This is a genomic window from Trueperella bernardiae, assembly GCF_001469025.1.
Lineage (GTDB): Bacteria > Actinomycetota > Actinomycetes > Actinomycetales > Actinomycetaceae > Trueperella > Trueperella bernardiae.
Genome location: NZ_LNIZ01000008.1, coordinates 1 through 57671, shown reverse-complemented (window position 1 = coordinate 57671; position 57671 = coordinate 1). Strand labels below are relative to the sequence as shown.

Genomic DNA, 57671 nt, shown 5'->3' with positions numbered 1-57671 from the left:
GCACCGCGCTCTCTTTCCGCGAGGGAAGGAGAAGGAATGACCACCGTGCTCGACGCGCCGGCAATCGGCCGCTCCCTCATCCGCATCGCCCACGAAATCCTCGAATCCACGCGCGGCACCGACGGCCTGGTGCTGGTGGGCATCATCAACCGCGGCGACACCATTGCCCGCCACCTCGCCACCATGATCAAGCGCATCGAGGGCGTGGAGGTCCCGGTCGTCCACCTCGATATCACCGATTTTCGTGACGACGCCCGCCCGGCCAGCGCCCAGCCCGCGCGCCCCGCGCCCGGAGCGGCTGAAGGTGACGACGCGGGCCGCGGTGCCGGCGTTGTGATCCCGGACCTAACGGGAAAGAAGGCGGTGCTGGTCGACGACGTCCTCTACACGGGCCGCACCGCGCGCGCCGCGATGGACGCGCTGCTCTCGGCCGGCCGCCCGTCGCGCATCTGGCTGGCCGTCCTGGTGGATCGCGGGCACCGCGAACTACCCATCCGCGCAGACTTCGTGGGCAAGAACGTGCCCACGCACGCGGCCGACAAGGTCGTGGTCAAGATCGAACCCACAGACAAGCAGACCTCGGTTGAGGTTGTGGAGGTTTCCCGATGAGTATCCTGTCTACCCGCCACCTGATGACGATGGACGACCTGTCCATCGCCGACATCGAAACGATCCTCGACCGCGCCGACCTGCACGCCGCCGCCAACGCCTCCGGGCCGGGCACCAAGAAGCACGGCAGCCTGCGCGGGCAGACGATCGTCAACCTCTTCCTGGAGCCCTCCACTCGCACCCGCACCTCCTTCGAGATCGCGGGCAAGCGGCTCGGCGCGGACGTCATCAACATCTCCGGCTCGGCGTCCTCGATCGCGAAGGGGGAGTCGCTGGTGGACACCGCGCAGACCCTCGACGCGATGGACACCGACATGGTGGTCATCCGGGCGCGCGCCGCCGGCAGCCCCCAAATCGTGCGCCGCAACATCCGCGGCTCGGTTATCAACGCCGGCGACGGCAAGCACGAACACCCCACCCAGGCCCTCCTCGACCTGCACACCATGCGCGCCAACTTCGGCCGGATCGCGGGTCTGCGCGTGGCGATCGTGGGCGACATCGCGCACTCGCGCGTGGTCGGCTCGCTCGCCCGCGTGCTCGGCCGGCTCGGCGCGAGCGTGGTGGTGGCCGGCCCGCCCGCCTTCCTGCCCGCCCGCCCCGACGTGCTCGGTGTGGAAGTGGCCGCTAGCGTGGACGAGGCGATCTACGGCGCCGACGTCGTCTACCTCCTGCGCATCCAGCTCGAGCGGCTCGGCAGCCTGCAACTCCTACCCTCGTTACGCGAATACGCCCGCTTCTGGGGTATGAACTCGCAGCGCCTGGCCGCGCTCGCCCCACACACAGTCATCATGCACCCCGGCCCTATGAACCGCGGCGTGGAAATCACGCAGGAGGTGGCCGACTCGATCCCGGCCCGCGTGCTCAACCAGGTCAACTCGGGCGTGGCCGTGCGGATGGCCATCATGGAACTTCTCCTCGCGAACTGTGCCGAGGATCTGTCCCCCATCGCCGCGAAGGAGCTGGTCAATGCGTAAGATTCTGCAGGGTGCGCGGGTCGTGGACCCCCAGGTGGGGCTCGACGCCGTGGCCGACATTTACGTCCGGGACGGCCGGATCGTGGCGATTGTTGTCGACGTCGACGGGCCGGCGAACGCCGAGGGATCGGACGCGGCGGGAGCTTCGGACGCGGCGGACGCGGTCGGCGTCGTTGGCGAATGGGCGGAAGTCGAGCGGGTGGACCTGCGCGGCAAGGTGGTGCTGCCGGGACTGTTCGACATGCACGTGCACTTCCGCGAGCCCGGGCAGGAGCACAAGGAAGATATCCTCACCGGCTCGCGCGCGGCGGCCCGCGGCGGCTTCACCGGGGTGGCGACCATGGCGAACACGACGCCGGTGGTGGACAACGGCAAGCTGATCGAGAGACAGATCGAGCGTGGCGAGGAGGTCGGGCTCGTGGACATCTTCCCGATCGGTGCCGTGACGAAGGGGCTCGAAGGCAAGGAGCTCGCCGAGATGGGCGAGATGGCCGAGGCCGGCGCGGTCGCCTTCTCCGACGACGGGCACGGCATCCAGCACGGCGGGCTCATGCGGCTCGCGCTCGACTACGCCAAGGTGTGGGACCGGCCGATCATCACGCACTCGCAGGATGATGCGGTGGTCGGTAGCGGCGTCGTGAACGAGGGCGTGGTCTCTACGCGGCTGGGGCTCGCCGGCTGGCCTGCCCAAGGGGAAGTGGTGCAGATCTTGCGCGACGTCGAGCTGGTGAGGCTGACCGGCGGGCGCATGCACGTGGCCCACATCTCCACGGCGCCCGGGGTGGAGGTCGTGCGTGAGGCGAAGGCCGCCGGGCTGGATGTGACCGCCGAGGCGACACCGCACCACCTATTCCTCACCGAGGACGACATCACCACCGAATACGAAACGTACCTGAAGGTCAACCCGCCGCTGCGCGCCCACGCTGACGCGGAGGCGCTGGCCCAGGCCGTGGTGGACGGGACGATCGACGTGATCGCCACCGACCATGCCCCGCATGCTGCGCATGAGAAGGACCTCGAGTTCGAAAACGCGCCCTTCGGGATGATCGGGCTGGAGACCTCGCTTCCGGCCGTGTTCACCGGGCTCGTGCAGCCCGGGCGGATCGGGTGGGACCGCGTGGTCGAGCTCATGGTGGCGCGCCCGCGCGAGATCCTGCGGCTCGCACCCCAAAAGATCGAAGCCGGGGCCGAAGCCAACCTGTGCGTGTTCGACCCCGAAGGGACCACGCCGGTGGACCGGGAGCATTTGGCCTCAAAGTCGGCGAACTCCGGGTTCTGGGGGCGCGTGCTCCACGGCGAGGTGTGGGGCACCATGCTCCGTGGGGAGTTCACCTACCGCGAGGGGGCGGTGGCCAAGTGAGCGAGATGGCTGGCGGCGTGGCTGGGGCTGCGGGAGACGGGGATATGGCCGGGGCGGCCGGGCGCGTCATCGTGGCCCTCGACCTGCCTGAAGGCGAGGCGCTCGCGCTCGCGGACATGCTCCCGCGCGGGGCGTGGCTCAAGGTGGGCATGACCCTGTTCTACGCGGCCGGGCCGCGCATTGTGACCGAGCTGAAGGCACGCGGATTCCACGTTTTCCTGGACCTCAAGCTCCACGACATCCCACACCAGGTGCGCGCGGCCAGCGCCGTGCTCGGGGAGCTCGGCGCGGACCTGCTCACCGTGCACGGCGCGGGCGGCGCCGACATGGTCGCCGCCGCCCGTGAAGGCCTGACCCGCGTGGGTGCCCCCACGAAGATTCTGGCTGTCACCGTGCTGACTTCGATGGACGCCGCCGGTTTGGAACAGATCGGCGTGGGGCGGGCCCTGCCGGACCAGGTGCGCGAACTCGCGCGAGCCTCTTATGCGGCGGGGGCGGACGGCGTCATCTGCTCACCGCTGGAAGCGGGCGACCTGCGCGGCGTGCTCGGCCCCGAGGCGCTTATCGTCACGCCCGGGGTGCGGCCGGCTGGCGCGGACATCGGCGATCAGTCGCGCGTGGCTACGCCCGGCGCGGCGGTCAAGGATGGGGCGAGCCACGTGGTCGTCGGAAGGCCGATCACGCAGGCCGCGGACCCGGCGGCGGCATTCGAGGCAATCGCCGCAGATATCAGGGGGAACAATGCTCACTAACGATGAGATTCTGGCGCGCGTGCGCGAAACCGAAGCGATCCGGCACGGGCACTTCGCGCTGACGAGCGGACGGCACTCCGACACGTACATTCAGTGTGCGCGGGTGCTCGAATCGCCGGACGTGACGGCCGCGCTCGCGCAGGAGGCGGTGCGGCGGCTGGACGTGGAGGTCGACATAGTGGCCTCGCCGGCCGTGGGCGGCATGCTGTTCGGCTTCGCGGTGGCGCTCGCCCTGCACAAGCGCTTCGTGTTCACCGAGCGGGTGGACGGCGCGATGCAGCTTCGGCGCTCCTTCGAGATCCCGCGCGGGGCGCGCGTGCTCGTGGTGGAGGACGTGGTCACCACCGGCGGGTCCGTGGCTGAGGTCGTGGCGCTCGTGGAGGCGGCGGGCGCCGAGGTGGTGGGCGTGGTCGCGCTCATCGACCGCAAGACCGAACGCAAGTTTACCGCGCCCTTCTACCCGCTGCTCTCCCTACCCACGGAATCGTGGGCGCCGGAGGAGTGCGGGCTGTGCGCGGCGGGCGAGGAGCTGGATTCGCCGGGCAGCCGCCGGCTGTAGCCGGCCGGTACCCGGTTGTACCTGCCGAAAACGTCCCTTCGCGGGACGATTGTAATATTTTGGACGATTCCGGGCCGATCTCCTCATATAAGAAGATCGGCCCGGAATCGTCCAGTGAATTCAAATCCGGCCCGGCGGCGCCCCGGTCCGCCGGCCCAGTGCGCCCGGCCTTAGAGCGCCGCGATCTCCCTGATGAGGGCCGGTCCGCGGTAGATGAACCCGGTGTAGAGCTGGATGGCTTTGGCGCCGGCGTCGAGGGCGGCGGCTGCGTCGGCGGCGGTCATGATTCCGCCCGATCCCACGACGTCGACGCCCGAGTGCTCAGCCACGTACCGGATCACCTGCAGGGAGCGCCGGGTGAGCGGCGCGCCGGACAGTCCGCCCGTCTCGGCGGCCGCGGAGGAGCGTAGGCCGGCGGGCCGGGCGTTGGTGGTGTTGGTGGCGATGAGCGCGTCCACGCCCATCTCCTCGGCCACGCCTAGCACGCCATCGATCTCGAGCCACCCCATGTCGGGGGCGATCTTGAGCCACAGCGGCAGCCGGTCGCCGGCCCGCACCTCGTTGAGTGCCTGGAGTAGGTCGCGTAGTGCGGCCGGGTCCTGCAGGTCGCGCAGCCCGGGGGTGTTGGGGCTGGAGACATTGATCGCCACGTAGTCAGCCACGTCGGCCACTTCGCGCAGGCAGTCGACGTAGTCGGTGATGAAGTCCTCGTTCGGCGTGGTCTTGTTCTTGCCGATGCTCATGCCGATCCGCAGGCCGAGCGCGTAGTTCCCGCGCTTCACGCCCCACGCGCGCAGCCGCCCGGCGCCGGCCGCTGCGCCCGGGTTGTTGAAGCCCATCCGGTTGATGATTGCCTGGTCTTGTGGCATGCGGAACATGCGCGGTTCGGGGTTGCCGGGCTGTGGGCGCGGTGTGAAGGTGCCGAGCTCCGCGCCGGCGAACCCGAGCGCCGACCACATCCGCGCCGCCTCGCCCGTCTTGTCCAGGCCGGCGGCGAGTAGCACGGGGTGGCGGAACTCCACACCGCCTGCGCGCACGGGCTTGGTCGGCACGCGCAGCACGGGCAGGTTGGCGGAGATCTGCGCGCCGAAGCTCCCAAGCAGCCCGCCCGACGCCCCCAGCGCCCGCATCATGAGGTCATGGATCTCCTCGGGGTCCTTGCGAAACAGGAGTGGCCGCGCGATCCGCTCATAGCCAAACGCCGACGACGCCGTCACCGCGGCCCTCGCCATCTTCGCCGCGTTGTCGAGTGTGAAGTCCATGTGCGCACCTTTCGGCGTGGTTCAGCCAGTTCACCTCAGTTTACCGGCAATGCCCGCGCTCCCCGCTCCTTCTCATCCCCTGGCCGGCGAGATCTCAGTTTTCGGACGACGCCGTCCGCGCACTCGCCGCCGCGCCTTCCAGTCACGCCTCGCCCCACCCTGCCCAGCCGCTCCAGGATCGACGCAAGGTTGGCGCGAAGTCACGGTTCCGGCGTCGTCGGAACCCACCCTTGCCCCGCTCCCCAAAGTTGAGCGGAAGTGACTCAAGAAATAGTCACAGGTATTGACGAAACTTTCTCGAGCGCCTTATCCTGTATTCGGAACAAAACATAGAAGGGGTTGCGGGCTGCGGGCCCGAATCCGAAAGAAGGAGTTACACATGGCACGTGCAGTTGGTATTGATCTTGGTACCACCAATTCCGTGGTCGCTGTCCTTGAGGGTGGCGAGCCCACGGTTATCGCGAACGCGGAGGGCATGCGGACCACCCCGTCGGTGGTGGGTTTTTCGAAGACGGGCGAGGTGCTGGTTGGTGAGATCGCCAAGCGCCAGGCTGTCGCTAACCCGGACCGCACGGTTTTGTCGGTCAAGCGCCACATGGGCGATTCGTCGTGGAAGGTCGCAATTGACGACAAGTCCTACACCCCCCAGCAGATCTCGGCCTACATCCTGCAGAAGCTGAAGAAGGATGCGGAGACGTACTTGGGCGAGCCGGTCACGGACGCCGTTATCACGGTCCCGGCCTACTTCAATGACGCGCAGCGTCAGGCCACGAAGGACGCGGGCCAGATCGCCGGCCTCAACGTCCAGCGCATTGTCAATGAGCCCACGGCGGCGGCGCTCGCCTACGGCCTGGAGAAGGGCAAGGAAGATGAGATGATCCTCGTCTTCGACCTGGGCGGCGGTACGTTCGACGTGTCGCTGCTGGAGGTCGGCAAGGATGACGACGATTTCTCGATCATCCAGGTCCGCGCCACCTCGGGCGACAACAAGCTCGGTGGCGATGACTGGGATCAGCGCATTGTGGACTGGCTGGTCTCGCAGACGAAGAACGCTTACGGCGTGGACCTGTCGAAGGACAAGGTGGCAGTCCAGCGTCTCAAGGAGGCCGCTGAGCAGGCGAAGAAGGAGCTGTCGTCGGCAACCTCCACGAACATTTCGCTGCAATACCTGTCGATGTCTGAGAACGGCCCGATCCACCTGGATGAGACGCTCACCCGCGCCAAGTTTGAGGACATGACGCGCGATCTGCTCGAGCGCACGAAGGCACCGTTCAAGAAGGTCATCGAGGATGCGGGCATCAAGCTGTCGGAGATCGATCACGTGGTGATGGTCGGCGGTTCTACCCGTATGCCGGCCGTGACCGAGGTGGTCAAGGAGCTGACGGGCGGGCGCGAGCCGAACAAGAGCGTGAATCCGGACGAGGTCGTGGCCGTGGGCGCTGCCCTGCAGGCCGGCGTCATCACGGGCGACCGCACGGACGTCCTGCTCATCGACGTCACCCCGCTGTCGCTCGGCATCGAGACCAAGGGTGGCGTGATGACCAAGCTCATCGAGCGCAACACGGCGATCCCCACCAAGCGTTCGGAGGTCTTCTCCACCGCTGAGGACAACCAGCCGTCGGTGCTCATCCAGGTCTACCAGGGCGAGCGCACCTTCGCGCGTGACAACAAGCTGCTTGGCACGTTCGAGCTGTCCGGCATTGCGCCGGCCCCGCGCGGCATCCCGCAGATCGAGGTCACCTTCGATATTGACGCGAACGGCATTGTCCACGTCTCCGCGAAGGATCGCGGCACGGGCAAGGAACAGTCCGTCACGATCACGGGCGGCTCGGCCCTGTCGAAGGAGGACATCGAGCGCATGGTGAAGGAGGCCGAGGAGAACGCGGCCGAGGACGCCAAGCGCAAGGAGGAGGCCGAGGTCCGCAACTCCGCGGAGCAGCAGTCCTACTCGATCGAGAAGCTCCTCGATGAGAACAAGGACAAGCTCGACGATTCCGTGACCAGCGAGGTCCGCGCCGCTGCCGAGGCGGTCAAGGAGGCCCTCAAGGGTGACGACGTCGAGGCGATCAAGTCCGCCCAGGAGGAGCTGAACACGAAGGCTCAGAAGATCGGCGAGGCGCTCTACGCCCAGGCCCAGCAGGAAGGCGCCCCCGGCGCTGAGGGCTGGACGGATGCGGCGAACGCGGCTCGTGATGCCGAGGATGACGTGGTCGACGCCGAGATCGTTGACGACGAGGATTCCAAGAACTAACGCGGGCTGAAGGGGGCGGCGTGTTACGCCGCCCCTTGTCCGTACAGGCATTCGGAGAAAGGAATGGGCATGACGAACGAGAATTTCGGTGGCCAGCCCGATGAGCAGATGAACGACGTCGCCCAGGCCCCCGATCAGGCGGCGCCCGAGCAGGACACCACCCAGCCCGCCACGGACGCGGGCGAGGACGCAACCGGGCAGACCGACGTCGTTGGCGAGCTGTCCGAACTGGACCAGGCGCTGCTGCGCGTGGCCGAACTGGAGGAGGAGCTGGCGCGCCGCAAGGCCGACCTGTACAACCTCGGCCAGGAATACAACGGGTACGTCAAGCGCTCGAAGGCGGAGGCGCGCGTGCAGTACGAGGCGGGGATCACGAAGGTGATCGACACGCTGCTGTCCGTGCTCGACGACGCCGCCCTCGCCCGCCAGCACGGGGACCTCACGGGGCCCGCCGGCGCGGTGGTGGACAAGCTCGAGCAGACGCTACAGACGAACTTTGGGCTCGAACGCTACGGCGAACCGGGCGACGAGTTCGACCCCGAGCATCACGAGGCGCTGATGAACACCACGTCGGCGGATGTGGAGGTCCAGCAGGTCGCCCACATCATCCAACCCGGCTACAAGCAGGGCGAGAAGGTTGTGCGGCCGGCGCGGGTCGGCGTCGTGAGCCCGGAGTAGAAGACGAACAGTGACGGAAGGCAAGGAGGTGAAGAATGGCAGCTAGTCAGGATTGGATGTCGAAGGATTTTTACGCGGCGCTGGGGCTGAAGAAAGACGCGACCGAAGCCGAAATCAAGAAGGCCTACAACACGTACGCACGCAAGTACCACCCGGATCGCAACCCGGGCGACAAGGCGGCGGAGGAGAAGTTCAAGGCCGCCTCCGAGGCGTACCAGGTGCTGTCGAATGCGGAGGACCGCAAGCAGTATGACGCGATCCGTTCGATGGCCGGCGGCGGCGCGCGATTCTCACCGGGCGCCGGCGGGTTCGAGGACATCTTTTCGAACTTCGGCGGCGGCAACGTGCGGTTCACCGCGAATGGGGCGAATCCGGGCTTTGAGGACATCCTGTCGCAGATGTTCGGCCAGGGCGCGCCGCAGGCAAACGGCCAGGGAGGCTTCGGGTTCTTCGGTTCACGACGCCGCCCGGAGCGTGGCGCCGACGTGGAGACGTCGATTTCGATCCCGTTACGTCATGCGGTAGACGGCACCACCGTCACCGTGACGAGCGGCGGGGAGAAGGTGACCGCGAAGATCCCCGCGGGGATCGCGAACGGCCAAAAGATCCGCATCAAGGGCAAGGGCGGCCAGGGGCAAAACGGTGGCGAGCGCGGGGACGTGCTGGTCAAGGTCACCGTGGAGCCGCACCCGGTCTACGATCTCGACGGGCGGGACGTGTACGTCAACGTGCCTGTCTCGTTCGATGAGGCGGCGCTGGGCGCCACGATCGAGGTGCCCACGCTCGAGGGCAAGCAGGTCAAGGTCAAGGTGCCGGCCGGCTCCAGCTCGGACAAGGTGATGCGCATGCGCGGGAAGGGGCTCGCCTCCCACCACGGGGCGAAGGGCGACATGTACGTGCGCCTGAAGGTCGTGGTGCCGAAGCGGCTCTCGGACGAAGCGCGGGCCGCCGTGGAACAGTTCCGCGACGTGACCGCCGACGCCGATCCGCGGCGCGAGTTCGATCAGATGGCTAGGATTTAAGGGAGGCCTGCCGGGAGGTCGGCGGGCCGAGAGTCAAGGAGGTGAGTGATGGCGAAGGTATCGAAGTCGGCACCCATTTTGTCGGTGACGGTGGCTGCGGAGCTGGCGGGAATGCACGCCCAGACGGTGCGCCAGTATGACCGGATGGGGCTTGTCACCGCTCACCGCACGCGAGGCGGGGGCCGGCGATACTCGCTGGCCGACGTCGAGAAGCTGGTCGAGATTCAGCGCCTGTCCCAGGAGGAGGGCGTGAGCCTGGCCGGCATCGCGAAGATTTTTGAGTTGCAGGCACGGCTGGAGAAGGCGGAGCGGGCGCGGGAGCGGCTCGAGCGGGAGAACGCCCGGATGCGGGCCGCCCTCGAGCTGCTGCGCGACGAGCTGACCCGCCGCGACTCCCGCCTGAACAGGGTGTTCGCCGCGGACCCGTCCGGCGACGTGCTCATGGCCGAACGCTTCGAAGACCTGCGCTCGGCGCTGCGCGAGCAGATGGAGCGCGAGCGAATGGTCGCCGGCAACGACGTGGTGCTCTGGCGCCCGCGCTACCTCGTCCCGCAGGGGCTGTTCTAACCCGTGGGCGAGATGCCCGTGGGCCGGCTGGCCGGAATGCCGGGGGAGGCTGGGCGTGAGCCGGGGCGCAAACCTGGCGACGCAATTGTGCAAGCGCGTGGGCGCGAACTTGGCCGTGCGGCCGGGCGCGAGATACTGACGGCCGGCCGGCTGCGGTCGGCGCTCGCGGCTGAGCTGGATCCGATTGTGGACGCGGGGCACCCGCTACCCGGGAAGGGCATGCGCCGGGCGGCCGTGCTCATCCTGCTCGACGCGGCGGACGACCCGGCCGTTCTTCTCACTCAACGCGCCGCCCACATGCGCAAACACGCAGGTCAAGTGAGCTTCCCGGGCGGGAGCATGGACCCGGGGGAGAGCGAGGTGCAGGCCGCGCTGCGCGAGGCCTGGGAGGAGTGTGCGATCCCTGGCGAGGGCGTGCAGGTGTGGGGCCAGCTGCCGGCGAGCTCCCTGCCCGTGACCTCTTTCTCGGTAACGCCCGTGGTAGGCGTGTGGGACTCGGCGCTGACGCTTGAGCCGGTGGCGAGCCCTGCCGAGGTGGAGGCGATCCACCTGGTGAAGGTGGCCGACCTTGCCGACCCCGCCAACCGCGGTAGCTGGCACCGGGCGGCGGCCGGCCGCGAGTATGGCGGGGCGGCCTTCCAGGTGGGCGACCTCGTGATCTGGGGCTTCACCGCCATGCTGCTGGATGGCCTGCTGGTCGTGGCCGGGTGGTCACGCCCGTGGGACACCGAGCGCCGCATCGCCGTGCCCCGGCGCTTCGGCGGCTGGGACTAGTGCGGGCCTTGGGCGCCGGCCCTGGGTTCCGGGCCCGCCAACCTTTGGTGCTGGGCCCGCCAGCGATTAAAGATATCTGGACGATTCTGGGCCTATCTTCGCATATGACAAGATCGCCCCGAATACGTCCAAGAAATCTTAATTGGCCTGGGCCGCCTGGGGCGCCCGGGGAACTTGCCCGGCGGGGAGGGTGTGCGGGACGTCCGAGAACACGCCTGTGACTCCCCAGTTGAACAGTTCGTTGGCGCGGGCCGGGCTGTTGACCGTCCACACGTTCACCCCGTAGCCAGCGTCACGGAAGGCGCGGACCATCTCGCGGGTGAGGCCGCGGGAGTCGGGGTGGATGTGGTCGGCCTCGAGGAGCTCGAGCACCGAGCGCCAGTCCGGCCAGAGGTTCTCTCTCACGAACAGTGCGCCGATGGAGAGGTGGGGCGCCTTCGTCTTGACCTCCCGCAACAGCAGGTGGTTGAAGGACGAGATGATGAGCTTCGGGCCGTCGAGTCGATCGAGCTCCGCAAGCACGTTGTCCACCAGCAGGTGGCTCATTTGGGCGCCGGCCTCGTTCGACTTCAGCTCGATGTTGGCGTTTATGCCGGTGCCGTTCATGAAGTCGACCAGTTCGCGCAGCGTGGGGATCGGCTCCCTGGCGAACTCGGGAGAGAACCAGGAGCCGGCGTCGACCTCGGCAAGGTCGGCCTTGGCGAGCCCGTAGTACGAGCCGGAGCGGTTGGTTGTCCGATCCAGCGCTGTGTCATGAATGAGGATCGGCGTGCCGTCCCCAAGGATGTCCACATCGGTCTCGAGCCAGGTCAACCCCCGATCGGCGGCCGCCTTGAACGCCGCCATCGTGTTCTCGGGCGCGAGCCCGCTCAACCCACGGTGTGCGAAGATTCGCCTTTCCACGTTCAATCACCCATTCCTTCCACCCCTCTTATCTTAGTGGCACCAGCCGTGCCCGTGCGGGACTCCAACTCAGGCCGGGCATGCTACCCGCGCCAGAGCCGGCGCCGACAAGTCGCGCCTGACCTACCCGAGCAGCTCGGGTGCGTGCCACTCCTTGCCGAGCACGTGCTGATCCACGAACGCCATCACGGTCTGGTACCACACCAGCGAGTTGGAAGGCTTGAGCACCCAGTGGTTCTCATCCGGGAAGTAGAGGAACTTGTGCCCGCGCACCTTCGCCACCCGGTTCAGCGCCTGCCACAGGGCGTGGCTCTGCCCGATCGGCACGCGGTAGTCGCGATCCCCGTGGATGACGAGCATCGGCACCTCGATTTGCTCCGCGAAGCGGTGCGGGGAGTAGATCGCCTCCTGTGTGGGCATCATCCACTCGTACCATCCGCCGTTATCGGTGGTGCCGGCCATCTGGCCCACATTCCACAGCGAGGCGTGGCTGACGATGCAAGAGAAGCGGGTGCCTGTGTGCCCGGCCATCCAGTTGGCCATGTATCCGCCGTATGAGCCGCCGAGTAGCGCCGTGCGCTCACCCGAGATATCCGCCCGGGCCTCGGCGGCATCCACGAGTGCGAGGATGTCGGTGTAGGGTGCGTCGCCGATTGCGTCGTTGCCGCGGTCGATCATGTGCTGGCCATACCCCGTGGAAATCGCCGGGTCCGGCAGGAGCACCGCGTAGCCCTTCGCCGCGAATGGGCCCGGGTTCCAGCGCCACGTCCAGTCATTCCACGTGCCCCATGGGCCACCATGCACGAAGACGAGCAGGGGAGCCGGCGCCTCCGCACTGGCGCCCTCCGGCAACCAGAGCCAGGCGCGCACTTCCGTGCCGTCCTCGCCGTGGGCCGTCACCTCATCGAGCCGGCCCGGCGCCTGGACCGCCGGCGTCAGCGGCGCGAGCTCCTTAACCGTGCTGTCGAGTGCCACGCTAACCGGGCAGGGCGGCTGGTTGATCGCCGAACGCAGCGCGTAGATCGTGCCCTCCCGCACGCCCACGTTCGTGTACGCGAAGTCGTCATGCGTCAGGAGCGAGGCCGTGCCCTTCTCCAGATCCACCACGTACAACGACTGCCGGCCCCTGCGCGGGGCGCCGAGCACGAAGGCGGACTCGCTCAGCCACGCCACCTCGCTCGGCCAGTCGCCGAACTCAACCCGGGTGCGCTGGCCGCTGCCCCGGTCCCAGACCTCTGCCCAGGATTGCAACGGCTGACCGTCCACGTTTCCCGACTCCACGAAAACCACGGCCCGCGTCCCCTCCGGCGAGTAGCTGCCCGCCGAATAGGAGCGGTAATCGGGCACGTCCTCCCGCTCGCGCGGGGCAATCGCCACCTCCCGCGCCTCACCCGAGGCCAGCTCCACCTCCCACACCGAGAAGACCTGCTCGGTGGAATCCTTCACCGTCTGACTGATCGTTACCAGCGCCCGCGCACCATCAGGCGAGAACGCCACGCCCGCCAGCCGGCCCGCCGGCGTGGGTACGTGCCGAAGCTTCACCTCCGAGGTGGGCAGCTTCGACTCGCCACCGGCCGCGTCTCCGGCCTCACCAGCCGCGCCGTGTTCACCACTCGCACCGTGATCTCCGGACACACCCTCAGCCGCGGCGCCATCCGGCACGCCGCCCTCCGGGCCCTCCACCGAGAAGTCCTCCAGCTCCGGCGCGTCCGCCACGAACAGCTGGGGGTAGGCCGGCCCGAGGTCGTGATCCCAGAATCGCACGGGGAAGGCCTCATGGAGGATGGCGCTGACCCCGCGTTCCTTGCGCTCGGCCACGAGCTTCGCATCCTCCTCCAGCGAGTGCCCCGGGAACACGTTGACCGTCAGCAGCAGCTTGCCGCCCTCGGCCGTCACCGAGCCGATCGAGCCGGGCGTGCGCAGCACCACCCGCGCCTCGCCGCTTGGCGGTAGCATCCACAGCGCGTTCGATTCGCCTTCGCCGCGATCATCATCCCGGCCGGAGGTGAAGTACACCTCCCCGCGCTCGCCGATCGCCATCAGGCCCTCGCCCTTGACCGAGCGGGTGAGCGTGCGCGGCGCGCCGCCCGTGATCTCCACCAGCGTGGAGACATACTTATCCTTCTTTTTCGCCAGCCGCGCCACGGTGGCGACCGTGCGCCCGTGCCGCGTGGCAAGCGAGGTCACGCGAGGCTGCGCAATGAACTGTTCCATCGAATCAAAAATCGTCATGCCCTCATCCTAAAACGCCCCTCCGACACTTTTTCTGCCGCCCCCCCTTTCCCGCACTAATCCAAGGCAAACGGTTCGGCCGGGTAGTCCCCGAGCCTGCGCACAATGCGCGCTAGTTGCTCGGCCGTTCGCCATCCGCCGTTGAAAACCTGCGTGCCCGGCCCAAACAGCCGCCCGTTCGCCAACGGCCCGGCGTCTACCGGCGCAAATCCCAGCGCGTCAACGATCCGTGCGGCCGCAAGCCGGGCTTCGGCGTCGTCGGCGGCAACACACTGCCCGCGGCGGTAGTCGGTGGAGTGAGGGCGCGCGTCGAAGGCGAGGTCCGAATACGCTAGGTGGTTGAGCGTCTTGACCACGCGCGCGGCGGGGAATAACTCCTGCGTGATCAGGCTCGACGCCCGCGGCTCGCGCGCAAACCGGCTCGCGGCGTCGAGGCGCGGCCAATAGTTCCCGACGTCGATCGCCAGCCTCCCGTCCAGCGCCTCGGCCGGGATCGTCTCCAGTGCGGACAGTGGCACGGCGAGGAAAATGGGCGCCTTGGCGGGAAGATTTTTGATGTCAACGACGTCGATCGCGCGGGCCTGCGCCCCCAGCGTGGCGGCGAGCTCGGTGGCCGGACGACGCGCGGCGACCCACGGCGTCGTGCCGATTTCGAAAAAACGCTCAGCGAGCGAAATACCCATGAGACCTGCACCAATGATGATGGCGCCGCGCCGGAATTCTTCCATAAAAGTCCTCCCTTATTCCATCTTATAGTTCGTGTGTGAGGATGTATGGTTGTTAGACGCCAAGGTGAACAAGGATGTTAACCAAGCGGACACTTTTTTGTCGGACCCGGCAAGTATTGTTGCGATTAAGGCGTGCAATTACGTTTGAACATCACACGAAGGGAAAACTGTGAAACGCAGAAACACTCTAGTCGCGGCCCTCGCCGCTACTGTGCTTGCCCTGCCGCTGGCCACGCTGCCAGCGCAGGCGGACTCCACGGGCGCGACCGACCTCATCATCAGTGAATATGTTGAGGGGTCAAGCAACAACAAGTACATCGAGCTGTACAACGGCACGGATGCCGAGATTGACCTCAGCCAGTACACCATGGAGCTGTACACGAACGGTGCCACCACCACGAAGAACCCGCAAGCGCTGTCCTCCACGCTTGCGCCGGGTGCCACGTTCATCCTCGCCAACTCGCAGGCCAAGATCCATGGCTCGATGGCCGTGCTGACGAGCAGCGTCACTAACTTCAACGGCGATGACGTGCTCGTGCTCAAGAAGGGCGACCAGGTGGTCGACTCGCTCGGCCAGATTGGTGACACCGCGAAGTTCGGCGAGAACAAGACTCTGATCCGCAAGCCGAATGTGACTGCTGGAGACACGAACCCGAACGACGCCTTCGACGTGACCGTCGAATGGAACGCGAAGGGGATTGACGACATCTCCGACCTGGGCAAGCACACTATGAACGGCTCGGGCGCGCTCGATCCTGATCCGGACCCGGATCCTGAACCCGACCCGGATCCGCAGCCTGAGCCACAACCTGGCAACGTCGTAGCGATTGCGGACATCCAGGGCACGGGTGACAAGACCCCGCTGGAGGGTAAGACCGTGACCACGGAGGGCGTCGTTACGGCGCTCTACACCACGGGCGGCTTCAGTGGCTTCTACATGCAGACGCAGGGTACGGGTGGCACCCATGACGGCAACGCCTCGCACGGTATTTTCGTGTTCGACGCCGGCTTGAAGTTCTCCAAGACCCTGGCCAAGGGCGACTTCGTGCGCGTGACGGGCACGGCCGCCGAGTACTATGGTCTGACGCAGCTCAAGGACCTCACCGCCGTGGAGAAGATGGCGAAGGACGGCGTCGTGGATCCGAAGCCGGTGGTGCTGAACGAGTTCCCTGTGGGGAATGAGGCTCGTGAGAAGTACGAGGGCATGCTGGTTGATATCAAGGCCCCGATGACGATCACGAACAACTACCTGCAGAACAATACGAGCAAGAACAAGACGATCTTCACGGCGCGTTGGGGCGAGCTCGGCCTGACCCCGGGGGATAAACCTCTGCGTCAGCCCTCGGATCTTTACAACCCGGCGAAGAACCCGACTGAGATCGCTGCTCTCAATGAGGACAACGAGTCTAAGCTGATCAACCTCGACGACGGCATCTCCTTCGATCTGGTTAACTTCAAGTACGCGAACCACCGCATCCCGGTGGCGTACCTCGATGTGAAGAACCCGGCACGCGCCGGCGCGCAGGTGAACTTCCTGCAGCCGATGATCATCGATTACCGCGACAACACCTGGAAGATTCAGCCCACCGAGCCGGTCAACGTTGAGGGTGCGGAGGATAGCTTCAAGGACAACTCGGTCAACTGGGTGTCCTTCTCCAACAACGAACGGCCCTCTGCGCCGGAGAACCTGGGCGACGTGTCGCTGGCCACCTTCAACGTGCTGAACTACTTCATCACCACGGGCGACCAGCTGAATTGCAAGGGTTACCAGGATCGCGCGGGCAATCTCATTACCGCTAACGGCTGTGATGCCCGCGGCGCGGCCGATGCCGTGAACCTCAAGCGCCAGCAGGACAAGATTGTCACCGCGATCAACCAGCTCGACGCGAGCGTGGTTGGCCTCGAGGAGATTGAGAATTCCAAGAAGTTCAACAAGGATCGCGACGCCGCGCTCGATACCCTGGTTGCCGAGTTGAACAAGGGCGCAGGCACGGATAAGTGGGCGGCCGTGAAGTCGCCGGAGCAGGTTCCGGCTAGCGAGGACGCAATCCGTCTGGCGTTCATCTACCAGCCTGCGAAGGTTGAGCCGGTGGGCGCGTCCAAGATCCTGATCGGGAGCGCGGACTTCACCGGTAAGGCCCGTGAGCCGCTCGCGCAGGAGTTCCAGGCTCTCGATGCCAATGGCAAGGCATCGGGCAAGTCTTTCGTGGCTGTCGCGAACCACTTCAAGTCGAAGGGCAGCCTCTCGGATAAGTCCGATACCGATGTCTACCAGGGCAACAACAACAAGTTGCGCGTGAAGCAGGCCCAGGCCCTACTTGCGTGGGTGGAGAAGGAGTTCGCTGGCAAGCCGATCTTCCTGCTCGGAGACTTCAACGCCTATTCGGCTGAGGATCCGATCCTTGCGATGGCCGATAAGGGTTACACCGATCTTGCTCCTAAGTTCGCTCCGGAGAAGCAGACCTACCAGTTCTCGGCTTACCAGGGCTCGCTCGATCACGTGCTGGCGAACCAGATGGCTCTTGACCTTGTGGTCGGCGGCGACATCTGGGACATCAACGCGGACGAGCCGCTCGCCTTTGAGTACTCGCGCTACAACTACAACGTCAAGTACAAGGAGCTCTACGACACCACGGCGTTCCGCTCGTCGGATCACGACCCGATCAAGATCAGCCTCAAGGTTCTTGAGAATGTCGAGCCCGAGGCGCCGGTAACCCCGAAGGCGCCGACTATGGATGGCGCCGGTATGGTCACGATCCCGACCGTTGAGGGTGTGGTTTACAAGGTCGGCGATCGGGAGGTCACCGGAACTGTTGAGGTGAAGCCTGGCCAGACTGTGACGGTGACGGCCGAGCCCGCGGAGGGCTTTGAGCTGGCCGCGGGTGCGGAAAAGTCGTGGGACTTCACGGTGAAGGCGCCGGAGCCCGGACCTGATCCCGAGCCGGAGCCTGAGCCTGGGCAGTGCGTGGTGATGGATCGTCCGGCCGCCCCGTCGCGTGCGACGGGCGTGTTGGGTGATGCGACTGGCGATAAGCTGGCTGATCTGTGGTCGGTGGATGAGGTCGGCGCGGTGCATTTCTACGCTAATGATGGCAAGGGCGGCTTCTACCACAAGGGCATTGTGATGTGCGGCCAGAACCAGATCGTTGACATCGCCGCGATGGGTGATGTCAACGGCGATCGTCGGGCGGATGTGCTGGTCAAGTACGCTGACGGTTCCCTGTTCTACTACTACTCGCAGGGCGACGGCTTCCTGGTGGAGGGTATGCAGGCTGGCCATGGCTGGGATGGCATGGATAATGTCGTCTTCGCAGGCAAGCTTGGCGCTGCCAACACTGATTATGTGGTGGCGCGTCATGTGGCAACCGGTGATCTGTACCGCTACCAGGTGGGAGTGAACGGCCTGTTTGGTGGGACCAAGATTGGTCACGGCTGGTCGAATATGACCACGATTCTGGCTCCGGGCCAGTTCGTGGGTAGCTCCTACAGCGATCTGGTGGCGATTGCGGCTGATGGTTCGATGTATGCCTACGCCGGGGCTGCCGACGGTGGTGTGTATGGTGCGGGCAAGATCGGGCATGGCTGGGATTCCTTTGTCCAGGCTACGGTTCCTGGTGATGTGGATGGGGACGGCAGGCTTGACCTGGTCGGTATCCGCGAGGATGGTGCCATGTTCGCCTACAAGAACCAGGCCAATGGCTGGTGGGGCGCTGCCCGCCAGGTCGGTCATGGCTGGCAGGCGATGGTCGCCATCAGCTAGGCATGAGCACTCCTGGCTAGTTAGCTGGCTGACAAGCTGACACCAGTCAGCGGTGGGCCCCGGAAGAACTGCTCTTCCGGGGCCCACCCCATGCCCCTGCGCCCGGTCCGACAGAACTCGTGAATATACCGGCTACCGATCCCTAGAGGAACCCGGGTGGCCCCAGATTCACGAGTTGTGTCAACAATCCGCCTGGGGGAGGGGATCCCACCCGGCGCCGGGCCGAGCGTGAGCAGGGTAGACTGTCGCCGTGACCGGCCGCTATGCACCCTCGCCCACGGGCGATCTCCATCTGGGAAATCTGCGAACCGCTCTTCTGGCCTGGGCTTTTGCCCGCCGCGAGGGGCTGGGCTTTCACATGCGCATGGAGGACCTCGACGATCGGTCACGGCCGCAGTATTATGATCGCCAGCTCGCAGACCTCGACGCGATCGGCGTCGACTGGGACGGTGACGTCCTCCACCAGTCCACCCGCATCGACCGATACGAGCAGATCTTCGCCGAGCTCATCGCGCGCGGTCTGCTCTACGAGTGCTATTGCACCCGCCGCGAACTGGCCGACGTGGCCTCCGCTCCTCACCGGCCGCCCGGCTGCTACGCCGGCACGTGCCGTGACCTCACCGAGGCCGAGCGTGAGGAGGGCCGTGCCAAGCTCGCCGGAATGAACCGCGGCCCGGCCTACCGACTCCGCGCCGAGGTAGACGAGCTCGAGGTCATCGACCGGCTGGCCGGCCGCTACACCGGCGCCGTTGACGACTTCGTGATTCGCCGCGGCGACGGCGCCTACTCCTATAACTTCGTCTCTGTGGTGGATGACGGGGACTTCGGCGTCACGCAGATCGTCCGCGCCGACGATCTCCTTCCCTCCACCCCGCGCCAGGTCTACCTTCAGCGCCTACTCGGCTACGAGACCCCCGAGTACATTCACGTGCCCCTCGTGCTCAACCTCGACGGGGTGCGGCTGGCCAAGCGCGACGGCGCCGTTACCCTCACCGACCTCGCCGCCTTCGGCTGGGACCCCCGATCGGTCCGCGCGCTGCTCCTCGAATCGTTGGGTCTGCCCGCCGACGCCGACCTCGCCGACATCGCCCCCGAGGTCATCCCACGCGAGCCCTGGCTTCTGGACGTGGCCGCACTCGAGCTCGGCCCGCGGGCATAAGAGTACCCGCGCATAAAGTCCCGGGCATAAAAGTGGGGCGCTGACCCGCTGGTCAGCGCCCCACCCGGCTAAGGGGTTTTATGACTCATCCACAACCGGGGACTGAGCCGCACTCGAGCTCTCGTTGCCCACGCGGGCATCGAGCTCGTCACGGACCTTCTCAATCTTGTTGGCGTGCTCGGCGCCAGCCTTGTCCTTGGCAAACTTCTCTGCCTGGTCGAGGGCCTTGTCCGAGTACTCCTCTGCCTGGTCGCTATTGAGCATTTCCTTGGCCTTATCAAAAATACCCATGTGGTCCTCCCCTCTCTTCGGTGACGCCGGCTTCCCCGGCTACCCGCAGTTTATCGGATGGTCGGAGCGAGGAAAAGGGAGAATTGCGCCCACGGTGAAGAGCCCCGGCTAACGCTGGCAGCCCGGGCACCAGAACAGGCGCCGGCCCTGCATGTCCGCCTCGCGCACGGTGGCCCCGCAGCGCAGGCAGGCCCGCCCCTGCCGGTGGTAGACCGCGAAACGGGAGGCCTCGGGGTCGCCGGGGAGGGGCTCGGCGGGTGCGAGCTCGGGATCGACGGTGTGGATCGTCCCGCGCACCAGGCCGTCGTCCATGAGAACCACGAGGTCGTCCCAGAGGTCGGCGAGCCTGCCCGCCCCGACCCTTGCGCCCATGCGGTACGGGTGGATCCCCGTGCGGAACAGGGACTCGGCGCGGTAGATATTGCCCGGTCCGGCCGCCACTGACTGATCCATGACCAGCGCTCCCACCGGCGATCGCCGTCGGCGCACGAGCTCAATGAAGAGGTCGTGGTCCCCGGGCGCGTTACGTAGCGGGTCCGGCCCGAGCTTGCCGACGACGGCGGCCACCTCGGCTCCCGTCTTGATGGCGCACTGGTTCGGGCCCGACAAGTCGGCCGAACCTCGGTTGGTGAGGAGGCGAAGCCGGACCGCGCCGCGGGGAGCTGGCGGGCGCCAGGGTTCGGACGCCGCGGACGGGTCCGACTCGCCAGCCGCGGGACATCCGGTACCGGCCACATCCGCGGCCGCCGGAAGCTCGGTCACCGCCTCACCGATGAGGATGTGGGGAGCGCCGAGGAGCTTCGAGGAGAGGAAGTCGGGATCGCCGTTGAACACCCACCGGCCGTACAGCCCGAGGTGAACGTGGAGCCAGAGGGAGTCGGGGGCTGGTTCGGTGAGGGAAGGGACGGTGGCGTTGGCGCAGTCCTCGGGCACGAACGGCACGAAAAGGTGCTTGCCCCAAGCTTGGGCGGGGAGGATGAGGGCGCGGTCGAGGATCTCGGCGCCGGCGGCGAATCGCCCCTGCGGGGAACTCGCGCGCACGACCTTCCCGGCGAAGAGCTCGGTTAGCACGAGTGCGAGGCGGTGGATGGAATGTCCTTCTGGCATGACTCCAGTCTAGGGGTGACGTAAGCGGCAGGGAAAAGGACACCTCCCTCTAGACGCACGAACTTGAGCGCGATACACTCAACTTAGTTGATGTTGGAGATGGCTACCGGAGCCGGTTAAAGACCCCGGAATCCCGCCAACAACCGAAGGAATATTTGGAGGTCTCATGGACAAGCTCACGACCAAGTCGCAGGAAGCGATCGCGGACGCGCTCACTTCTGCCACTCAGGCGGGTAACCCGCAACTCGAACCAACCCACATCTTGGCCGCCCTGCTCGCGCAGAAGGGAGGCATCGCGAACGTGCTCTTGGAGGCGGTGGGCGCCAGCCCGGCGGACATCGCGGAGCGCACGCGCGCCCAGCTTGCCACTCTCCCGGGGGTGACGGGCTCGAACGCTCAGCCGCAGGCCTCGCGCAACACGTCGCTCGTGCTGGCGGACGCTGGCAAGGAGGCGGCCGCGCTCGGCGATTCCTACATTTCCACCGAGCACCTGCTGCTCGCGCTCTCCGCGAACCAGAGCTCGGCGGGGGAGATCCTGCGCGCTGCGGGCGCGGGGCATGACCAGCTCATGGCCGCCCTGCCCACGGTACGCGGCAACCGCAAGGTGGATTCCCCGGACCCGGAGGGCACCTTCCAGGCGCTCGAAAAGTACGGCACGGACCTGACGGCCGCGGCGCGCGACGGCAAGCTTGACCCGGTGATCGGCCGCGACGCCGAAATCCGCCGCGTCGTCCAAGTCCTCTCTCGCCGTACGAAGAATAACCCCGTCCTCATCGGAGAACCGGGCGTGGGCAAGACCGCCGTCGTCGAGGGCCTGGCCCAGCGGATCGTGGACGGCGACGTGCCCGAATCCCTGCGCGGCAAGCGCCTCATCTCGCTGGACATCGCGGGCATGCTCGCGGGCGCGAAGTACCGCGGCGAGTTCGAGGAGCGTTTCAAGGCAGTGCTGGCGGAGATCAAGGATTCCGACGGCGAGGTGGTCACGTTCATCGACGAGCTCCACACGGTGGTCGGCGCCGGCGCGGGCGGGGATTCCTCGATGGATGCCGGAAACATGCTCAAGCCGATGCTGGCCCGTGGCGAGCTGCGCCTGGTGGGTGCCACCACGCTGGACGAGTACCGCGAGCACATCGAGAAGGACCCGGCGCTCGAGCGCCGCTTCCAGCAGATCTACGTGGGTGAGCCGTCGGTGGAGGACACGGTGGCGATCCTGCGCGGCATTGCGCCCAAGTACGAGGCGCATCACAAGGTGACGATTTCCGACGGCGCCCTCGTGGCCGCGGCTACGCTTTCGGACCGCTACATCTCGGGCCGCCAGCTGCCGGACAAGGCGATCGACCTGGTCGACGAGGCGGCCTCCCGCTTGCGCATGGAGCTCGACTCCTCACCGGAGGAGATCGACGTGCTTCAGCGCCAGGTGGATCGACTTACGATGGAAAGGTCTTACCTCGAGGATACGGAGGAGGACGACGACGCCGCGGCCGCCGATCGCCTTGATCGCATCGAGGCGGAGCTGGCCGACAAGTCGGAGGAGCTCGCCGCGCTCAACGCCCGCTGGGAGTCGGAGAAGGCCGGCCGGAACAAGGTGGGCGAGCTGCGCGTGCGCCTGGACGAGCTGCGCACCGAGCTGGAGAAGTCGATCCGCGAGGGCCGCTACGAGGAGGCCGGCCGCATCCAAAACGGCGATATCCCGCAGGTCATGGAGCAGATCGAGGCCGGCGAGGCGGCAGAGCGCAGCGAGGATCGTAGCGCCCCGATGATCGCGGAGCGCGTGGACGCGGACGGGATCGCTGAGGTGGTGGCCGCCTGGACGGGCATCCCGGTGGGCCGGCTCATGCAGGGCGAAACCGAAAAGCTCCTCACCATGGAGGACCACATCGGCGAGCGCCTGATCGGCCAGCGGGCCGCCGTCGTGTCGATCTCGGACGCGGTGCGCCGCTCGCGGGCAGGGGTCGCGGACCCGAACCGGCCCACGGGTTCCTTCATGTTCCTCGGCCCCACGGGCGTGGGCAAGACGGAGCTGGCGAAGGCACTCGCGGACTTCCTTTTCGACGACGAGCGGGCGATGGTCCGTATCGACATGTCGGAGTACTCGGAGAAGCACTCGGTGGCGCGCCTGGTGGGCGCCCCTCCGGGATACGTCGGCTACGAGGAGGGCGGCCAGCTGACGGAGGCGGTGCGGCGCCGGCCCTACGGTGTGGTGCTCCTGGACGAGGTGGAAAAGGCACACCCGGAGGTCTTCGACATCCTGCTTCAGGTGCTCGACGACGGCCGGCTGACTGACGGCCAGGGCCGCACGGTGGATTTCCGCAACACGATCCTCATCCTCACCTCGAACATCGGCTCGCAGTTCCTCATGGACGAATCGCTCGATGAGCAGGCGCGCAAGGAGTCGGTGTTGGCGGGGGTGCGGGCGCACTTCAAGCCCGAGTTCCTCAACCGTCTGGACGACATCATCGTGTTCGACCCGCTGACCATCACCGAGATCGCGCAGATCGTGGACCTGCAGATCGGGCAGATGATGGCACGCCTGGCCTCGCGCCGGATCACGCTGGAGGTGACGGAGGCGGCGAAGTCGGTGCTCGCCATGGAGGGCTACGACCCGGCCTACGGCGCCCGCCCACTACGCCGGCTCATCCAGCGCGAGATCGGCGACCAGCTGGCCCGACTCATGCTGTCCGGGCAGGTGCAGGACGGCGACACCGTGCTGGTCGATTCCGCCGACCTCGACACCTCCATGGTTGAGGGCACGCCCGTCCACCGCCTGGTGTTGACGCCGAAGCCGGCCGCCCGCCCCTAGACGACCTGCAGCAGCGCGTTTTCCACCAGCTCCGGCATCGCCGGGTGGATCCAGTACTGGGTGCGGGCGATGTCGGCGGCACTCTGGCCGGTGGCCATCGCCTGCACGATCACCTGGATGAGGGTGGGCGCCTGCGGGCCGATGATGTGGCAGCCGAGGATCCGAGTGCTGCCGCGTTCGGCGATGATCTTGCAGAAGTTCGTGGTGTCCTCCATGGCCCACCCGTAGGCGATGTCCGCGTACTTCTGCACGCCCACCACGTAATCCTTGCCCGACTTCCGGGCCTCCTCCTCCGTCATCCCCACGGTCGCGATCTGCGGGTGGGAGAAGACGGCGGCGGGTACGGCGTCGTGAACGGACTCGATCATCGCGTCGGGGTGGAGCAGGTTGTGCCGCACCACGCGGGCCTCGTGGTTGGCGACGTGCTTGAGCATGTAGGGGGAGGAGACGTCACCGAGGGTGAAGACCCCGTCGAGCGGCCGGCCGTCGTGGCCGAGGGCGCGCTGGTAGGAGTCGGCGCAGATCCGCCCACCCTCCACGGCGATGCCTGCGGCGGCGGGGTTGAGGGTGTCGGCGTTGGGGATGCGGCCGGTGGCCACGAGGATCTGCTCGGCCTCGAGCGTGATCTCCTCGCCCCCGCGCGTGCCAGTGAGGCGGACCATCCCGTCCTCGCGCGCGGCGGACGTGGCCTGGAAGCCGGTGACAAGCCGGTAGCCGACCGAATTGGTGTAGGCGCGGGAGATGTCGAAGTCGAGCTGGCGCAGCATCCGCTGCCCGCGCGCCACCGCGGTCACGTCCACGCCCAGCGCGCTGAACACGTCCGCCATCTCGGCCGCGATGTAGCCCGAGCCGAGCACGAGCAACGACGCGGGTAGCTCCTCCAGGCGCATGATGCTCGCGTTATCGAGCGCGCCGACGCCGTCCAACCCGGCCACGTCCGGCATGGCGGGCCGCGATCCGGTGGCGACGACCACTCGGTCCGCGCTCACGGTCATCGTGCGGGCGCCGGGCTGGCCCTCTGCGCCTGCCGGGCTCTCGGAGCCCTCGGCCAGGGTGATCTGCACGGTCTTTGGCGCGACGAACGTGGCATGCCCTGTGTAGAGCGTGAGGTTGGCGTTATCCGGATTATTCTCCCGGTAGTCCTTGCCAGCGGCGGAGATCGGGTCGATACGGCCGAAGATGCGTTCGCGGATGGCGGGCCAGTCCACGCCCTCGAGGCGGAGGTCGACGCCGAGGCGCCCCGCGTCGGCGGCCTGGCGCGCCACGTTGGCGGTGTGGACGAACATCTTGGTGGGGATGCATCCCACGTTCAGGCACGTGCCACCGAACACTCCTTCTTCCACGAGCGCGATGCGCTGGCCTGCGAATTCAGGGCCGGGGATGGTGTTGGCCGAACCGGAACCAAGGATCAGGAGATCGTAATGCATGCCCCCAGCCTAGCGCCCGGGCAGGCGCCGGTGCGCGGCGGGGTGCGGAGGGGCGGGGTGTCAGTGGTTAGGGAAGATCGGCGTAGTCACCCGTGCGGCGCGCGATCTGCCAGCACTCGACCAACACGAGGGCAATGATCGGTAGCATCATGAAAATCGACCCGGTGGCGGTCATGCCCAGCGTGCCAGCAAACCACACCAGAACGTTCACCGCCGCGCGGCTCGTGCGGCCCAGGTAGAAGTTGTGGGCGCCGAGCGTGCCAAACAGGAGAGCGAGGACGATCGCCACCCAACGGTTACGCGACAGGATCGCCGTGTGGTGGCTCTTGTGATCGCTCGGGGCTTGAGGGGCGAGGAGGATGCCGGCGCCGAAAGACGGGTGAGCCCGCAGGGCGGCATCGTGACGAAGGCGGGCCTCGGCCGGGCTGAAGCCGCGCGCGAACTCGCCCAGGTTACCCGGCGCGTACAAATCGGGGCCAGGGGCCGTGCGCAAGGAAAGAAGTGGATCGGGCGAGCGTTCAAAACGAACGCCGTCCGCCAAGGAGCTCAACCGCGATGTCTCGTCCATGTGTCCATAGTAACCACTTTCGTTCACGACGCCGAAACTCACCTGCCGCCTGCAGTGCGGCCGGCTTTGTGCCAGAGTGGAAGCATGATCACCGAGCCTCTTCCCGCAGACAAGTTCGACTTCGAGCACACGTACGTGGCCTTCGACGCCCACGACGTCAAGCTTGCCGTGGGCGACCCGACGAAGATCTACCGATACATGTCGGTGACCAAACCGATTGCCGCGTGGGGGATCCTGGTGGCGATCGCGCAGGGCAAGTTCGAGCTCGACACCCCCGCCGGCCCAGAGGGCTCAACGTTCCGCCACCTGCTCGCACACGCCTCCGGCCTGCCCGCCGAACCCGGCGAGCCCATCGCCAAGCCCGGCCGACGCCGCATCTACTCCAACTACGGCTTCGACGTCATGGGCGAGGAGGCCGAGAAGTACATCGGCATGTCGATCCAGGACTGGATCCAGGCCGAGGTACTCGACCCGCTCGGGATGACCTCCGCCCGGATCGTCGGCTCAATAGCCCACTCCGGCACGGGCGCGGCGAACTGCCTGGTCCGCTTCGGGCGCGAGATCCTGCGCCCCACGCTCATCCCCCGCGACCTCGCCGAAAAAGCCTTCCAGGTGCAGTTCCCAGGGATCGGCGGGATCACGCCCGGGTACGGGCGCTCACAGAACCGCCCGTGGGGGCTCGGCTTTTCCATCCGTAACCCCCTCGAGCCGCACTGGACCGGCCCCCACTTCTCCCATCACGTGGTGGGACACTTCGGAATGTCTGGTTCGTTCTTCTATATGGACCTGTCCCAGGGCAAGGGTGGCGCCTTCCTCGGCGTCAAAGACTTCGACAAAGAGCATATCCAATACTGGCCGGTCCTCACCGACGAAATGGTGCAGCTGTAGCGCGCTGGCCGCGCAGCTACGTCCGCTACAGCGCGAACTCTACGATGACGGGCACGTGGTCCGAGGCCCCCTTTCCCTTGCGCTCATCCCGGTCGATCGCGGCGGAGGTGACGGTGCCCGCCAAGGCCGGTGAGGCATAGATGTAGTCGATCCGCATCCCCTCGTTCTTGGGGAAGCGCAGTTGCTGGTAGTCCCAGAACGTGTAATTCGTGACCCGCCCCCGCGTGACCTCCACGAATCCCGCCTGCTCGAAAGCGAAGAACGCCTCCCGCTCCGGCTCACTCAGGTACAGGCCGCCGGTGGCGCTCGTGTCCCACACATCCGCATCGGTGGGAATGACGTTCCAGTCCCCGACCAGGGCGATCTTCGCCTCCGGATCCTCCACCAGCCGGGCGGCCATCGCGTCTTTCAGCGCAGCCAGCCATGCCAGCTTGTAGTGATAGTGAGGGTCTCCAACAGCCCGCCCGTTGGGAACGTACAGGCTCCAGACCTCCACGCCTGAGCTGAGCCCAGTGCTGCCGCAGGTGGTGCCGAGAGCCCGGGCTTCGACGTCGCCGGCAATGAACAGCCCCTCGCTGGGCGCGCCCTTGGCAAAGCCGGGTTGGCCGGGGAACGCCGTGCGCACGCCCTCCAGCCCCACCCGCGACACGATTGCCACGCCGTTCCACTGATTGAGGCCGTGCAACGCCACCTCGTAGCCCGCCTCGCGGAAGGGTTCGAGGGGGAACTGCTCAGGCTTGCACTTGATTTCCTGCAGGGCGAGCACGTCCAGGTCATGGCGCGCGAGCACCTCCACGGCGCGGTCCGCGCGGGCGCGAACCGAGTTGATATTCCATGTCGCTAACTTCATGACCCCAGCCTACAGTGAGCCTCCGACAAGTTTTTCTCCCGCTAGACTCAACCCATGACCACCGCACTCATCACCGGCGCCTCCGCCGGCCTCGGCCGCGAATTCGCCCGCCAGCTCGCCGCCTCCGGCCACGACCTCATCCTCGTCGCCCGCAACGCCTCCTGCCTCGAGGACGTGGCGGGGCAGCTGCGCGCCGAGTTCGGGGTACGCGTGGAGGTCCTCCCCGCCGACCTCGCCGATCACGACGCCGTGGGTCGGGTCGCGGCGCGGATAACGTCGTCGTCGGTGGCGCTGGTGGTCAACAACGCGGGATTCGGGCTCGGGCAGGACTTCGTGGGCGGCTCGCTCGAGCGGGAGCTCGCCGGGCTGGACGTCATGGTGAGGGCCGTGCTCGTCCTGTCGCACGCCGCGGCCGCGTCCATGAAGGCCCGCGGCCGCGGTGCCATCATCAACGTCTCCTCCATGACAGCCCTCACCGCGCAAGGCACCTACTCGGCGCACAAAGCCTGGGTGCGCACGTTCACCGAGGGGCTCGCCGCCGAGCTCGCCGGCACAGGCGTCACTGCCACCGCCGTCACCCCCGGCCTCATCCGCACCGAGTTCCACGAACGCTCCCACGTCGACTCCAGCCAGTGGCCCGACGTCGTCTTCGCCCAGCCCGCCCAGGTGGTCGGCGCGGCGCTCGCGGCGGCCCGGCGTGGCCGGGTGCTCGTCACGCCCACTCCTCTCTATAAGGCAGCGGCCGGCGTCGTGAAGCTGATGCCGCGCGCGCTCGTGCGGAAGGTGGCCGGGCCGGGCCTATCCGGCCGTGACGGGGCCTGACCGCGGGGCCTCCCAAAATTCTCTGTGGCCTGCGGCACAGATGTGCCAATGTTGACTTCAGAGCTGGAACTCGCCGGCCACCAGCGCAACGAGGGGCTGACGAGGCCGGATACCCCGCCGAGCTGTCGGCCGATGGCCGGGCATTCACTGGGAAGACCTCAGCGACGCCACTCGGACGCAGTTCTGGATCTGCTACGCCGAATACGCTCCCGACCCCGTGCCTACCCCGAGGAAACGCCCGAGCAACGCGCCGTCAAGTACGAGTGCTACACCAGCTTCTTCGTCCCATGTGCGAAGGCTCAGGGAGTGGAGTTCCTCCAGGAGCCGCCCAGCAAGGAGGCCTGGATCGCCAGTTTCGATGATGCGCACAGCGGCGACGCGTGGTCGCCCGCGGCCCGCAACCGATTCGTGGATGGAAGCGAGACTGCGCGGAATCTGTACGCTGCGTGCCCGGCGTTGCCGCTCGCCCAGTACTATTACGGCCAGTGACATGTTAGCCAAGCGACTCCTCCCCGCCGTGTGGGCCTCCCACCGCGACCCCGTTGCCGTGCTCCGCACCCCGTAGTCGTATGCTGTGAGCATGGACATTAACGACGCACCCAAAGCGCGCCTTGCCGATCACCTGCGCGAACTCGACCCCCTCACCGCCACACTCCACCGCGAAGCCGCGCCCCTCCTCGGCCACGCCATGCTCGACCTACTCGAAGAAGCCGGGCTCGGCCCCGGCAACATCGAAGCCGTCGGTGGCGAGGGGCCGCTCGCGCTCGCCATCGCCACCGCTATCCTCCACGCCGCCGCCGCGCGCGGCCAATACCTCGACGCTTTCCTGATCGACGACGCCGTGGCGCGGCCCGCGATCGACGGGCCGGTTGTCGTGGTGGGATTTGACTCGGCCCGGGTGCCGGGGGAGCTGGCTGCTGGTGGGCCGGATGAGGGACCGAAGGTGGCGGGTGTGGCCGTCGTCGTTGGGGCGGCCGGAGCGGAAGACGTGGGCGCGACCGGAGCGGAAGGCGTGGGCGCGGCGGGCGGGGACGGCGTCGTGGAACTGGCACTCTTTGAGGCCTCTGACCTGGGGGAGGCCAAATGGCCGACGATCCACACGGCTTCCTGACCTGGGGAAACGGAGAGAAGATCGGGGGAATCGTGGGGGTCGGGCCGTGGGCCGAGGAGCACCCCGGCGAACCGGTACCCGACGACCCCCGCTACGACCCCGAGTTGCTCGCCGCCGGCGACCGGCGCAACGTCACCGACCGCTTCCGCTACTGGCGCGTGGAGGCGATCCACGCCGAGCTGGAGAAGAGCAGATCGGCGCTGCATGTGGCGATCGAAAACCTCGAGCACGACCTCAACATCGGGTCGATCGTGCGCACAGGCAATGCATTCAACGTGGGTGGCGTCCACATCGTCGGGCGCAGAAAATGGAACCGGCGCGGGGCGCTTGTCACCGACCGGTACCTCAACATCTACCACCGGCCCGACGCGGCCGCGCTCGCGGACTGGGCACGGGAGGTCGGCTACACGCTCGTGGCCGTGGACAACACCGGCGACACCGAACCCATCGAAACCGCCGACCTGCCCGAGAAGGCCGTGCTGGTGTTCGGGCAAGAATCCGTGGGCATCTCTGATGAGCTGCGGGCCGTGTGCCCGCGGGCAGTGTACATCCCACAGTTTGGGTCCACGCGCTCGCTCAACGTGGCCGCCGCCGCGGCCATCGCTCAGCACGAGTGGGTGCGGCGACACCGGCCGTTGGGGGCTGGGGCCGGAGAATGAGAGGGAGACGGTGAAAGAGATTCACGTGGTCGGGGCTGTGTTCTGGCGGGAGGCTGACCCGGAGGCGGACCCGGCGGGCACGGGAGCCGGAAAGGGGGCTGGGCGCGAGGCTAGGCGCGGTGCCCAGATTCTGGCGGCCCAGCGCGGGCCGGGGAAGAACATGGCCGGGTACTGGGAGTTCCCGGGCGGGAAGGTCGAGCCGGGGGAGACCCCGCGGGAGGCGCTGGCGCGCGAGGTGCGCGAAGAGCTGCTGGCGGAGGTGGAGGTCGGGGAATTTGTGGGCCGCGGAGTCTACGACTACTCCTTCGGCCGGGTCATCCTGGACGCGTATTTGTGCAGGTTGGAGGGTCAGCCGCGGCTGACGGAGCACGCGCAGGTGCGCTGGCTCGGGGCCGACGAGCTGATGGATGTGGAGTGGGCACCGGCCGACCTGCCCATCCTGGAGGAGCTGCGTCGCCGCCTCTCGGCCGGCTGATCCGGCGCCGCCGAGCCGGCGCCCGCCCCTGCTGAGGCCTCACCCGCCCCGGCCGATTAAAAACTTTTGGACGAATTCGGGGCGATCTCCTCATATAAGAAGATCGCCCCGGATTCGTCCAGATAATTTCAACGCCTCAGTGGGATCGGCGGCTTGAGATGCCTCCGTTGGCGGATGAGGGCCAGCAAATAGGCCTGTGTCTCCTCCCATTGCCAGAAAATCTGGGCGTAGCTGAGCGAAACCGTTTCATACCCGAGTAGCCGGGCGTTCTGGATCCGGATGTAGTCGCGGTTGCGCTGTTCCTTGGTCGAGTGGGCGAGGTCGCCGTTGCATTCTAGGATCAGGGAGCCGCCGGCTACCATATCCACTCGGCCCACCGACGGGATGTAGACCTGTGGTTGCACGTGCACCCGGTTCGAGAGGAGGAAGAGCCTCACCCGGGTCTCGAGGCCGGACTCGGAGAATGGCGACGCCCGCCGCAGGACAGCCTGCTTGTTGACGGAGAGGTCTTGGATCAGGTTGCCCACCTCCACCATCTCGATCAGCCCCTTGTTGAGCGCCGACTCCAGTGCCATAAGGCCGGTCTCCGCATCGTGAAAACGCAGCACTTGTGCCACCGCCTCCCGAGGAGTGGGGATGAGACTGGGCGCGTCGCGCTGGCTGTGAATGGTGACGCCTTGCGGGCGGGATGTTGTCTGATTGCGCTGAACTGCCATGTGCAAGCCCTGGTGTGGTACCCATATGCCGTAGCGCCTGCAGGCACTTTCGCACGCGATGGCCCCGCCGAGTTTGACCGCGCGGATCGCGTCGGGATCCGCGCGTGGCAGGGCATAGACTCCATGCCTGAGGCGTTGAAACCGGCCGGCCTTGACTGCTTTGGAAATGGCGTAGTGGGAGGTGTAGCCCATGGTCTTGAGATCGGCCTGCGTGACCAGGCCAAACTCTTTGCGAGCGGACTGCGGTGTCCACAGCGGTGACTTGTTCTCCTGCTCGGGGTACCAGTCCTCGGGCGGCACGTGCCAGTCCGGCGGGTCGAAGAACTTTGGCGGGTTTGCCAGCCAGGCGGGTTCGTCGGTTGCGGGCGGGGCGGCCCGCCGGAGCGCCCCGCCCCGTTCAGATGGGGTATTGTTCAACATCCTTCAAGTGTGGACTGTTGCGGTAAATCCGATTCCGCCGATTGGGCGAAATGTGGATACAGCGCGCTCTTGGGCTGGCCGTGGATAGCTTTTCCCCCGACCGGCCGCGTTCCCAGAGGCCCCATTAAAAAATTTTGGACGAATCCGGGGCGATCTCCTCATATAAGAAGATCGCCCCGGATTCGTCCAGTAAATTCAAACGCGGTCACTCAACCGGGCCGGGCAGGGCCACGAAGGGATGGGGTTGCCCCTTGCCGGCCTAGAAAATCAGCCGGATCACGGACACCGTGGCCGCCGCAATGGCCGCCGACACCGGCAGCGTGAGCACCCACGCCAGGCCAATCGGTTTCATGAGACCCCAGTCGGTGTTGCGGTTGACCATGCCGATGCCGAGCACCGCGCCGATGAGGATGTGTGTGGAGGACACGGGCAGGCCCAGCAGGGAGGCGCCCATGACGACGGCCGCGGCGGACAGCTCGGCGGAGAAGCCGGACGCCGGGTGCATCTCCGTGAGGCCGGAGCCGACGGTCCGTATGACGTAGCGGCCGATGAACCACAGGCCGGCGATGAGCGCGATGCCCATCGAGACCATGACGGCCACGGGCACGGTCGACTTCTCCACGATTGCTCCGGTCTTGAGCACGTCGAGCACGGCCACGAACGGGCCGAGCGCGTTGGCGATGTCGTTCGAGCCGTGCGAGAACGCGAAGGCCGACGCGGTGAATACCTGCATCCAGGAGAAGAGGAGGAAGGTGGAGCGCTCGAGGTTCTTCTTCTTCATGGTGCGGGAGAAGATGTAGACCGACATGTAGACCACGGCCGCGATCATGCCCATGATGAGCAGGTTGCCCACGTTGGTCATGCCGAGGTGGAGGTTCTTGAGGCCCTTGAAGAGCATCATGCCGGAGATGATCAGGGAGCCACCGGCGGCGAGTAGTGGGATCCAGGTTTCGATGGCGCGGCGCGGTTCGATGAGTTCCTTCTCCACCTGGATTTGGTGGAGTTCCTTGAAGTAGGAGGATTCGAGGTCTTCGACTTCCCAATCTTCTTCGCGCATGGCGGCGAGGTCGCGGGTGAGGGCGTTGGTGTAGCTCTTTTGATCCTTTTCGCTCATCTGCTCGAAAAGTTCGCGGTGGCGGGCCTTGAGTTCCTTCTTTTGAGCACGGACGGCTTCGAGCTGAATCTCGGCGGCTTCATTGTAGCTCAGGATGGAGCTCTTGATGCCACGGAAGAGGATGTAGGAGACGATGCCGCCGAGTACGGGTGAGAGCACCCAGGAGATGGCAATTTGGCCGACCTGTCCCCATTGTACCATGGACCAGCCGCCCTTGCCGGTGATGAAGCCGACCGCGAGGGCAGCGCCGACGATGCCGCCCACGATCGAGTGGGTGGTGGAGACGGGCCAGCCCATGCGGGTGGCGAGGAGGAGCCAGGTGGCGGCACCGAGGAGGGAGGCCATCATGATGTAGGCGAATTCGAGGGGGTCGAGTCCGCTGATCGCGTTGAGGTCGACGATCCCGGAGCGGACCGTATCGGTCACCTCGCCGCCGGCGATGACCGCGCCGGACACTTCGAAGATCGCGGCGATGACGAGCGCCTGCTTGAGGGAGAGTGTGCCGGCGCCCACGGAGGTGCCGAACGAGTTGGCGACGTCGTTGCCGCCGATGTTAAACGCCATGAAAAAGGCGAAGATGATGGTGGCGCCGAGGATGAGCCAGCTGGCGTTGCCTACGTAGTCTTTGGACCACAGGGCGAAGACGACCAGGGTGATGGCGAGCATTCCACCGAAGAAGAGATGCCAGGGGGTGTTGTTTTCCTGTTGGGTGGCGGGGCTGACGCCTTGTGGAAGACTGGGGAGCTCGATTTTTGCTTGGGCGCCCTTGGGGTCGGCCATCATCATGCCTTTCATGCGCAAACGACTGACGGTTCAAGACTAATTGGCGGTTCGCTATGCGCCAAAACCCCTCTCGGCCTTGTTGCGTGTTGTTTACCTGCTGTTTGTTTTCACGACGACGACGCTGGCCCACGCTGGGACGTCGGTCCTCGAAGCGGCTCGGGTGCCGGCCCGCTGGGGGAGCTGGTGCCGGTTGGCCGGGAGGCGGGCGGAGGGGCCGGTCCCCCTCCGCCCGCCGTTTATAACAGGTCGGCGAGGGCGCTTAGTGTGGGTGAGACTCCGGCGTCGATGCGGATGTCGGCGAGGGGATCGGCGGCGGTGGGGCCGTAGTTGATGATGGCGAGCGTGGCGCCGGCCGCGTAGGCCTGGCGTACGATCCACATGCCCGTGCTGACCACGAGCGAGGAACCGGCCACGAGCGCAACCTCGCAGTCGCGGGCGGCGCCCATCGCGTCGCCCATCGAGGTGGGCAGGGACTCCCCGAAGAAGACGACATCCGGCTTGACCAGCCCTCCGCACACCGGGCAGGGCGCCACGCGGAAAGTAGAGGCCTCGGCCTCGGCGCGGTCGGCGGTGGCGAGCACGGCGGGGTCGCGGTCGTACTGCGGCCAGCCGGGGTTGAGTGCCTCGAGGTAGGCGGCGTATTCGCCGCGCGGGAAGCGGGCGCCGCAGTCGAGGCAGTGCACCCGCGCGAACGACCCGTGTAGCTCCCACACGCTCCTGCTCCCGGCTTTGGTGTGCAGGCCGTCGATGTTTTGCGTGGCAACCCCGGTCACCGCCCCCGCCTCCTCCAACCGGGCGATGGCAACGTGAGCACCGGAGGGCTTTAGCGCCTCGAACTGGCGCCACGTCTCGTGATTGCGCTGCCACACCCAGCGTTGCCACATGGGGTCGGCCACGAACATGTCGTAGGTAATCGACGGCTTCTCCGTGGTGCCCTGCCCCCGATAGTCCGGCAGCCCGGAATCGGTGGACACCCCCGCGCCCGTGATTGCGAGCGTGCGCCTCCCGCGCATCGCCCGCGCAAGCTCCTCAGCCGCCTCGACCGGATCAGAAATAACCATGACCATCCCCTCGCCCCGATCCTACGCGCACGCCTCGCCCCGGTGGGAGGTGTTACAGGTGCGACGGGCCGGGCCGTCGTCAAACAACGACGACGCGCGGAAACGGACGAAAGGCGGGCCACGACGTCGTCGGAAATGATTAAGCCGGGGACCAATTGGCTATACGCTTTACCAAATCCGTGAGATAATTGGGGCGTTAGATTTCCAACGCAAAAGGAGCACACGTGGGTATCGCAACGCGTGAAGTTTATGACGAGATGCTGGATCGGGCGAAGGCCAACAAGTTCGCCTACCCGGCAATTAACGTGACGTCCTCGCAGACCCTCACGGCAGCCATCCGCGGCTTCGCTGAGGCTGAGTCGGACGGCATTATCCAGGTTTCCGTTGGCGGCGCCGAGTACGCCTCCGGTTCCACGATCAAGGATCGCGTGGCTGGTTCGCTCGGCCTGGCCGCGTACGCTCGTGAGGTCGCCAAGAATTACGACGTGACGATCGCCCTGCATACCGACCACTGTGCCAAGCAGAACATCGACTCGTGGATCCGCCCCATCATGGAGCTGTCCGCGCAGGAAGTCGCCGCTGGCCGTGAGCCGTTCTTCCAGTCGCACATGTGGGACGGCTCCGCCGTGCCGCTCGATGAGAACCTCGAGATCGCGAAGGAACTGCTCGCCCTGTCGCAGAAGTCCAACACCATCCTCGAGATCGAGATCGGCGTTGTGGGTGGCGAGGAAGACGGCGTCGTTGGCGAGATCAACGAGAAGCTGTACACCACCGCTGAGGACGGCCTCAAGACTGTCGAGGCCCTCGGCCTTGGCGAGAACGGCCGCTACCTCACCGCCCTCACCTTTGGTAACGTCCACGGCGTGTACAAGCCCGGCCACGTGAAGCTCCGCCCCGAGCTGCTGGGTGAGATCCAGGCTGAGGTCGGCGCAAAGGTCGGCAAGGAGTCCCCGTTTGACCTGGTCATGCATGGCGGCTCCGGATCCTCCGCTGAGGAGATCGCCACCGCTGTCCGCAACGGCGTCATCAAGATGAACGTTGACACCGACACGCAGTACGCCTTCACCCGCCCGGTCGTGGACCACATGTTCCGCAACTACGACGGCGTCCTCAAGGTCGACCAGGAGGTCGGCAACAAGAAGATGTACGACCCGCGCACCTGGGGCAAGCTGGCCGAAGCCGGCATGGCCGCCCGCGTGGTCGAGGCCGCTGAGCGACTGGGCTCGGCCGGCAAGCGCATGAAGTAATTCCTGCACGTGGGGATGGGGCGGCTGGGGCCGTCCCATTTTCATGCCCGCGGGGTGCGGCCTGGTGGGGTGCGGATGACCGCGGCTGGGGCGGGGCGCGAGCGGGTTAGTCGTCCAGGACGAGCTTGGAGGATAGGTGGTCGAGCCCGGCCATGGCCAGTGCGAGGATGGCGGCCTGCTTGGTGTGGGCGAGGCGGTCGCCAGTGGCGCGGCGCTTCTCGGCGCCGCGGAAGAGGGCGCGCTCGGTGTAGACGCTGGCCGCCGTGGTCGCGGCTGTCGCCGCAACGATCGCAGCTCCGATGAGCGCGGTCACGCCCGGCTGGGCGGCGAAGACGCCCTTGGCGAGCGACAGCATATCGGAGGGCACGGCATCCTCGGGCGCGGTGGTGTTTGCGGTGTTTGCCGAGGTGGCGGGCTCGGCCTGGTCGGCTTGGTCCGCCTGGTCGGCTTGGTCTGTCTGGCCAATTGGAGTGTGGTCTGCCTGATTGGCCACCGCGAAGCTTGCGTGGTCTGTGACGGCAGAGCTCGTGGGGGTCTCAGTGGTCGGATCGGCGGTTGACTCGTGTGCGCCGAACTCAGCTCTGGCCACCTCTACTGTCGCTATGACGGCAAGCGCACCCGTGCGGACGAGCCGCCGCAGAGTCGGCCGTCGCACGACGTCGGGCGCCGCGTAGTAGACGAATGTGGCAAGTGGCGTGGCCAGGTTCATGGGGGATCCTCGGTTCGGGGTTGGTTGGTGAGAGTCTACCCGAGCCCGGCCACTCACGATTTGGCGGGACTATACCTGCGGGTTGGCCGGCCCCAGATGATGGCGGCCACGCCGAGTTCCGCACCTGCCCCTGCGCTCGCGTGCCGGCGCCGCCGCCAGCCGCAAATGCTATACAAGACTGCAAGATGCGGCACTAGATAACGGTTATTTAGTACCGCATCTTGCCGGGAAGTATCGCATCTGTGAGGAGGGTGCCGGCTCGGCCCACCAGGATGCGGGGTGTCCGCGCGTCGGAACACTCGGCCTCAACATGTGGACGCCCGCCTCCCGGATGGTGGTACGCATTAGACTTAGGCGGCAAGCCTAGACAAGTGAGGACAGCATGCCAGCAATCGTGATCGTCGGGGCCCAGTGGGGAGACGAGGGTAAGGGCAAGGCGTCGGACCAGCTCGGCGCGGAGGTCGACTACGTCGTCAAGTTTAATGGCGGTAATAATGCCGGCCATACGGTGATTGTGGGCGAGGAGAAGTTCGCCCTGCACTTGCTGCCGGCGGGGATCTTGTCTCCGGGGTGTACAGCGGTGATCGGCAATGGTGTGGTGGTCGATCTGAATGTGTTGTTTGAGGAGATTGAGGAGTTGGAGGGGCGTGGCGTGGATACGTCGGGCCTGCGGATTTCCTCGAACGCGCACATTATCCCCTCGTACAACAAGAAGATCGACGGCGCGAACGAGCGTTTGCTCGGCAAGCGGAAGATTGGCACGACCGGCCGCGGCATTGGTCCCACCTACGCCGACAAAATGAACCGCATCGGCATCCGCGTCCAGGACCTGTTTGACCCCTCGATTCTGCGCCAGAAGGTGGAGGGCGCGCTGCATCAGAAGAATGCGCAGTTGGCCTCGCTCGATGAGGACACGTTTGACGTGGATGTGGTGACCAACGAGCTGCTTGCCTACGCGGATCGGGTGCGCCCGATGCTGTTCAATTCGTCGGCGGAGCTTAACCGCGCGCTCGATGAGGGGAAGACGGTGGTGTTTGAGGCGGGTCAGGCGGTCATGCTGGATATTGACCATGGGACGTACCCGTATGTGACGTCGTCGTCGACGACGGCGGCCGGCGCTTGCACGGGCTCGGGCGTGGGCCCGCTGCGGCTGGACCGGGTGGTGGGCGTCGCGAAGGCGTACATTACGCGCGTGGGCGAGGGGCCGTTCCCCACGGAGCTGTTTGATGAGGCGGGGGAGCGGCTGCGTAAGGTTGGCGGAGAGTATGGCACGACGACGGGGCGGCCGCGCAGGTGCGGCTGGTACGACGCCGTGGTCGCGCGTTATGCGGTGAGGGTCAATTCGCTGACGGATATCGTGGTGACGAAGCTGGATGTGTTGACGGGGATTGAGCAGATCCCGGTGTGCGTGGCCTACGAGATTGATGGGGCGCGTGTGGAGGATATGCCGGAGAATCAGTCGGATATGCATCACGCGAAGCCGATTTACGAGTACTTGCCGGGGTGGTCGGAGGGTATTTCGGACTGCCAGGATTTTGAGGATTTGCCGGAGAACGCGCAGGCGTACATCTTGCGGCTGGAGGAGCTGTCGGGGTGTCGGATTTCGTCGATCGGGGTGGGCCCGGAGCGGGCGCAGACGATCGTGCGTCATCGGCTTCTCGATTAAGAATCTGTGCATGAAGGTGGAGCTGGCAGTGGCTGGCATGGTGGGCGCAGCCCCGCATCCGTTGCGGGGCCGCGCCCCCGTTGTCCAGGCAAATTGTGGGTGGCCCACGATAGAGTGTGACAAGGGGATTGCGCTAACCGCTCAATGCCCGTTAGTCCTATAGGAAATACCGTTTCTTTAACAATAATGGGATGTGGAAGTTATCCAACATTGCCGATTTCTAGGAGGAAATGCGATGACTGAAACCGCGTTCACCGTTGAGGACGTCCGCGCAGGCGCGCCGGAGTTTGCGCCTGATAATCTCGTTGAGTGGGTGGCTGAGGTCGCCAACATCACTCTGCCGAAGGACATCTACTGGGTAGATGGCTCTGAGGAAGAGTGGGATCGTCTCACCACTGAAATGGTTGAGGCCGGTATGTTCACCCGCCTGAACCCGGAGAAGCGCCCCAACTCGTTCCTGGCTCGCTCGCTCCCGTCTGACGTGGCTCGTGTTGAGTCCCGTACCTTCATCTGCTCCGAGAAGGAAGAGGATGCTGGCCCCACCAACCACTGGGCCGATCCGAAGGAGATGAAGGAGACCCTCATCGGTGCCAACGGTGTGTTCCGTGGCTCGATGCGTGGCCGTACGATGTACGTCATCCCGTTCTCGATGGGTCCGCTGGGCGGCCCGATTTCGCAGCTCGGCATTGAGCTGACGGATTCGCCGTACGTCGTTGTCAACATGCGCATCATGACCCGCATGGGTTCCGCGGCCCTTAAGCTGATCGGCGAGGGTAACGTGTGGGTTCCGGCTGTTCACTCGGTGGGCTACCCGCTGGTCGACGCCGATGGCAACGAGCGCCCGGACACGAACTGGCCGTGCAATGACGAAAAGTACATCACCCACTTCCCGGAGACCAACGAGATCTGGTCCTACGGCTCCGGCTACGGCGGAAACGCCCTGCTCGGCAAGAAGTGCTACGCGCTGCGTATTGCGTCGACCATGGCTCGCCGTGACGGCTGGATGGCCGAGCACATGCTCATCCTCCGCGTCACGAACGAAGAGACCGGCAAGCAGTACCACGTGACCGCGGCGTTCCCGTCGGCATGTGGTAAGACCAACCTCGCCATGCTCCAGCCCACTATCCCGGGCTGGAAGGTTGAGACCATTGGTGACGACATCGCTTGGCTCCGCCCGGGCGAGGACGGCCGCCTCTACGCGATCAACCCGGAGGCCGGCTTCTTCGGCGTCGCCCCGGGTACGTCGTACAAGACGAACCCGATGGCGATGGACACCGCTCGCGCGAACTCCATCTTCACCAACGTTGCTCTGACCGACGACGGCGACGTGTGGTGGGAGGGCATCGACGGCGAGACCCCGGATCACCTCATCGACTGGCACGGCAATGACTGGACCCCGGAGTCCGGCACCCCGGCCGCTCACGCGAACTCGCGTTTCACGGTGCCGGCTTCGCAGTGTCCGATCATCTGCCCCGATTGGGAGGCCCCCGCTGGCGTTCCGATCGACGCGATCCTGTTCGGTGGCCGCCGCGCCACGAACGTGCCGCTCGTTGCCGAGCAGAAGGATCCGGCGCACGGCGTGTTCATCGGCGCTTCGGTTGCGTCCGAGGTCACCGCTGCCGCTACCGACGTGAAGGCTGGCTCGCTGCGTCACGATCCGTTCGCCATGCTCCCGTTCTGCGGCTACAACATGGCTGACTACTGGGGCCACTGGCTCGAGATGCAGGACAAGTTGGGCGACAAGTTCCCGCGCGTGTTCCAGGTCAACTGGTTCCGCAAGGACGAAGAGGGTCACTTCATGTGGCCGGGCTTCGGCGAGAACTCCCGCGTCCTTGACTGGGTGATCCGCCGTGTTGCGGGCGAGGTCGACGCCATTGATGGCATGACCGGCAACTACCCGCACAAGGAGGACTTCAACCTCGATGGTCTCGATGAGATCACCGATGAGGTCTGGGATAAGCTCTTCGCTACCGATCCGGACGCCTGGGCTGCCGAGATCGATTCGACCGAGGAGTACTTCGCTCAGTTCGGCGACAAGGTTCCGGCTCCGATCATCGAGCAGCTGGGCAAGTTCCGTGAGCGTATCGCTGCGGCTCGCTAAGCGCTAGACGCCTAGGGGAGGGAGGGCTCCGGCCCTCCCTCTTCGCGTTCCGGCTGCCGTTGGCGGGAGCCCGGGTAGTGGCGTTGTGACCGCGGTGGCGGGGCCAACGACGACGACGCGCCCGGCCGGCGTCGTGAGCAAGCTGGGCGTCGGGCGCAAGTTGCGGCGACGGCGTCGTGAGCGCGGCTCTACCACGGCTTCCACAAGCTGGACGGCGGCAGACGGGGATGTCGTTTGGGGTGGAGACTGGGATAGAATGGGAAGACGCAGAGGCCGGAAGGAGGCCCAGTGCAGTTGCCGCCTATCATTCCGAACTGGACCCGCGTGTATACGGGGAAGGTTCATGACGTGTATCAGCCCGTCCACACCCTGGCCCATACGGCTGGGGACACAATGATCCTCGTGGCGTCGGATCGTATTGCGGTGCTTGACCGGGTGTTGCCGAGTGTGATCCCGGGGAAGGGCCAGGTGCTCACGCGGATTGCGGCCTGGTGGTTTGACAGGCTGGAGGATGTGGTGCCGAACCATTTCCTGTCCACGGAAGTACCGCCGGAGGCGGCGGGCCGGGCGATGCTGGTGCAGCGGCTGCGGATGTACCCGATTGAGTGCACGGTGGTCGGGTACATGACGGTGCGGGCGTTTGAGGAGTACGCACGGGCGGGGACGGTCGGCGGGCATGAGTTGCCGGCGGGACTCAGCGTGGGTGATCGGCTGCCGGAGGCGCTGTTCGTGCCGTCGCGGAAGGGCGAGGCCGGGCACGATGACGAGACGATCAGCTTCGCGCAGATGTGTGATCTGGTGGGTCACGAGCAGGCTGAGCAGTTGCGGGAGATTTCGCTGGAGCTGTACGAGCGGGCGTTCGGGATCGCGAAGGCGAAGGGCCTGATTATTGCCGAGTGCAAGCTCGAGTTCGGGGCGTCCTACGATTCGGGCGATAACGACTTCGTGTTGGCCGATCAGGCGTTTACGCCGGATTCGGCCACGTACTGGTTGGAGTCGGAGGCGGCGGACGGCCTGCCCCGGGCGTTTGGCAAGGAGTACGTGCGTAACGTGGTGCGGAAGAAAGCCGTGGAGTGGGTCAAGGGTTGCGGGCCGGCACCGGTGTTGGAGCCGGAGGTCGTGGATGAGATGGGCTCACGTTACCGGCTGGTGGAGAAGAAGTTGCTGGGCGAGGGATCTGCGCACTAGGTTTCCGCTGTTGGTCCTCGTTGGGTAAAACTGAGGTCGAAAACACTGGCCAATTGATGAGAATCTCTATGCCATCTTTTTGGAGTCAATTATTCTGGCAAGCGACCGAATTTGTCGGATCCCGCCGTTTGATGTGAGGAGTAGGAATGGATGCACAGCTGGAACGTGTCTATGAGGAGGCACTGAAGCGTAATCCCACTCAGCCTGAGTTTCAGCAGGCCGTTCGTGAGGTGATGGAGAGCTTGGAGCCTCTGTTGCTGGAACGCAAGGACTACCAGGAGGCGGCGATCCTGGAGCGCATTATTGAGCCGGAGCGCCAGATCATGTTCCGCGTGGCCTGGCAGGATGATAACAATAAGGTGCGTGTGAATCGCGGCTACCGTATTCAGTTCAATTCGACGCTCGGCCCGTACAAGGGCGGCCTGCGTTTCCACCCGTCGGTGACGCTGTCGATTATTAAGTTCCTGGGCTTTGAGCAGATCTTCAAGAATGCGCTGACGGGCCAGGGGATTGGCGGCGGCAAGGGCGGATCGGATTTTGATCCGCACGGTAAGTCGGATAACGAGGTCATGCGTTTTTGTCAGGCCTTCATGAATGAGCTGTCCTCGCATATTGGCGCGGATATTGACGTGCCGGCGGGCGATATTGGCGTGGGTGCGCGCGAGATCGGCTACATGTTTGGCCAGTACAAGCGGTTGGCTCGCCGGAATGAGGCGGGCGTGCTGACGGGCAAGGGCGTCGGCTGGGGTGGTTCGCTGGGCCGCACGGAGGCCACGGGTTACGGCCTGGTGATGTTCGCGAATGAGATGCTGGCCGAGGTGGGGGACAGCCTGGAGGGCAAGACGGCGATCGTGTCCGGCTCGGGCAACGTGGCCACGTACGCGATTGAGAAGCTGCTGGCGCAGGGCGCGAAGCCCGTGTCGATTTCGGATTCGTCGGGTGCGGTGTATGACCCGGATGGGATCGACGTGGCGTTGCTGAAGGAAGTGAAGGAGGTGCGCCGCGGGCGCGTCTCGGAGTACGCGGAGGCCCGCCCGAACGCGGTGTACCATGCGGGCGGCAAGGTGTGGGGTATCGACGCCGATATCGCGCTGCCGTGTGCCACCCAGAACGAGGTGGATGCGAACGACGTGCGGGCGATGGAGATGGGCGGCATCCGCCTGATCGCCGAGGGCGCGAATATGCCGCTGACCCCGGGTGCGATCGAGGTGGCGCAGGATTCGGGCATCATTTACGCGCCAGGTAAGGCGGCGAACGCGGGTGGTGTGGCGACGTCGGCGCTGGAGATGCAGCAGAATGCGGCGTTGCAGTCGTGGTCGTTCGACGACGTGATGGCGCGCCTTGAGGCGATCATGCACAACATCCACAAGACCTCGCTGGACACGGCCGAGGAGCTGGGCCAGCCGGGTAACTACATGGTGGGCGCGAACGCGGCCGGCTTCATGAAGGTGGCCGACGCAATGCTCCAGCAGGGCGTGATCTAAGGGGTCAGCTAGCTGTTCGCGATTTTCGCGGGACGATTTGGGCCGTATCTTCGTATATGTGAAGATACGGCCCAAATCGTCCCGCGTAGGGCGCCTGCGCCCTGGCCTGCGCCTGGTCCGCGCCCCCGCGTGTCGGGGTAGCGTTTTCGCTCCGTTAACTGTGTGGTCACGGAGATCGGGAAAACTTGTCGGTGGTTGATGCCCAGAATGATGTTGTTGATCATCAGACGAGAAGAGGAGTTTTCCATGTCGAAAACGAACAGGTCGGCACTGCGCTCGGTGAGCATGGTGACGGCGATCCTGCTGGGGACGGCGGCGCTTGCCGTTCCCGCGTCGGCAGTCCCGGAGGGTGAGTCCTCCGCTGTGGCTGAACTTGAGTCGGAGGCCGTGGGCGATAAGGCGGAGGAAGCGGTTGACGATGCCGCCGTTGATGGCGCCGAGGCTGCGGACGCTGAGGAAGCTGACGCCGCAGGCGACTCCGACGTTGCTAACGACGCCGCCCAGGCCGCTGACGACGCCGCGGTCCTGTCCGACGCGGCCGAGGCTGCTGAGGCGGCCGAGTCGGGTGATGCTGCGGTGATTGACTTCGGCGTGATCTCCGATTTCCATGGCGCGATCCAGAAGGCCCCGGCGATGGCTGCGATGCTCGATGAGCGCCGCGCCAAGGCCGCTAGCTTTGACTTCCTCGCGGTTGGCGATTCGGTGGGTGGTTCTACCTTCGAGTCGGCGATTGCGAAGGACGTGCCCACGATCGATGTGCTGAACGCGATGGGTCTGACCGTCTCGGCGGTGGGCAACCACGAATTCGACCAGGGGTACGCGGATCTGCGTGACCGGATTCTTGACCTGTCGTCGTACACCAATTTGGGCGCGAACGTGGCGGGCGCGAAGGAGATCGCGGATCCGGGCTACGTGGTAAAGACGTACGGGGACGTGAAAGTGGCCTTCATTGGCACGGTCACGGATGAGACCCCACAGCTAACATCGGCCTCCGCGGTTGAGGGGCTCACCTTCAACGATCCGGTGGCGGTGACGGACCAGCTCGCAAAGAAGATCAAGGAAAGCGGCGAGGCGGACGCGGTCGTGGCGCTCATGCATGATGGCCTGGCCAAGGTTGAGACCCTGGGTGCGGACGTCGATCTGGCGTTCGGTGGCCACACGCACATTGCTGGTGCATCGACTACGGCGTCGGGTGCGGCTGTGTGCCAGCCGGGCGCTTCGGGCAGCACGGTGGTCTTCGCTCAGTTGGCTGTTGCGGCTGACGGCAAGGTGACCAGCTCGTGTGAGAACGAGACCGTGGCGACGGGCGCCGACGCCCCCGTCAACGACGAGATCCAGGCGCTGGTGAACCAGAAGCTCGAGGAGTCGGCGAAGCTCGGCGCCGAGGAGCTGTTCCCCATCGCGGGGCCGGCCAACCGTGGCACCGGCGCGCGCAACGGGGACGAGGGCGCGAACCGCGGCACCGAGTCGTCGGCGGGTAACCTCATCGCCCAGGCCTTTTACGAGTACGGCCAGACTCTGGCCAAGCCGGCGGACTTCGGCGTCATGAACTCGGGCGGCATCCGCGCTGATTTCGACGCGAACAAGGACGGCGTGGTGACCTTCCAGGAGTCCTTCAACGTCCAGCCCTTCGGTAACTCCTACGGCACGCGCGTGATCCAGGCGAAGGACGTCTACGAGCTGCTCGAGCAGCAATGGAAGCCGGGCGAGTCGCGCCCGATCCTGCGCCTGGGCCTGTCGAACAACATCAAGTACGTCTACGATCCGGCCGCCGAGTACGGCAAGCACATCCTCGCGGTTTACCTCAACGGCAAGCTGCTGGGGAAGGACAACGCGGAAATCACGGTTGCCTCCTCGTCCTTCCTGCTCGACGCGGGTGACAGCTTCAACGCCTTCGCCAACGCCGGCAACCCGGTGGTAGACACGGGCATCATCGACCACGAGGTCTTCAACCAAGTTGCTCAGGGTTGGGCGGCGAACGGCGCGTTCACGCCGGATTACACGCAGCGTTCCTTCGGCTACACTGGCCCGCTGACCTTCGTGCCGGGCCAAACTGTCGACGTCCAGCTGTCCTCGCTGGCGATGACGTCCACGGAGCCCCTGCCCACGAAGGCCATGGTCAACCTCAACGGTGTCGAGGTGGCTACTGCCGACGTCGATACGACCGTCACCCCGAAGGTGGACGAGACGGGCCGGGCGGCCGTGTCGTTCATGGTTCCTGCCGACGCCGAGCTGGGTGCCGCCACGCTGACCATCGCCACGGATGACGGCTCGACGGTCGACTTGCCGGTGACCATCCGTGCGGCGAAGTCGACCGCGCCGAACGTGGCCACCTACGCCCAGAACGTGTACGGCGAGGCCTCGGGCGATAAGCTCGCGGACATCTGGGGCCTGAATGGCGCTGGCGAGCTGTTCTTCTACCAGGGCGGCAAGGCGCTGAAGACGGTGGGCTTGGTTGCCGATGGCTTCGAGGCTGCGGCCGTGGTGAAGGTCAACGATGTGAACGGGGACAAGCGCGCGGACTTCCTGGTGACGGACGCGGCCGGCGACATGTTCTTCTACTACTCCACCGGCAACGGCCACCTGACCAAGGGCGCCAAGGTGGGTCACGGCTGGTCCGGTATGGATCTGGTGGCCTACGCCGGCAAGGTGGACGGCATGGACTCGGTGGTGGCGCGTCAGGGCGCGACGGGCGACCTGTACCGTTACGCAGTGAGCGCGGCCGGCGTCAAGGGCCTGGGCAAGGTGGGCCACGGCTGGGGCGCGATCACGAACATCGTGTCGGTGGGTAACACCTCGGGATCGGCGGATTGGGACCTGTTGGCTACCACGGCCGACGGCGCGCTGATCGCGTACGAGACGACGCCGGCGGGCGGCCTGCGCACGGACACCCAGAAGGGCCACGGCTGGGAGGGTTTCACGCAGGTGTTCTCGCCCGGTGACATGACGGGCGACGGCGCGTTCGACCTGGTGGGCGTTCGCGCCGGGATCCTGTTCCTCTACGAGCAGACGGGCCGCGGCTGGTTTGCCTTGCCGGTCGAGGTTGGCCACGGCTGGGACGCCATGACCATCGTTCGCTAAAGGTGATGTGGTCCCGGGGAGCGGCACTGCCGCTCCCCGGGATTCTCATAGCAGGCGATAGGATCGATTCATGAGACGGCGAATTGACGAGGCGCGGGGCATGGAGCTGGTGCGGGCCTATGCGGCCGGCAGCGAGTTGGGCCGCACGGAGCTGACGGCGGCCGTGCGCTTCGCGCTCGAGGAGTTCGCCACGCGCCACCCGGGGCGCAGCGTGGAGATCCGGGTGCCGTGGGTAGGGGCCGTGCAGGCGATCGCCGGCCCGGTCCACACGCGTGGGACCCCACCCAATGTGGTGGAGATGGATGGGCCCACCTGGCTGGATGTGGCCCTCGGCCGCCCGGTGGATGAGTCGAAGATTTCCCATTCTGGCACGCGCGCCGACCTGAACCCGTATTTCCCGCTGTTCGGCCCGGCGCAGTTGGCCGGCCCGGCAGGTGCCGTGGCCGCGGCCGAGCAGGCAGACCAAGCCCAGCCGGCCGACCACGCCGAGCCAACCGGCGCGACCGAGTAGGAGGTAGCCCGTGCGGCAACGCTTCATCAACCCGAATGTGGTCCCGGCGCAGCAGATTTCGTCGACGATCACGAAGCTGGCGGAGGCGGGTGCGCCGGCCGCGTTCTCGCCGGAGGCGCTCGCGGAGGCGGAGTCGGCCAGGCGGGAGTTCCCGGAGCTGCCCGACCGCACGGATCTTCCCTTTGTCACGATCGACCCCGAGGGCTCTCGAGACCTCGACCAGGCCATGTTCATCGACGGCGACGTCCTCTACTACGCGATCGCCGCCGTCAGCCTCTTCGTCCGGCCGGGTGGCGCCCTCGACGCCGAGACCCGCGAGCGCGCCACCACCATCTACCTACCCGACCGCTCGATCCCCCTCCACCCTGAGGTGCTCTCCACCGACGCCGCCTCCCTGCTGCTGGGCCAGGTCCGCCCGGCGTACGTGTGGCGTTTCGAGCTCGACGCTGGCCAAGTGGTCCGTACCGGCCTGGAGTTGGCGCGGGTGCGCTCCCGCGCCCAGCTCACCTATCAGCAGGTCCAGGCCGCCTACGACGGCGACGGCCAGCTCCCCGTTAACGTCCCGTCCACCCTGCCGGAGGACCTGGCGCGGGTGGGCCGCCAGCGTCAACGCCTGGAAGCGGAGCGGGGCGGCGTGTCGCTCAACCTGCCCGAGCAGTGGGTGGAGCACGGCGAGGACGGCTACCTGCTCAAGTTGCGCGAGGTTACGGGCGTGGAGGAGTGGAACTCCCAGATCTCGCTCATGACCGGCATGGAGGCCGCGAGGATCATGATCGCGGCGAATCTCGGGGTGCTGCGCACGCTCCCCGCTGCCCGCAGCTCCGACATGGAGCGCCTGCGCCAGGTGGCCCGCAGCCTCGGCCACGACTGGCCCAACACCCAGGACTACGCCGCGTTTGTCCGCGGGCTCGACCCAGCCCGCCCCGCCTCCCTTGCCTTTCTCTACGAGGCCGTGCACCTCTTTCGGGGCGCCGGCTACCTCGCCCTCCCCATCGCCGCCGGCAGGGCCGAGGGTTCCGCCGAGGCTGAGACTGCCGCTGGGCCCAAGGGTTCCGACGGTGCAATGGGTGACAGCGAGGCCGCCCGTGCCAACCAGCCCGAGCGCGCCGACGACGCCGTCCTCCGCCATCACGCCATCGCTGCACCCTACGCCCATGTGACCGCGCCGCTGCGCCGGCTGGTCGACCGCTTTGGGCTGGAGCTTTGCCGTTGCCTGCTCGCTGGTGACGTGGTCCCCACCTGGGTAACCGAGGCGCTGCCCGAGCTACCCTCCCTCATGGGCGCCGGCACGCGCCGGGCGAACGCGCTCCAGGGTCGTGCGCTCGACGCCCTCGAGGGGCTGACCCTGCGCGGGCGCGTGGGGGAGGAGTTCGCGGCCGTCGTCGTTGAAGAGAAGTCCAGCGACGGGGATCGCAAGCGCGGGCTGATCTCCATCGCGGAGCCCGCCATGGAGGCCGTGGCCACCGGCGATCACATGCCCGTGGGGGAGCGGGTGCGCGTGCGGCTCACGGGCCTGTCGGAGGACCTCAAGCCCAGCTTCGAACTCGTCTAGCCGCCCCGCAGCCGATAAGCCTGTGGCGCCCGCCGCCCGCGGGCACACCAAAGAGCCAGCCGTGAAGCTGGCTCTGAAAGGTGATGCGAGGCTAGTGCCTCAATCGTCGGTTGCCGGAGGAATCTCGTAGGAGTCGGGATCGTATTCGTCCCAGGAATCGTAGTCGTCCGGTTCGTCCTTCATCTCGGAGCGACCCGCGAGTTCCCTCTCAAGGGCCTCGTAGTCGGTCTCCGGGCTGAAGTACTTCAGGTTCCGTGCGACTTTGCGCTGTTTGGCTCTTTGACGGCCGCGCCCCATATTGGCTCGACCCCCCTCAACTCGTCTTGGAGCAGGCACCGCGTGCGGCTCCGATTTATCTCAATAATGGTTCGTGGCACATACTTTACCCCGAAGTGGGTAGGAATCTCTACGTGAAGTGACGTGTGTGCGGAGGTATACGCCCTCGATGGTACGGCGCCCGGCCGGCTCGGCTCGTTGCGAACTGCGCCACCAAAGGTGCAATAAATGGCGCAATAACGCCCTGACCTGCGGTTTAAGCTGTGAGTAAATGTGTTTTCGCTTGTGAGATGAGCGTTTACGGCAATAGGATGGGCAGAGGTTTTTGCGATCTGTCTGGGCTCCTTCGACTGCGGTGGAGAGGAGAGGGAGCGGACCTGAACATCGCTCACCACAACGTGGGTGGAACCCACAATTTGCGAGGAAAACAATGGATTATGACACTGACTTGATGACCCCGGCGGAGGTTGCGGCCCTGTTCCGGGTGGACCCGAAGACGGTGGCGCGCTGGGCAGACAGCGGCAAGTTGCCGTCGATCCGCACGCTCGGGGGCCACCGGCGCTTCCCGCGCAAGGAAGTCATGGAGAGGGCAAGCAGACCCGCGACCGAAGACAACTAGACAACCAAAAGTGTGGGGCGGCCCGAAAGCCGCCCCACACTCATATCTACGCTTGCATGCTGATTACTTGATGATCTTGCGGATGACGAACAGTGCGACCACGGCGAGCGTGGTGCCGATGATGGCCAGCGCCTTCTTGTCGCCAGCCTTCGCGTCATCCACCAACCCCATGGCCTGCTCCTTGCCCTGGCTGAGGCGCTCTTCGGCGTAGGCGCGGGCTTCTTCCTTGAGGTTGTCCGGGTGGAGCTTGCCGGCCAGTTCGTTGACGGTGGCGGTCAGCTCCTCGCGGACGCGCTGCATGTCCGCGTCCACCTCGTCAGCGGTGCGGGTGTCCTCGATGCCCTTGGGGGCTTCGTAGTCAACTGCCTTCTTCTGGCTCACGTTCGTCATTGGATTCCCTTCTTCACCGCTTCGATGTCCTTCTCCAGGCCGCCCTTCGGGTCCACGGTGTGCTTGTTCGCCGCCTTGAAGCGCGAGACGGCTATGAGCGCGAGGATGAGGATGATGAGGAGCAACCCGCCGGAGACCACCAGGAACGCCGCCCACAGCGGCATAACGGTGGACAGTCCGTAGCCTGCGGCTAGCAGCAGGGTGCCGAGCATGTAGAGGGCGAGCACACCGGCGACGGCGAGTAGCACGCCCCCGATGCCGAGCTTCTTTACCTTGGAGGTGGCTTGCAACTTGGTGTAGCGGATCTCGTCGCGTACCAACGCCGAGAACTGGGCGGTGATCTTTGCGACGAGTTCGCCAACCGATTGGCCGCTCGCGGCCTTGGGGCCCTTGCCCGCAAGCGTTTCGGGGCCTTGCGGCGTCAGTGGTACTTGTTCAGTCACGAGAACTCCTTTGCTTTCGACCTATTTTCGCACGGAACACCTGTGTTTTTCGACCGGTAATATGGATCTGCAACGCACCGCGGCCGGCTTTGGCATAATCGACGCAGTGAGTCTGCGGCCCCGCGCAATGCCCGCGCGCGGCCGCCTTGATCGAAGGAACGAATGATGCCTCAGCGTGCCACCCGCGACAAGCCGGCACACTCCGCACCCGCACACCCCGCACCGGCCCAGCGTGTAAAGCGCACGGTCTTCGTCGGGTCAGCGGCGATCATCTTGGCGATTGCGGCGTGGGCGTTTGTGGACACCGGTTCGGCGGCGGATGCGCTCGGGGCTGCCACGGGGTGGATCGGCCAGTGGTTTGGCTGGTTCTACATTCTCATGGCAACGGTGGTGGTCATTTTCGTGCTGGTGGTGGCGTTCTCTCGTTACGGCCACCTCCGCCTCGGCCCGTCCGACTCCCGCCCGGAGTTTTCCACGTTCGCCTGGGGCTCGATGCTGTTCGCGGCGGGCATCGGCACGGACATCATCTTTTTCTCGGTGGCCGAGCCGATTGCCCAGTACATGGCCCCGCCGCGCGTGGCCGCCCAGTCGCTGGAGGCGGCCGAGCAGGCGCCCGTGTGGACGATTTTCCACTACGGCCTGACCGGCTGGGGGATGTATGCACTGATGGGCATGATCTTGGGCTACTTCTCCTATCGCCACGGCCGCCGCCTGGCTGTCCGCTCGGCCCTTGAGCCGGTGTTCGGCCCGCGCGTGTACGGGGTGTTGGGTGACGTCGTCGACATCGCCGCGATCCTCGGCACGGTGTTCGGTGTGGCGACGACGCTCGGCATCGGCGTCGTGCAAATCAACGTGGGGCTGGAGATCATTTTCGGCGTTGGCAAGGGGTTGCCGGCGCAGGTGGCCCTCATCGTGGTGGCGGTGGTGATGGCGGGGATCTCGGCGGTGTCGGGCGTAGCGCGCGGGATCAAGATCTTGTCCCAGCTCAACGTGTTCCTCGCGATCCTTACCGTGGTCTGGGTGCTGGTCGGCGGGCGCACGTCCTTCCTCCTCAACGCGATCGTGATGAACGTAGGCGACGTGTTGGCGATGTTCCCGGGCATGACCCTGGACACGATGGCGTTCTCGGACGCCGACGCATGGAAGGCGGCGTGGACGCTGTTCTTCTGGGCCTGGTGGGTGGCGTGGGCGTCGTTTGTGGGCATGTTCCTAGCGCGCATCTCGCGCGGGCGGACGCTGCGCCAGTTCATCATCGGTTGCCTGACCGTCCCGTTCCTGTACGTGGCCGTGTGGATCTCGATTTTCGGCAACGCCGCGCTTGACCGCGTCATTCACGACGACGACCTCGCCTTCGCCCACGCCACCCTCGAGGTCCCCGAGTTCGGCTTCTACTCGCTCTTGGAGGGCATGCCGGCGGCCCGGGTGGTCATGATGATCGCCACGGTGGTGGCGTTCTTGTTCTACGTGACGTCGGCGGACTCGGGCTCGCTGGTCATGGCGAACCTTTCCAGCGACCTCCCCACCCCGCGCACGGACGCCCGCCCGTGGCTACGGATCTTTTGGGCGGCCACTACCGGCGTGCTCACGATCGGCATGCTGGTGGTTGGCGGCATCCCGGCCTTGCAGTCGGCCACGGTCATCATGGGTTTGCCGTTCGCGATTGTCATGGTGGTGGCGATGATGGGCTTTTATCGGACGATTCACGACGACGTCGACCGTGCCGGCCAGCCGTCACCGGAAAGCTAGCCTGGCCCTGGGCAAGATGGGGCCGCGGAGAGGCGTGCCGAGGAATAAGAAAACGGGCTCGCCGCCCGGCGAGCCCGCTAACAGGTTGGCGTTCTAGTAGCCGACCACCTTGATGGTCTGCCGCAGGGCCTCGATCGAGGACGTCAGGCGGGCCGCCTCGGCGTCGTTGAGCGACAGCGGGAGCGCCCGCTCCACGCCCGTACTGCCCACGATCGACGGTACCGACAGTGCCACGTCGGACGCGCCGTCAATTCCGTGCAGGGGCGAGCTCACCGGGAGCACGGCCTTCTGGTTGCCGAGCACGGCCTCCACGATGCGCGCACCGGAGACGCCGATAGCGTAGTTCGTGGCACCCTTACCCTCGATGATCTTGTAGGCCGCGCTGCGGACCTCGTGCTCGATCTCGTCCAGCTGGGCCGGGGTGAAGGGTGCGCCTTCGGGGGTCATGATGTCGTGCAGTGGGATCTGGCCGACCGTGGCCGTGGACCACATCGCGAACTCCGAATCTCCGTGCTCGCCAATAATCATCGAGTGCACCGAGCGTGCCGACACGCCAAGCCGCTGACCGAGCAGCCAGCGCAGACGCGAGGAATCAAGCACCGTGCCCGAGCCGAACACGCGACCCGACGGCAGGCCCGTGATCTTCGTGGCCACGTAGGTCAGCACGTCCACCGGGTTCGTCACCAGGATGAACACCGCGTTCGGGGAGCGCTCCACCAGGCCCGGCAACATCGACTCCAGGATGGAGACGTTCTTCGCGGCCAGGTCCAGGCGCGTCTGCCCCGGGTTCTGCTTCGCGCCCGCGGTGATGACCACGACGTCGGAATCCGCCGTCACGTCCTGCGACGCGCCGCCGATAATCGAAGAGGACTGCATGAACTGGGTACCGTGGGCGAGGTCGAGGACCTCGGCTTCCACCTTGGCTTCATTAAGATCCTGGAGGGCGACGATCTTGGCCGAACCACGGATCATCGCAGCATACGCGAGGGCGGTTCCAACCGAACCAGCGCCAATGACAGACAATTTCGAGGTAGAAATGCTCATACCCCCAGTGTGTCAAGTGTGCCCGTCAGAGGGAAGAGAATTGAGATTATTAGGCTAATCTCACCAATCGATTTGCTTTACACTTCCACTCCAGCCAATTTGCCCATATTGCGGTGCAATACCTTTTCGTAGGAGCCGATGAATTCCTCGACGTTGCCGTTCAGCCACTGCTTGAAACGGAGAATGTTGGCATCGGGGGCGCTTTCATCAAAGACGCCCGATATTCCAAAAGTATTGTAGGTAGCGATATTGTGCTCGACTGCCCACTTAAACAACGCTGCTTCGACCGGATAGTCGCGCAAGACAGGGTGGTATTCCTTGTTCATTGCGCCCAACAACAAGAGCAATTCATCGCCAATAGCGTAGCCGAGTGCGGAATTAACCGGCACATCGCCGCTGTGACCAGCGAGTTGCTCGAACTGGGCGGCAAGTTCACGCTGGGTTTCCAATCCTGCTGTACGTGTGGCCAGGTCAGCCAGTTCGCGTAGCTGTGCTTTGGTTTCTTTCCGGGCGCTGACCTCGCGTTGACGGGCCTGAATCTCGGCAAGCTCTTGGTCAATATGGTCGCGGTGACGCTGTGGGGAATAGTAGGCAATACACAACACCGAATGATCTGAATCGAACTCTTCCATCAAATCCTTATAGAGGGTGATAGACGATCCAGACAATGCGCTCATATCATTGCGTTCAGCGGTAAGTTCATAGAGGGAGAGAAAGTCCCCGAATTGTTCTGGGCCAACGAAACGAACCTCGATCCCATAGCGGGCAGGAGCCCGAAAGCGCCGGCGCAACCCCTTAGCCAGGCTCGCTAAAGCCTCTTCAAAGTCTAAGTGTGCGATGTCCTTGGTGTAGATAAAACGAATCTGCACATCAGAACGTTGGTAAAACTCCTCAGTAATCCGCGTAAAACCGGCGCTCTTTAACACTTCATCGGCGGCCTTGGCATGCGGGTTTTCTTCCACTAGCTCAATATCGCGATAGAAAGCGCGGGCAATGAGTGGGTTAATTCGCAACGAGAGCACGCGCTTATCCCGCTTGACATAGGCTTCGAGCTGCGCGGCGAACTGACCTAATAGCTGCGGGTCGTCATTCGTGTCCAGGAGCGGGCCATAGGTCACATGGGCGCGGTAGAACACTCGCCGCCACGGTTGAAAATAGATAGCCGCAACACCACGGATTTGCCCGGTCGCAGTACGCAAAGCCACCGTCTCGATACGGCTATCTTTTGCTTGCCGGGAACGCACGTACTCCGGTGTTTGGGGAAGAAACACTCGGGGATGATGATCGGCTATGAAACGCTCGTAGGTGGAAAGTGAGACTTCCTCAAGTACTAGTGTCATGAGGCCGAGTCTAGTTGACCTCGTATGCCTTCGCTACAATCGTCACATGCCATTGAGATATAGCGACAGGCCCCGCCATCGCCGACTTCCATTTCGCCCAAGCACTGAGGGAGGGATGCCTGCGGCGTCGGAAGAACGAACCGAGCAATCCGGGCGTGTTGAGTCTACCCAGGGTGCCGCTAGCCCCAACCTGGCGCGTAGCTCGGCGATTATGTTTGCCGGCACCCTCGTCTCGCGGGTGCTCGGCCTGGTGCGTTCGCCCATCCTGCTCGGAGCTGTAGTGGGCATCTCCGCGCCGGCGGCCAACGGTTTTGATATCGCCAACAAGCTGCCCAATCTCATTTACATGGTCGTCGTAGGCGGACTGGTCAACGCGGTTCTAGTGCCAGCTATCGTGCGGGCAACAAAGCGGTCAACCGATGGCGGGATAGCGTTCATCAATAAACTCCTGACGGTGGCAATCGTCACTTTGGGGATAGCGACCGCGCTTATCACTCTAAGTGCACCGCTGATCGTCAAGGGCTTTGCGGCGACAATGCAGGACGACTGGTACCGGCTAACGGTTGCCTTCGCCTACTGGTGCTTACCGCAGGTTTTCTTCTATGGCATGTACACAGTGTTGGGGCAGATTCTCAACGCGCGGGAGAACTTCGGCCCATATATGTGGGCGCCGGCGCTAAACAATGTGGTGGCAATCGGTGGATTCCTGGTGGTGTTAGCTACTTTCGGTGCGGCGGTGCCAGCTGATGTGACCGATATTAGCCGGTGGTCTGCGGGCCGCGTTGCCATGATCGGCGGCTTTTCCACCCTAGGAATCGCGCTTCAAGCGCTGATATTAGTGGTGCCGCTACGCGCGCTCGGAATTCGTTTTCGTCCTGACTTCGCATGGCGCAATTCCGGCTTGGGTGAAGCCGGGCGGGCGTCGTGGTGGATGCTACTGATGATGGTGACCGGCATCGTGCCAACCCTGGTGCTGTCCAATGTGGCTGCCGGTGCCACTCAGCGCGCTGAAGACGCAGGTATCGCTCTTCAGTCCGTAGCCGGAAATGCTATCTACACGGCAGCCTATTCGGTCTATTCCATCCCTACTTCGCTCATCACTGTCTCCATCGCAACAGCGATATTCACCCGGCTAGCCAAAGCCGCTGCAGATGCCGACTTGCACTCCATTTCCGCCTATGCATCGCTGGCTATCCGGGCAATCTCTACGCTGACTTTCCTTAGCGCAGCTGGGCTTATCGTGTTATCTGTGCCAGTGATGCGCATTTTCTCCTTTACCGTCAGTGCTGAGGAAAGCGTGACGTTGGCGCGCGTCCTGACAGCCATGTGCATAGGTTTGGTATCGATCGGCATCGTTACTACATTGGATCGTGTCTACTACGCCTTTGGTGATACGCGCGGCGCCTTTTGGATAAATCTGCCATTCCAAGTATGTGGCATGATCGGCTATCTGCTGTGTGGCTGGCTTCCCCCGCAGTGGACAGTGATCGGAATCGGTTTGGTTATGAGCTTGACCAATACCGCCGCTGCCGTTGTCATGTTTACTTGCCTGGCGCGCCGTTACGGGGGACTTGAGAAAGATCGCGTGGTTGGCGCTATCGCGAAACTCGCAGTGATTACCCTCGTGACGATCGGTGTGGGCTTTGCCCTTTTGCTACTTTTTGGTCCCCTCTACGCGCCGATTACAGTTGCTGGGGCAGTATTGAGAATTGTTGTGGTCGGCCCGGTGATGGTGGGATGCTACGTTGGCGGAATGATGCTGGCGAAGATGCCTGAAATTGAGGCTTTTTCACGACTCATTGGCTCTGTGCGTGCGAAGTTGGCACGGTGAGGGAAGGCGCAGATGAACAAGAAAAGTAGGGCTGGCAGAGCAATTGTGCCCGTAATTGTTGGCTACGATGTAGGAGCCTACAGTTTTGCGCGCATCTTTCATGAAGCAGGCGGGTATAAGTCGGTTGTACTCACCACCGCTCCACGTGGCCCGATTAATGACTCGCGCATCCTTGATGTTCGCCTCTTTGAGCGCGGCACCTTTGACGATGACGAGCGTTTCCTGGCGGCCTTAGCGGATCTCGAATGCGAGTTTGTTGGGTGCACGCTTATTTTGCTCGTTAACGCTGATGAGCATGTCGAATTCGTGGCTCGCAATCGCGAACATTTTGGGGCCAATTGGTTCTTGCCCTACTCGCCGCTGGGCGCAGTGCAACGAGCAAATTCTAAGGGGGCAATGGCTGAACTATTGACCGATATGGGACTCAATGCCCCAAAACGAGTTGTGGTCGACCTCAGCGCTCAGCAGTGGCCAGAGCTGGACGAGGTGTGTTTTCCCGCTGTTGTCAAACCCGAAAGTGGAGCCGATTTGGCGCAGAACTGGGGTCGGGGGTTACGCAAGGTCGAACTATGGAAAACTCGGAGTGAAGCGCTAAAGGCTTGCGAAATACTTCGCACCAATGGGGTGGAAGTGCGGGTGATTATCCAGGAGTTTATCCCCGGCGATGACACGACGCAATGGCTGGTCAACGGCTATGTCAATCGCCAAGGGCAGGTCACCGCATGCGGCAGCGGGCGCCTAATCCTAGGGCTACACCAGCCAGAATATATCGGCAATGCGGGAATCGTTTTGACAGAGCATCATCCTAAGCTGATCGAGCAAGCCACGCGAATCGTGACAGCGGTGGGAATTCGCGGATACTTCTCCATGGATGTCAAGATTGACCCGCGTAACGGCAAGACGTATTGGCTTGATCTCAATCCCCGGATCGGGCGCGGCCATTACTATATGAAGCTTGCCGGTGTGGACCTCGCCGCAGCGCTATTGGCCGATCTAAGCAATGATTTGACAGCGGAGGAAGAGCCCCGAGAGGGCCGATCTGGAAATGGAGCGCGATCTGGAGAAGGTGCGGCCTATTCAGTGCCGGCGCGATCAAAGGCCTATCAAACCAATAGCGAGCTGGGACTGTTTTGCTTGGTGCCTTCATGTCTTGCCAATTCTTGTTATGTAACCGATCCACAGCTGCTCAAGCGTGTCCGGCAGGTCAAAAGGCAACGTCGTGCGGTCAACCCGTTGCTATATCGCGCTGATCGTAGTCTGGGGCGTTATGTTTATGTGCTTGGCAATTCGATCAATCACTACCGGCGGATGCGTGCTTATTATCGACAACCTGACCCATACCGACTATAAAAACATCATAAGAGCGGTGTCTGGCTCCTAGTGGCGATTGGCAGGGTTCTCAAACTATCAGTGCGGGCCCCGGAGATTCCGGGGCCCGCACTGATAGGCCGGCGTGCCGGTAGGTGGCAGCCTAGGCTACCACCCACCGTGTCTAGCTAATGGCGATCATCGTCTGCCAGCCATGACCGACCTGGCGGGCAGTGCCCCACCAGCCGTTGGCCTGGTTCTTGTAGGCGAACATGGCACCATCCTCGCGGATACCGACCAGGTCAAGCCTGCCGTCCCCATCCACGTCACCGGGGATGGTGGCCTGGACGAAGGAATCCCAGCCGTGACCGATCTTGCCCGCGCCATACACACCACCGTCGGCGGCACCGGCGTAGGCATACATCGAACCATCAGCCGCAATCGCCACCAGAT

Annotated in this window: 50 protein-coding genes; 31 read left to right on the top strand and 19 right to left on the bottom strand. The window is 65.2% G+C overall.

Going from position 1 to position 57671, the window contains the following annotated elements; translation table 11 throughout:
- Positions 1-36 precede the first annotated feature (36 nt).
- From pyrR to pyrE, 5 genes are read left to right on the top strand one after another with little or no spacing between them, the layout of a single operon-like run.
- Complete coding sequence (pyrR, locus tag AQZ59_RS07640; RefSeq protein WP_062614075.1) at positions 37-609, top strand: bifunctional pyr operon transcriptional regulator/uracil phosphoribosyltransferase PyrR; 573 nt, start codon at positions 37-39, stop codon at positions 607-609.
- The gene (locus AQZ59_RS07635) at positions 606-1583 is read left to right on the top strand and encodes an aspartate carbamoyltransferase catalytic subunit (RefSeq protein ID WP_201783176.1); all 978 of its coding nucleotides are present in this window, start codon (positions 606-608) and stop codon (positions 1581-1583) included. The genes pyrR and AQZ59_RS07635 overlap by 4 nt, the downstream gene beginning before the upstream one ends.
- A complete protein-coding gene (locus AQZ59_RS07630) occupies positions 1576-2943 on the top strand; it encodes a dihydroorotase (RefSeq protein WP_062614074.1) in 1368 nt (455 codons plus the stop codon). The genes AQZ59_RS07635 and AQZ59_RS07630 overlap by 8 nt, the downstream gene beginning before the upstream one ends.
- A 5-nt stretch (positions 2944-2948) precedes the next feature.
- Positions 2949-3695 (top strand): orotidine-5'-phosphate decarboxylase, encoded by a 747-nt coding sequence (gene pyrF / locus AQZ59_RS07625; RefSeq protein WP_236698698.1) that lies wholly within the window; start codon positions 2949-2951, stop codon positions 3693-3695.
- Positions 3685-4254, top strand: a complete 570-nt coding sequence (gene pyrE / locus AQZ59_RS07620; RefSeq protein WP_062614072.1) for an orotate phosphoribosyltransferase — start codon at positions 3685-3687, stop codon at positions 4252-4254. The genes pyrF and pyrE overlap by 11 nt, the downstream gene beginning before the upstream one ends.
- Positions 4255-4424: 170 nt before the next feature.
- On the opposite strand, the gene AQZ59_RS07615 is transcribed toward pyrE, so the two are convergent.
- Positions 4425-5516: a quinone-dependent dihydroorotate dehydrogenase gene (locus AQZ59_RS07615; RefSeq protein WP_201783174.1), complete on the bottom strand. Its 1092-nt coding sequence runs from the start codon at positions 5514-5516 to the stop codon at positions 4425-4427.
- Positions 5517-5895: 379 nt separating this feature from the next.
- Between AQZ59_RS07615 and dnaK the strand changes: the two genes are divergently transcribed.
- From dnaK to AQZ59_RS07590, 5 genes are all read left to right on the top strand, one after another.
- The gene (gene dnaK, locus AQZ59_RS07610; RefSeq protein ID WP_062614071.1) at positions 5896-7767 is read left to right on the top strand and encodes a molecular chaperone DnaK; all 1872 of its coding nucleotides are present in this window, start codon (positions 5896-5898) and stop codon (positions 7765-7767) included.
- A 69-nt stretch (positions 7768-7836) separates the two neighbouring features.
- The gene (locus AQZ59_RS07605; RefSeq protein WP_062614070.1) at positions 7837-8445 is read left to right on the top strand and encodes a nucleotide exchange factor GrpE; all 609 of its coding nucleotides are present in this window, start codon (positions 7837-7839) and stop codon (positions 8443-8445) included.
- A 35-nt stretch (positions 8446-8480) separates the two neighbouring features.
- Positions 8481-9467 (top strand): DnaJ C-terminal domain-containing protein, encoded by a 987-nt coding sequence (locus tag AQZ59_RS07600; RefSeq protein ID WP_062614069.1) that lies wholly within the window; start codon positions 8481-8483, stop codon positions 9465-9467.
- 48 nt (positions 9468-9515) lie between these two features.
- Positions 9516-10034, top strand: coding sequence for a heat shock protein transcriptional repressor HspR (locus tag AQZ59_RS09855; RefSeq protein ID WP_062614068.1), 519 nt, complete (start codon positions 9516-9518; stop codon positions 10032-10034).
- A 12-nt stretch (positions 10035-10046) separates the two neighbouring features.
- The gene (locus tag AQZ59_RS07590; RefSeq protein ID WP_236698697.1) at positions 10047-10808 is read left to right on the top strand and encodes an NUDIX hydrolase; all 762 of its coding nucleotides are present in this window, start codon (positions 10047-10049) and stop codon (positions 10806-10808) included.
- Between the two features lie 138 nt (positions 10809-10946).
- Here AQZ59_RS07590 and AQZ59_RS07585 read toward each other — a convergent pair whose 3' ends face one another.
- The 3 genes from AQZ59_RS07585 to AQZ59_RS07575 form a co-directional block, all read right to left on the bottom strand.
- The gene (locus tag AQZ59_RS07585) at positions 10947-11711 is read right to left on the bottom strand and encodes a glycerophosphoryl diester phosphodiesterase (RefSeq protein WP_062614111.1); all 765 of its coding nucleotides are present in this window, start codon (positions 11709-11711) and stop codon (positions 10947-10949) included.
- A 123-nt stretch (positions 11712-11834) separates the two neighbouring features.
- Positions 11835-13943 (bottom strand): alpha/beta hydrolase family protein, encoded by a 2109-nt coding sequence (locus AQZ59_RS07580; protein ID WP_062614066.1) that lies wholly within the window; start codon positions 13941-13943, stop codon positions 11835-11837.
- A gap of 56 nt (positions 13944-13999) precedes the next feature.
- The gene (locus AQZ59_RS07575; RefSeq protein WP_062614065.1) at positions 14000-14671 is read right to left on the bottom strand and encodes an NADPH-dependent F420 reductase; all 672 of its coding nucleotides are present in this window, start codon (positions 14669-14671) and stop codon (positions 14000-14002) included.
- Positions 14672-14840: 169 nt separating this feature from the next.
- On the opposite strand from AQZ59_RS07575, the gene AQZ59_RS07570 reads away from it, so the two are divergent.
- Positions 14841-18431 carry an ExeM/NucH family extracellular endonuclease gene (locus tag AQZ59_RS07570; RefSeq protein WP_082661229.1) on the top strand — a complete coding sequence of 1197 codons (3591 nt, stop codon included), beginning with the start codon at positions 14841-14843 and terminating at the stop codon, positions 18429-18431.
- A gap of 250 nt (positions 18432-18681) precedes the next feature.
- Complete coding sequence (gluQRS, locus tag AQZ59_RS07565) at positions 18682-19590, top strand: tRNA glutamyl-Q(34) synthetase GluQRS (RefSeq protein WP_062614063.1); 909 nt, start codon at positions 18682-18684, stop codon at positions 19588-19590.
- Between the two features lie 78 nt (positions 19591-19668).
- Here the strand turns inward: gluQRS and AQZ59_RS07560 are convergent, their stop codons facing one another.
- Positions 19669-19881 (bottom strand): antitoxin, encoded by a 213-nt coding sequence (locus AQZ59_RS07560; protein ID WP_062614062.1) that lies wholly within the window; start codon positions 19879-19881, stop codon positions 19669-19671.
- Between the two features lie 108 nt (positions 19882-19989).
- Positions 19990-20988: an Fpg/Nei family DNA glycosylase gene (locus AQZ59_RS07555; protein WP_062614061.1), complete on the bottom strand. Its 999-nt coding sequence runs from the start codon at positions 20986-20988 to the stop codon at positions 19990-19992.
- Between the two features lie 166 nt (positions 20989-21154).
- On the opposite strand from AQZ59_RS07555, the gene clpB reads away from it, so the two are divergent.
- Positions 21155-23788, top strand: coding sequence for an ATP-dependent chaperone ClpB (clpB, locus tag AQZ59_RS07550; RefSeq protein WP_062614060.1), 2634 nt, complete (start codon positions 21155-21157; stop codon positions 23786-23788).
- Here the strand turns inward: clpB and AQZ59_RS07545 are convergent.
- Together AQZ59_RS07545 and AQZ59_RS07540 are read right to left on the bottom strand one after the other, a co-directional pair.
- Entirely contained in the window at positions 23785-25215 is a 1431-nt protein-coding gene (locus AQZ59_RS07545; RefSeq protein WP_062614059.1) for a mycothione reductase, read from the bottom strand. The two genes, clpB and AQZ59_RS07545, sit on opposite strands and share 4 nt — an antisense overlap.
- A 67-nt stretch (positions 25216-25282) precedes the next feature.
- Positions 25283-25783 carry a TM2 domain-containing protein gene (locus AQZ59_RS07540; protein ID WP_062614058.1) on the bottom strand — a complete coding sequence of 167 codons (501 nt, stop codon included), beginning with the start codon at positions 25781-25783 and terminating at the stop codon, positions 25283-25285.
- A gap of 84 nt (positions 25784-25867) precedes the next feature.
- Here AQZ59_RS07540 and AQZ59_RS07535 point away from each other — a divergent pair, with 84 nt between their 5' ends.
- Positions 25868-26671: a serine hydrolase domain-containing protein gene (locus AQZ59_RS07535; RefSeq protein ID WP_082661228.1), complete on the top strand. Its 804-nt coding sequence runs from the start codon at positions 25868-25870 to the stop codon at positions 26669-26671.
- Between the two features lie 25 nt (positions 26672-26696).
- Here the strand turns inward: AQZ59_RS07535 and AQZ59_RS07530 are convergent, their stop codons facing one another.
- Positions 26697-27521 (bottom strand): exodeoxyribonuclease III, encoded by an 825-nt coding sequence (locus AQZ59_RS07530; protein WP_062614057.1) that lies wholly within the window; start codon positions 27519-27521, stop codon positions 26697-26699.
- 54 nt (positions 27522-27575) lie between these two features.
- On the opposite strand from AQZ59_RS07530, the gene AQZ59_RS07525 reads away from it, so the two are divergent.
- The 5 genes from AQZ59_RS07525 to AQZ59_RS07505 all read left to right on the top strand — a co-directional run bounded on the left by AQZ59_RS07525 (position 27576) and on the right by AQZ59_RS07505 (position 30588).
- Positions 27576-28343 carry an SDR family NAD(P)-dependent oxidoreductase gene (locus AQZ59_RS07525; protein WP_062614056.1) on the top strand — a complete coding sequence of 256 codons (768 nt, stop codon included), beginning with the start codon at positions 27576-27578 and terminating at the stop codon, positions 28341-28343.
- 48 nt (positions 28344-28391) lie between these two features.
- A complete protein-coding gene (locus AQZ59_RS09450) occupies positions 28392-28832 on the top strand; it encodes a hypothetical protein (RefSeq protein ID WP_148132399.1) in 441 nt (146 codons plus the stop codon).
- Between the two features lie 91 nt (positions 28833-28923).
- Positions 28924-29454, top strand: coding sequence for a hypothetical protein (locus AQZ59_RS07515; RefSeq protein WP_062614054.1), 531 nt, complete (start codon positions 28924-28926; stop codon positions 29452-29454).
- Positions 29427-30113 (top strand): TrmH family RNA methyltransferase, encoded by a 687-nt coding sequence (locus tag AQZ59_RS07510; RefSeq protein WP_062614053.1) that lies wholly within the window; start codon positions 29427-29429, stop codon positions 30111-30113. Before AQZ59_RS07515 ends, AQZ59_RS07510 begins: the two co-directional genes overlap by 28 nt.
- 10 nt (positions 30114-30123) lie before the next feature.
- Positions 30124-30588, top strand: a complete 465-nt coding sequence (locus AQZ59_RS07505; RefSeq protein ID WP_082661227.1) for a (deoxy)nucleoside triphosphate pyrophosphohydrolase — start codon at positions 30124-30126, stop codon at positions 30586-30588.
- A gap of 128 nt (positions 30589-30716) precedes the next feature.
- On the opposite strand, the gene AQZ59_RS07500 is transcribed toward AQZ59_RS07505, so the two are convergent.
- From AQZ59_RS07500 to AQZ59_RS07490, 3 genes are all read right to left on the bottom strand, one after another.
- A complete protein-coding gene (locus tag AQZ59_RS07500) occupies positions 30717-31724 on the bottom strand; it encodes a type IV toxin-antitoxin system AbiEi family antitoxin domain-containing protein (RefSeq protein WP_062614052.1) in 1008 nt (335 codons plus the stop codon).
- A 259-nt stretch (positions 31725-31983) separates the two neighbouring features.
- The gene (locus AQZ59_RS07495) at positions 31984-33633 is read right to left on the bottom strand and encodes an inorganic phosphate transporter (protein WP_236698694.1); all 1650 of its coding nucleotides are present in this window, start codon (positions 33631-33633) and stop codon (positions 31984-31986) included.
- Between the two features lie 224 nt (positions 33634-33857).
- On the bottom strand, positions 33858-34682 hold the full coding sequence (locus AQZ59_RS07490; protein ID WP_152994735.1) for a Sir2 family NAD-dependent protein deacetylase: 825 nt from the start codon (positions 34680-34682) through the stop codon (positions 33858-33860).
- A gap of 224 nt (positions 34683-34906) precedes the next feature.
- On the opposite strand from AQZ59_RS07490, the gene fbaA reads away from it, so the two are divergent.
- Entirely contained in the window at positions 34907-35929 is a 1023-nt protein-coding gene (gene fbaA / locus AQZ59_RS07485) for a class II fructose-bisphosphate aldolase (protein WP_062614050.1), read from the top strand.
- A 106-nt stretch (positions 35930-36035) separates the two neighbouring features.
- Here the strand turns inward: fbaA and AQZ59_RS07480 are convergent, their stop codons facing one another.
- The gene (locus tag AQZ59_RS07480) at positions 36036-36638 is read right to left on the bottom strand and encodes a hypothetical protein (protein WP_062614049.1); all 603 of its coding nucleotides are present in this window, start codon (positions 36636-36638) and stop codon (positions 36036-36038) included.
- A 382-nt stretch (positions 36639-37020) separates the two neighbouring features.
- Between AQZ59_RS07480 and AQZ59_RS07475 the strand changes: the two genes are divergently transcribed.
- The 7 genes from AQZ59_RS07475 to AQZ59_RS07445 all read left to right on the top strand — a co-directional run bounded on the left by AQZ59_RS07475 (position 37021) and on the right by AQZ59_RS07445 (position 48221).
- Positions 37021-38304, top strand: a complete 1284-nt coding sequence (locus tag AQZ59_RS07475; RefSeq protein WP_062614048.1) for an adenylosuccinate synthase — start codon at positions 37021-37023, stop codon at positions 38302-38304.
- A 235-nt stretch (positions 38305-38539) separates the two neighbouring features.
- Positions 38540-40405 carry a phosphoenolpyruvate carboxykinase (GTP) gene (locus AQZ59_RS07470; protein ID WP_062614047.1) on the top strand — a complete coding sequence of 622 codons (1866 nt, stop codon included), beginning with the start codon at positions 38540-38542 and terminating at the stop codon, positions 40403-40405.
- A gap of 288 nt (positions 40406-40693) precedes the next feature.
- Positions 40694-41593 (top strand): phosphoribosylaminoimidazolesuccinocarboxamide synthase, encoded by a 900-nt coding sequence (locus AQZ59_RS07465; protein WP_062614046.1) that lies wholly within the window; start codon positions 40694-40696, stop codon positions 41591-41593.
- A 146-nt stretch (positions 41594-41739) separates the two neighbouring features.
- On the top strand, positions 41740-43077 hold the full coding sequence (gene gdhA / locus AQZ59_RS07460) for an NADP-specific glutamate dehydrogenase (RefSeq protein WP_062614045.1): 1338 nt from the start codon (positions 41740-41742) through the stop codon (positions 43075-43077).
- Positions 43078-43323: 246 nt separating this feature from the next.
- Positions 43324-46158, top strand: coding sequence for a bifunctional metallophosphatase/5'-nucleotidase (locus AQZ59_RS07455; RefSeq protein ID WP_062614044.1), 2835 nt, complete (start codon positions 43324-43326; stop codon positions 46156-46158).
- Positions 46159-46228: 70 nt separating this feature from the next.
- Positions 46229-46669 carry a sterol carrier family protein gene (locus AQZ59_RS07450; RefSeq protein ID WP_070808063.1) on the top strand — a complete coding sequence of 147 codons (441 nt, stop codon included), beginning with the start codon at positions 46229-46231 and terminating at the stop codon, positions 46667-46669.
- Between the two features lie 10 nt (positions 46670-46679).
- Entirely contained in the window at positions 46680-48221 is a 1542-nt protein-coding gene (locus AQZ59_RS07445) for an RNB domain-containing ribonuclease (protein WP_062614043.1), read from the top strand.
- A 99-nt stretch (positions 48222-48320) separates the two neighbouring features.
- Here the strand turns inward: AQZ59_RS07445 and AQZ59_RS07440 are convergent, their stop codons facing one another.
- Positions 48321-48518 (bottom strand): DUF3073 domain-containing protein, encoded by a 198-nt coding sequence (locus AQZ59_RS07440; RefSeq protein WP_062614042.1) that lies wholly within the window; start codon positions 48516-48518, stop codon positions 48321-48323.
- 409 nt (positions 48519-48927) lie between these two features.
- Between AQZ59_RS07440 and AQZ59_RS07435 the strand changes: the two genes are divergently transcribed.
- On the top strand, positions 48928-49116 hold the full coding sequence (locus AQZ59_RS07435; RefSeq protein ID WP_062614041.1) for a BldC family transcriptional regulator: 189 nt from the start codon (positions 48928-48930) through the stop codon (positions 49114-49116).
- Positions 49117-49179: 63 nt separating this feature from the next.
- Here the strand turns inward: AQZ59_RS07435 and AQZ59_RS07430 are convergent, their stop codons facing one another.
- The gene (locus AQZ59_RS07430) at positions 49180-49506 is read right to left on the bottom strand and encodes a DUF3618 domain-containing protein (RefSeq protein ID WP_062614040.1); all 327 of its coding nucleotides are present in this window, start codon (positions 49504-49506) and stop codon (positions 49180-49182) included.
- Positions 49503-49949, bottom strand: a complete 447-nt coding sequence (locus AQZ59_RS07425) for a phage holin family protein (protein WP_062614039.1) — start codon at positions 49947-49949, stop codon at positions 49503-49505. Before AQZ59_RS07425 ends, AQZ59_RS07430 begins: the two co-directional genes overlap by 4 nt.
- Before the next feature lie 162 nt (positions 49950-50111).
- Here AQZ59_RS07425 and AQZ59_RS07420 point away from each other — a divergent pair, with 162 nt between their 5' ends.
- Entirely contained in the window at positions 50112-51695 is a 1584-nt protein-coding gene (locus AQZ59_RS07420) for a BCCT family transporter (RefSeq protein ID WP_068538577.1), read from the top strand.
- 93 nt (positions 51696-51788) lie between these two features.
- Here the strand turns inward: AQZ59_RS07420 and AQZ59_RS07415 are convergent, their stop codons facing one another.
- Together AQZ59_RS07415 and AQZ59_RS07410 are read right to left on the bottom strand one after the other, a co-directional pair.
- Complete coding sequence (locus AQZ59_RS07415; RefSeq protein WP_062614037.1) at positions 51789-52739, bottom strand: L-lactate dehydrogenase; 951 nt, start codon at positions 52737-52739, stop codon at positions 51789-51791.
- A gap of 77 nt (positions 52740-52816) precedes the next feature.
- Complete coding sequence (locus AQZ59_RS07410) at positions 52817-54079, bottom strand: lipid II:glycine glycyltransferase FemX (protein ID WP_068538579.1); 1263 nt, start codon at positions 54077-54079, stop codon at positions 52817-52819.
- 115 nt (positions 54080-54194) lie between these two features.
- Between AQZ59_RS07410 and murJ the strand changes: the two genes are divergently transcribed.
- Together murJ and AQZ59_RS09220 are read left to right on the top strand one after the other, a co-directional pair.
- Entirely contained in the window at positions 54195-55910 is a 1716-nt protein-coding gene (gene murJ, locus AQZ59_RS07405; RefSeq protein ID WP_236698693.1) for a murein biosynthesis integral membrane protein MurJ, read from the top strand.
- Positions 55911-55922: 12 nt separating this feature from the next.
- Positions 55923-57260 (top strand): carboxylate--amine ligase, encoded by a 1338-nt coding sequence (locus AQZ59_RS09220; RefSeq protein WP_082661224.1) that lies wholly within the window; start codon positions 55923-55925, stop codon positions 57258-57260.
- 142 nt (positions 57261-57402) lie between these two features.
- On the opposite strand, the gene AQZ59_RS09600 is transcribed toward AQZ59_RS09220, so the two are convergent.
- A partial coding sequence (locus tag AQZ59_RS09600) for an FG-GAP repeat domain-containing protein (RefSeq protein WP_160326884.1) occupies positions 57403-57671 on the bottom strand: 269 nt, incomplete at its 5' end.

Coding starts and splice junctions, on each gene's coding strand:
- AQZ59_RS07410 (WP_068538579.1), bottom strand. CDS start 54,079: ATGACACTAGTACTTGAGGAAGTCTCACTTTCCACCTACGAGCGTTTC.
- AQZ59_RS07555 (WP_062614061.1), bottom strand. CDS start 20,988: ATGCCAGAAGGACATTCCATCCACCGCCTCGCACTCGTGCTAACCGAG.
- AQZ59_RS07490 (WP_152994735.1), bottom strand. CDS start 34,682: ATGGTTATTTCTGATCCGGTCGAGGCGGCTGAGGAGCTTGCGCGGGCG.
- murJ (WP_236698693.1), top strand. CDS start 54,195: ATGCCTGCGGCGTCGGAAGAACGAACCGAGCAATCCGGGCGTGTTGAG.
- gdhA (WP_062614045.1), top strand. CDS start 41,740: ATGGATGCACAGCTGGAACGTGTCTATGAGGAGGCACTGAAGCGTAAT.
- AQZ59_RS07420 (WP_068538577.1), top strand. CDS start 50,112: ATGATGCCTCAGCGTGCCACCCGCGACAAGCCGGCACACTCCGCACCC.
- AQZ59_RS07480 (WP_062614049.1), bottom strand. CDS start 36,638: ATGAACCTGGCCACGCCACTTGCCACATTCGTCTACTACGCGGCGCCC.
- AQZ59_RS07535 (WP_082661228.1), top strand. CDS start 25,868: ATGATCACCGAGCCTCTTCCCGCAGACAAGTTCGACTTCGAGCACACG.
- pyrF (WP_236698698.1), top strand. CDS start 2,949: ATGGCTGGCGGCGTGGCTGGGGCTGCGGGAGACGGGGATATGGCCGGG.
- AQZ59_RS09450 (WP_148132399.1), top strand. CDS start 28,392: ATGTTGACTTCAGAGCTGGAACTCGCCGGCCACCAGCGCAACGAGGGG.
- AQZ59_RS07540 (WP_062614058.1), bottom strand. CDS start 25,783: ATGGACGAGACATCGCGGTTGAGCTCCTTGGCGGACGGCGTTCGTTTT.
- AQZ59_RS07590 (WP_236698697.1), top strand. CDS start 10,047: ATGCCCGTGGGCCGGCTGGCCGGAATGCCGGGGGAGGCTGGGCGTGAG.
- AQZ59_RS07615 (WP_201783174.1), bottom strand. CDS start 5,516: ATGGACTTCACACTCGACAACGCGGCGAAGATGGCGAGGGCCGCGGTG.
- AQZ59_RS09220 (WP_082661224.1), top strand. CDS start 55,923: ATGAACAAGAAAAGTAGGGCTGGCAGAGCAATTGTGCCCGTAATTGTT.
- AQZ59_RS07580 (WP_062614066.1), bottom strand. CDS start 13,943: ATGACGATTTTTGATTCGATGGAACAGTTCATTGCGCAGCCTCGCGTG.
- dnaK (WP_062614071.1), top strand. CDS start 5,896: ATGGCACGTGCAGTTGGTATTGATCTTGGTACCACCAATTCCGTGGTC.
- AQZ59_RS07495 (WP_236698694.1), bottom strand. CDS start 33,633: ATGAAAGGCATGATGATGGCCGACCCCAAGGGCGCCCAAGCAAAAATC.
- AQZ59_RS07415 (WP_062614037.1), bottom strand. CDS start 52,739: ATGAGCATTTCTACCTCGAAATTGTCTGTCATTGGCGCTGGTTCGGTT.
- pyrR (WP_062614075.1), top strand. CDS start 37: ATGACCACCGTGCTCGACGCGCCGGCAATCGGCCGCTCCCTCATCCGC.
- AQZ59_RS07545 (WP_062614059.1), bottom strand. CDS start 25,215: ATGCATTACGATCTCCTGATCCTTGGTTCCGGTTCGGCCAACACCATC.
- AQZ59_RS07475 (WP_062614048.1), top strand. CDS start 37,021: ATGCCAGCAATCGTGATCGTCGGGGCCCAGTGGGGAGACGAGGGTAAG.
- clpB (WP_062614060.1), top strand. CDS start 21,155: ATGGACAAGCTCACGACCAAGTCGCAGGAAGCGATCGCGGACGCGCTC.
- AQZ59_RS07510 (WP_062614053.1), top strand. CDS start 29,427: ATGGCCGACGATCCACACGGCTTCCTGACCTGGGGAAACGGAGAGAAG.
- pyrE (WP_062614072.1), top strand. CDS start 3,685: ATGCTCACTAACGATGAGATTCTGGCGCGCGTGCGCGAAACCGAAGCG.
- AQZ59_RS07435 (WP_062614041.1), top strand. CDS start 48,928: ATGGATTATGACACTGACTTGATGACCCCGGCGGAGGTTGCGGCCCTG.
- AQZ59_RS07430 (WP_062614040.1), bottom strand. CDS start 49,506: ATGACGAACGTGAGCCAGAAGAAGGCAGTTGACTACGAAGCCCCCAAG.
- AQZ59_RS07455 (WP_062614044.1), top strand. CDS start 43,324: ATGTCGAAAACGAACAGGTCGGCACTGCGCTCGGTGAGCATGGTGACG.
- AQZ59_RS07440 (WP_062614042.1), bottom strand. CDS start 48,518: ATGGGGCGCGGCCGTCAAAGAGCCAAACAGCGCAAAGTCGCACGGAAC.
- AQZ59_RS07470 (WP_062614047.1), top strand. CDS start 38,540: ATGACTGAAACCGCGTTCACCGTTGAGGACGTCCGCGCAGGCGCGCCG.
- AQZ59_RS07605 (WP_062614070.1), top strand. CDS start 7,837: ATGACGAACGAGAATTTCGGTGGCCAGCCCGATGAGCAGATGAACGAC.
- AQZ59_RS09855 (WP_062614068.1), top strand. CDS start 9,516: ATGGCGAAGGTATCGAAGTCGGCACCCATTTTGTCGGTGACGGTGGCT.
- AQZ59_RS07575 (WP_062614065.1), bottom strand. CDS start 14,671: ATGGAAGAATTCCGGCGCGGCGCCATCATCATTGGTGCAGGTCTCATG.
- AQZ59_RS07635 (WP_201783176.1), top strand. CDS start 606: ATGAGTATCCTGTCTACCCGCCACCTGATGACGATGGACGACCTGTCC.
- AQZ59_RS07630 (WP_062614074.1), top strand. CDS start 1,576: ATGCGTAAGATTCTGCAGGGTGCGCGGGTCGTGGACCCCCAGGTGGGG.
- AQZ59_RS07560 (WP_062614062.1), bottom strand. CDS start 19,881: ATGGGTATTTTTGATAAGGCCAAGGAAATGCTCAATAGCGACCAGGCA.
- AQZ59_RS07500 (WP_062614052.1), bottom strand. CDS start 31,724: ATGTTGAACAATACCCCATCTGAACGGGGCGGGGCGCTCCGGCGGGCC.
- AQZ59_RS07530 (WP_062614057.1), bottom strand. CDS start 27,521: ATGAAGTTAGCGACATGGAATATCAACTCGGTTCGCGCCCGCGCGGAC.
- AQZ59_RS07525 (WP_062614056.1), top strand. CDS start 27,576: ATGACCACCGCACTCATCACCGGCGCCTCCGCCGGCCTCGGCCGCGAA.
- AQZ59_RS07450 (WP_070808063.1), top strand. CDS start 46,229: ATGAGACGGCGAATTGACGAGGCGCGGGGCATGGAGCTGGTGCGGGCC.
- AQZ59_RS07600 (WP_062614069.1), top strand. CDS start 8,481: ATGGCAGCTAGTCAGGATTGGATGTCGAAGGATTTTTACGCGGCGCTG.
- AQZ59_RS07515 (WP_062614054.1), top strand. CDS start 28,924: ATGGACATTAACGACGCACCCAAAGCGCGCCTTGCCGATCACCTGCGC.